Origin of the sequence: Microbulbifer taiwanensis (genome assembly GCF_014904815.1) — a bacterium.
In the GTDB taxonomy this organism is placed as follows: domain Bacteria; phylum Pseudomonadota; class Gammaproteobacteria; order Pseudomonadales; family Cellvibrionaceae; genus Microbulbifer; species Microbulbifer taiwanensis.
Genome location: NZ_JACZFR010000012.1, coordinates 115,343 through 171,440 on the forward strand (window position 1 = coordinate 115,343; position 56,098 = coordinate 171,440).

A 56,098-nucleotide genomic window follows, 5' to 3' on the forward strand; every position below is an offset into this window, starting at 1 on the left:
GTGGCCTTTTTCGTTGGCGGTTGGCGTCAGGCCTGTTCGACCGTCTGCTCTATACGCCCGAAGATGGACTGGCCATTGTCGTCCAGCATCTCGATCGCGATCTTGTCGCCGAACTGCATGAAGGGCGTGCTCGGCTTGCCGTCCTGGATGGTCTCGATCATGCGGATCTCGGCGATGCAGCTGTAGCCGACGCCGCCCTCGGCCACCGGCTTGCCGGGGCCGCCGTCCAGTTTGTTGGACACGGTGCCGGAGCCGATGATGGTGCCGGCGCCCAGCGGGCGGGTCTTGGCGGCGTGGGCGATCAGCTGGCCGAAGTGGAAGGTCATGTCCACGCCGGCGTTGGGCTCGCCGAATTTGTCGCCGTTCAGCTGCGAGACCAGCGGCAGGTGCAGCTTGCCGTCCTGCCACTTTTCACCCAGCTGCGCCGGGGTGACGCACACCGGCGAGAAGGCGCTGCTCGGTTTGGACTGGTAGAAGCCGAAGCCCTTGGCCAGTTCGTTGGGGATCAGGCCGCGCAGGGAGACGTCGTTGACCAGCATCACCAGTTTGATGTGCTTGAGCGCTTCCTCCGGGCTCACCCCCATGGGTACGTCGTCGGTGATGACGGCGATCTCGGCCTCGAAGTCGATACCGAAGCCCTCGGCCTGCGGCATTTTGACCGGCTGGCGCGGAGCAAGGAAGGTGTCGGAGCCGCCCTGGTACATCAGCGGGTCTGTCCAGAAACTCTCCGGCATCTCGGCGTTGCGCGCCTTGCGCACCAGCTCGACGTGATTGACGTAGGCGCTGCCGTCGGCCCAGTGGTAGGCGCGCGGCAGGGGCGAGTGGCACTGGCTCTGGTCGAAGGGCTGGCTCTCTATTTCATTGTGCTTGAGCTGGTGGCTCAGCTCTTCCAGCAAACTCTCCACCTGCGCCCAGTTGTCCAGCGCCGCCTGCAGGGTGGGCGCCACGGATTCGGCCGACGCCATGCGGGTCAGGTCGTCGCTGACGACGACCAGCTGGCCGTCGCGGCCGTTGTTGAGACTGGCTAACTTCACTGCGCCTCTCCTTGGGTGTTGGGTTCAAACTCTGCGTCGCCGTGCATCCAGGCGGCGTGCCTGGGTGCCTTCTTGGTGCGCGACCACTCCTCGAGCATATCCTCGGCCACGCGCTTCAGCTCGGTGTGCATACCGGGCTTGGCGGTGTTGGCGGCCAGCTCTATGCGGTGGCCGTTGGGGTCGAAGAAATAGATCGACTTGAAGATGGTGTGGTCGGTGGGACCCAGCACGTCGATGCCGGCGGCTTCCAGCTTGTCCTTGGCCGCCAGCAGTTCGTCCATGCTCTCCACTTCCAGGGCGATATGCTGCACCCACTGGGGGGTGTTCTCGTCGCGGCCCATATCCGGGGAGTTGGGCAGCTCGAAGAAGGCCAGCACATTGCCCTGGCCCGCATCGAGGAACACATGCATATAGGGGTCCGGCGCCCCGGTGGAGGGCACCTTGTCTTCGGCGATGGCCAGCTGGAAATCCATGCCGAGGAGATCGCGATAGAACTCGACCGTCTCCTTGGCATCGCGACAGCGGTAGGCCACGTGGTGTATGCGTTTGATAGCCATCGGTATCAGGCCTCTTTCTTCTCGCCCTTGTCGCCGATAACCCCGCGCTCCAGCTGGTCGCGCTCGATGGATTCGAACAGGGCCTTGAAGTTGCCCTCGCCGAAGCCTTCGTCTTCCTTGCGCTGGATGAACTCGAAGAATACCGGGCCGAGCATGTTGGCGGAGAAGATCTGCAGCAGCAGGCGCGGCTGGCCGCCCTCGGTGGTGCCATCCAGCAGCAGGCCGCGCTTCTTCAGCTCGCCGGTGGGCTCGCCGTGGCCGGGCAGGCGCTCTTCCAGCATGTCGTAGTAGGTGTTCGGCGGCGGGGTCATGAACTCCATGCCCTGCTCCTTCAGGCGGTCCCAGCAGGCGATCAGGTCGTCACAGGCAAAGGCGATATGCTGGATGCCCTCGCCGTTGTACTTCATCAGGAACTCTTCGATCTGGCCGCCGCCACCGGCCGCCTCTTCGTTCAGCGGGATGCGGATCTTGCCGTCCGGCGCGGTCATGGCCTTGGACAGCAGGCCGGTGTACTCGCCCTTGATGTCGAAGTAGCGGATCTCGCGGAAGTTGAACAGGTCTTCGTAGTACTTGGCCCAGTAGTCCATGCGACCGCGATAGACGTTGTGAGTCAGGTGGTCCAGGGTGTGGAAGCCGCAGCCCTTCGGGTGCTTGTCCACGCCTTCCAGCCAGTGGAAGTCGATATCGTAGATGGTCTGGCCTTCCTGGTAGCGATCGATCATATACAGGTTGGCGCCGCCGATACCCTTGATGGCCGGCAGGTGCAGTTCCATCGGGCCGGTCTTCACTTCCACCGGTTGGGCACCCTTCTCGATCGCGCGCTCGTAGGCCGCCTTGGCGTCCTTGACGCGAAAGGCCAGGCCGCAGGCGGAGGGGCCGTGCTCCTGGGCGTAGTAGTGGGCGTGGCTGCCCGGCTCGTAGTTGGTGATAAAGTTGATATCACCCTGGCGCCACAGCTCTACATCTTTGGAGCGGTGGCGGGCCACCTTGGTAAAGCCCATGGCCGTGAAGACCGTTTCCAGGATGCCCTTCTCCGGCGCAGTAAATTCGACGAACTCAAAGCCGTCCAGACCCATCGGGTTTTCAAATAAATCGGCCATCTTGCCCTCCGTTTTCTCTCTCGTTTCGCCGCTATGCTAGTGCGGCGGCGGGGTGAATAGTTTCAGGTGCAACGAACTTAGTTGCATGTGTAACTAATGTCAAGGGGCGGGAAGTTTTGGAGACCTGTAGACCTTATCTGGTCACCGGCTGCCGGCCCATGAGGGCAGGGGGAGGGGGCGGCTGCCGGGCTTTCACCGGCAGCGTCTGTGCGTGCGGGGAATTTACCTATGCATCCTCTTCCGCTTCATCGGCGATTGCTGCGTGCTCGGCGACATAGTTGACGGCGTCGCGGACCCTGATGATCTTTTCGGCATCCTCGTCGGGGATCTCGATCCTGAAATTTTCCTCAAACGCCATGATCAGTTCCACCACATCCAGCGAGTCAGCGCCGAGATCATCGGTAAAATAAGAGTCGAGCCCTACTTCCGATTGATCGATGGTCAACTGGTCGGCGATGATTTTTATCACCTGCATTTCAACTGTTGGCATGGTTCGTTTCCTTACACTGTTTTTTCACTCTTTGCGCAGTGGCAAAGGCGCGGGGCGCGCTCCGCTTTGAGAAGTTTCCGCTGGCAATCGCACAGTCACTCGGCGCCATCCTGGCGCTGCCGGCGTCGACAGTATACCCGTGCAGATTTGCCGCGATAGCCTTTTTGAAAAACCAAAAATATTCTGTTTTTTTAATTTTGCCGGTATTTAAATTTCGCCGGATTAACCGTCATGGAACCGACTTGTCCATGCCGGATAGTTTCACGTGGCACTTTGCAGGGCGCAACCGCGCACTGCATGGCCGATTCCAACCAGTAGCCCGCACCTGTGTCGGATACAATCGCTGTGTAAAACAATAAAGCGCGCGCGCAAGTCCCCTGATTCGGCGGTGATTCCATGAAAAAAACCCTGGCGATACTGGCGGCCACAGTCGCCACCCTGGCCCTGGCAGTCACCCTGCTGGCTCCAACCTTTCTCGGCTTTTCGGTCACCCAGCTCGGCACCGCGGTGCGCGTGGCCACCGGCATGGGCGCCAAGCTGGCCTGCTCCGGGCGCTTTGTGTCCGGCTTCGATGAGGCGCGTATTCTCGACGACCTGGCCTCCTACTCGCCGGCCAACCGGCTGCTGGAGCTGCACTACGGCGACGACCGCGTGACCGCGGAACTGCTGGGCATGGGCCGCACCAGCGCCACCTATCGCGACGGCCTCGGCTGCACCCTGGATATCGGCGATACCACGGCGCTGGATCGCCTACGCATGGCCCCGGTCGCCAGCAACGGTGAGGAATGGCCGCTGGGCACTGCGGTCACCTCCATCGACGGCGAATTGCAGGACCGCGTCGAGGCGTTGCTCGAAGCCGACAATGCCGCCGGCCTGCAGACCCGCGCACTCCTGGTGGTGCAGGACGGCAGGCTCGCGGCCGAGGCCTATGGCCCCGGTATCGATGCGCAGACGCCGCTGCTGGGCTGGTCCATGGGCAAGAGCCTGACCGCGATGCTCGCGGGGCGCATGGAGACACTGGGCCTGGCGGACAGCACCGCCAGGCCGGTGTTCGGCGGCTGGCAGGGGGACGCGCGCGCGCAGATAGCGCTGCGGGACCTGTTGCAGATGGCCTCCGGCCTCGACTTTGACGAGACCTACGCGCCGGGCAGCGATGCCACGAAAATGCTGTTCAACGCCCACAGCGCCTCCGATATCGCCCTGGCGAGCCGCACCGCCCACGCGCCCGGTGAACACTTCTCCTATTCCTCCGGTACCACCAACCTGATCGCGCGCTGGATACACGAGCGCCTCGGCGGCGATGTACAGACCAGCCTGGACTTTTTCCAGCGCGAAATCCTGCAGCCACTGGGTATGGCGCACACGGTTTTCGAGGTGGACCCGAGCGGCGTCTTTGTCGGCAGCTCCTATATTTATGCCTCCGGCCGCGACTGGGCGCGGCTGGGACAGCTGATGCTGAACCGCGGCCAGTGGCAGGGCGCACAGGTGCTGAGTGACGACTGGGTAGCGCGCGCCGCGGCGCCGAATACCAGTGCCAACGAACCCCGCTACGGCTACCAGTTCTGGCTGAACGGCGGCGGCGAGGAGCTGCGCTACCCGCAGCTGCCGGCGGACGCCTACTTTATGCTGGGCAACCGCGAGCAGGCGGTGATGATCTCGCCCTCCACCAAAACGGTGGTGGTGCGGCTGGGCTGGAGTGCGAGCGAGTATCCCACCGGGGAGAACTTTGCCGGACTCCTGCCGCGGGGCTGAGGCCGCCCATTCAGCGTTTACCGGGACTTTGCGATGAAAGATCTTTGTGTAGGGGCAGTGCAGATGGTCAGCGGCGCGTCGGTCGCCGACAACCTGGCGCAGGCCGAGCGGCTGCTGCGACAGGCGGCCGAACGCGGCGCCCAGCTGGTGCTGCTGCCGGAGAATTTCGCCCATCTCTCGGATCGCGGCAGCGCCGACGCCGCCGAGCCCTACGCCGGCGTCGCCGGGGCCAGCGCCGATCGGCAGCCGATCCAGTACGCGCTGCAGCGCTGGGCGGCGGAGCTGGGGCTGTGGCTGGTGGCGGGCGCCGTGCCGCTGTCGGAACGCGAAGACGGCTCTGTGGTGGCCGGCGGGCGCACCAGATCCGCCTGCCTGGTTTACGACGATCGCGGCGCACTGCGCGCCCGCTACGACAAGATGCACCTGTTCGATGTGGAGGTGGCCGACGCCGCCGGCCGCTACCGGGAATCCGCCAGTATCGAGCCGGGCGAGCGGCCCCGCGCAGCGGCTTCGCCCTGGGCGCAGCTGGGCCTGAGTATCTGTTTCGATCTGCGCTTTCCCGAGCTCTACCGGGAGCTGGCCACGGCGGGCGCCGAGATTCTGTTCGTGCCGGCGGCCTTCACCTATGTGACCGGCCAGGCCCACTGGATGACGCTGCTGCGCGCCCGCGCGGTGGAAAACGGCTGCTATGTGGTGGCCGCCAACCAGGGCGGCGAGCACTCCCCCAAGCGGCGCACCTGGGGGCACTCGGCGATTATCGATCCCTGGGGGGAGGTGATCGCCGAGGCCGGCGAGGGGGAATCGGTGATCATCGCGACACTTAGTGGGGACAAATTGAAATCCGTGCGGGAGCGCATGCCGCTGCTATCCATGCGGCGGCTGTAGCTCGTTATGCCGGCACAGAGCCTGTACCGGACTTGATCCGGTACAGGCATCCAGTTCAGTGGCACCTGGGTTCCGGCCTGCGCCGGAACGACGAATACCGGCTATTTACGCCGCGTGCGGCAGCTGCTGCTCTATCACATGGGCGGCCTGTTCGGAGATGCCGAGCTTCTCCGCCAGCCGATCCATATAGGCCTTCTCCTGCGGGTTGTCCTCGTTGATGGTCATCGCCGAGACCAGGTAGATATCGAAGGCGGTGGCCGGGTCCCTGACCCTGTCCACCAGCTGGTTCACATCCACCGGCGTGGTCAGGAACTGCCTGAACTCCTCCATGTCGGCGCTGTCCAGCTGGCCCTCGAGGGCCTTGAGGATATTGCGCTGTTCGGCCTCGTCGATGCGCCCGTCCGCCTGCGCCGCGGCCACCATGGCGTACAGCATCAGCTCGGCCTGCTCCTCGCCGCGGGCGCCGCTGTCGTTGGCGGCAAAGCCGAACAGGCCACCGCGGGTCTGCGCCTGCTGCCAGGCGCCGGCGTCGCCGGCCTGGCCCATGGGGCTCTGCTGGCCGAACTTGCCGCCGCTGCGACCGAAGATCTGGCCGAGGATATCGCCCAGGCCACCGCCGGCCGGTTTGCCCGGCGCACCGCCGCCCTGCTGCATCTGTTCGAACACACGGCGGGCGATATCCATCAGTACCGTCGCACCACCGGCCGCACCGGCGCCGCCGAGGATGTCGCCCAGGCCACCACCGCCTCCAGCCGCGCCGGGGGCAGCGCCCGAGCTCTGCCCACCAGGCTGAACCCGACGGCCGAAGATATCGTCCAGGCTGCTATCCTGCGGCGCGCCGGTGGTGGGCGGTGGTACCCGCGAAAAATCCGGTTTGGCGATATCCGGCGCCTGGGCCTGGGGCCGCTGGCGCATCTTCTTGTTCAGCATGGAAATACCGGCGCCGACCAGGGCGCCCAGCAACAGTTTCTTGTTCATGGAGAGGGCCCTTGCAGAGTGGGTGGAATACGCATCCACTGTAGTGAGCCGCGCCGCCAACCCCCACTGACCAGCCGGACTGCCGCGACGCTATTTTGCGATCGCCCTTTTTGTCTGCGGCGAAGCCGGTACAATCGGCCCCCGTTTGCCCCAACCAATGCGTTACAGGACGACTTATGATTCTCGCCGCCCTCGCCATCATCGCCGGATTCGCCCTGCTGGTCTGGAGCGCCGACCGCTTCGTCGAGGGCGCCGCCGCCACCGCCAGACACGCCGGCATGCCAACCCTGCTGATCGGCATGGTGATCGTCGGCTTCGGCACCTCGGCGCCGGAGATGGTGGTGTCGGCCATGGCGGCCCTGGACGGCAGCCCGGGCCTGGCGCTGGGCAACGCCTACGGTTCCAATATCGCCAACACCGGCCTGATTCTCGGCTTCACTGCGCTGTTTATCCCGCTGGCGGTGCACTCGAAGATAGTGCGCAAGGAATTGCCGCTGCTGCTGGCGATCACCCTGCTCGGTGGCTTCTTCCTGTGGGATGGCGCCCTGGCGCGCTGGGAGGCGCTGGTGCTGCTGGCGGGCTTCTTCGGCCTGATCGGCTGGTCCATCTACTCGGCGCTGACCGGCAAGGGCGACGTCATCGAGGGCAATATCGAGAGCGAGCTGGAGATCCATTCGATGACCCTGGGCCGCGCCATCTTCTGGCTGGTGGCCGGCCTGGCCCTGCTGATCGTCAGCTCGCGCATCCTGGTCTGGGGCGCGGTGACCATCGCCGAGTCGCTGGGGGTCAGCGACCTGATTATCGGCCTCACCATCGTCGCCCTGGGCACCTCACTGCCGGAACTGGCGGCCACCGTGATTGCCGCGCGCAAGGGCGAGTACGATATCGCCATCGGCAATGTGGTGGGTTCGAATATGTTCAACCTGCTGGCGGTGGTGGGTATCGCCGGCGCCATAGCGCCCATGTCCAGCGTGCCGCCGGAGGTGCTGTCGCGGGACTGGCCAATGGTGATCGGGCTGACGGTGGCGCTGTTCGTGTTCGCCTACGGCTTTCGCGGCCAGGGGCGCATCAACCGTTTTGAGGGTGGCGCGCTGTTGCTGGCCTATCTCGCCTATAACGCCTATCTGGTGATGACCATTACCAGGACGGCGATGGGCTGACGATATTTATCGCGATGGTTTCGAATTGGGGGTCGGGATCAGTGCCCGGTAGTAATCGGGAAGTCTGATCGCGGCCAACGGCCGCTCCTACAGCGTACTGTCGTCATACCGGCGCATGCCGGTATCCAGAGCCAGTGGCAGCTGGGTTCCGGCCTGCGCCGGAACGACGATGTGAAAGAATTGGATTAATCCCGCCCGCTCTCGAGGCGCGCCAGCCGCGCCTGCAGCCGCTCTATCTCTTCCAGCAACTCTATCGCCAGCGCCGCCCCGGCCACATTCACGCCCAGGTCGCGCTTGAGGGTGTAGACCTTGCGCACGCGCCGCACGCAGATGCCGCTGAAGCGCCAGCGGGTGCGGGCGCCGCGGGGTTCGATAATGCCCTCCTCCACCAGCGCGATGATCTGCTCCGCCGGCATGCCGCAGGCGCGGCAGAGTTCGCCCAGGGTCAGCTCGCTCTCTTCGTCGAGTATGGCGCCGGTGATTTCCTCGGGTTTTTTTGCCGCCATGATCATCCTCCCAGACCGCTGCGCGGATCGAATTCAAAGGCCTCGCTGAACTGGCGATAGGCCTCTTTCTGCGGCTCGCTGTCCGCCGGCGGTGCCACCACGTCCAGCACCACATAGAGATCGCCGGGCTCTTTGGCCGGAATACCGCGGCCCTTGAGGCGCAGCTTGCTGCCGTCCCTGCTGTTCGGGGGAATGGTCAGGTTGACCGGGCCGTCCGGTGTCGGCGCCTGCACCTTGGCGCCGAGGGCCGCCTCCCAGGGGGCCAGCGGCAGCTTCAGGTAGACCGTCTTGCCCTCGACCGAATAGAGCCGGTGCGGGTTGAAGGAGATTTCCAGGTAGAGGTCGCCGGGCTTGCCGTCGCCGAGTCCCGGCTCGCCCTGGCCGGCGAGGCGTATCTGCTGGCCCTCGGTGACGCCCCTGGGAATCTTGACGTTGAGCTTGCGCTCCTTGATCTCGGGTCGCCCGTCCGCCCCCAGTACCGAGTGCTTGAGCGTGATCTGGCGCTTGCCGCCGCGGTAGCTGTCTTCCAGGTCGATGGCGATCCTGGCGTAGGTATTTTCGCCCTCGGCGTGAAACCTGTGCCGGGCGCCGCCCGTATGGCCGTAATGCCTGAAGCCGCCGCCGCGCCCGAACAGGTTTTCGAAGAAGTCGCTGAAGGCCTCCGGATCCGCCTCGGTATAGCCTCCGCCGTGGAACTCGAAGCCCTGGTCCCAGTTGGGCGGCGGGCGGAATTCCTGCCCGGACTGGTAGCCGGCACCCAGCTGGTCGTAGGCGGCGCGCTTCTCCGGATCCTTGAGCACCTCGTAGGCCTCACCCACTTCCTTGAAGCGGTCCTCGGCCTCATGCTCCTTGCTCACATCCGGGTGGTATTTGCGCGCCAGCTTGCGGTAGGCGCGCTTGATCTCGGCCTGGTCGGCATCGCGCTCCAGGCCGAGAATCTGGTAGTAGTCCTTGTATTCCATGGCTTTAATAAAAGCCGAAGATCGGTGGCTCTGCCACGAATTGGGACTGGCAGCTCCCGCTGTGTTCTTTCGTCATACCGGCGCAGCCTCTGCGCCGGTATGACGAGCGGGACAATATTTAAAAGAAAAAAGCCGCCTCGATGGGCGGCTTGAACACTAATTGAAAGATCAGGCTTCGGTTTCCGGCACCTTGGTCAGGTCGCCGACGCCGGCCTCCTTCAGCAGCGAATCTACCAAGGGCGCCATGGCGCGGTGCTTGAGGGCGCTGCCTACCAGCGCCTCGGGCAGGCTCTGGCCCCTGGTCTCGCCATCGCTCTCGAGGATGCCGCCGCTCGCGCGGCCGTCGATGCCGTTCAGGCCCTCGACGGAGATGATCTTCATGCCCTCGATGCTCTCCAGCGGCTTGACGCTCTCACGGATAATATGCGGCAGGTTCTCGTGCAGGCTGAGGACTTTCTTCAGTGCAATCTGCGCGTCGTTGAGGCTGTTGAAGGCCTCGTTCATCAGGCGCTGGCCCTCGGCGTCCACGGCGTATTTCTCGCGGTCGGCCTCGACCTTGATGCGCACGGCCTCCGCCTCGGCGCTGGCCTGCAGGCGCAGTGCCTCGGCCTTGTCTTCCGCCGCGGCCTTTTCCGCTTCCGCGGCCACCTTGATGGAGGTGGCCTGGCGCTCGGCTTCCTTCTGCGCCTCGATGATCTCGATGCGCTTGTCGCGCTCGGCCACTTCCACGTCCTTGGCGGTGCGCACCTGCTCCTCGGCTTTCACCGCTTCCGCCAGGGCCACGTTGGCCTGCTGGTCGGCGACCGACTGCTCCTTGGATTTTTCCGCAACGGCGATGGCGCGCTCCTGCTCGGCGATCTCGACGGATTTCTGCTTGGAGATACGCTGCTCATCGAGAATGCGCTCGCGCTCGATTTCCTGCTCCTGCAGGCGTTTTTCCTTTTCGATTTCCAGCAGTTTGGTGGCCTGCTCGGCACCGATGCGCGACTGATCCACTTCGCGCTGGGCCTCGATCTCCGCCTGGCGTGCGGCCCGGTCCTGGGCAGCCAGCTCCTTGGCAATATCCGATTTCTGCGCCGCTTCGCGGTTTTCGATTTCGCGCTGCTGTTCCAGGTGCGCGTAGCGGGTTTCCTTTTCGATCTCCAGGCGCTTGCGCTCGGCCTCGAGGTTTTTCTGCTCGATCTGTACCCGCGTGTCCTGCTCGACGTCGTTCACTTCCTTGCGCCGCGCCTCGATGGAGCGGGTCATGCTGGCCAGGCCCTCGGCGTCGAAGACATTGTCCTGGTTGAAGAATTCCTTGTGGGTCTGGTCGAGTCCGGTCAGGGAGACGGATTCGAGTTCGAGACCGTTTTTCAGCAGGTCCTCGGACACCACCTGCTGCACCTTCTGCACGAACTGGCTGCGCTGTTCGTGCAGTTCCGCCATCTCCATTTCCGCGGCTACCGAGCGCAATGCGTCGACGAACTTGCCCTCGATCATGTCTTTCAGCGCTTCCGGATCCAGGGTGCGGATACCCAGGGTCTGGGCAGCGTTGGCGATGGCATCGACATCCGGTTTGACGCGCAGGTAGAACTCGGCCAGCACGTCCACACGCATGCGGTCCTTGGTGATCAGCGCCTGGTGCTCCTTGCGCGAAACGGCCAGGCGCAGGGTGTTCATATTCACCGGGATGATTTCGTGCAGCACCGGCAGCACCAGGGCGCCGCCGTTCATGATCACCTTCTGCCCGCCCATACCGGTGCGCACGAAGGAGCGCTCCTTGGAGGCGCGGGTGTAGAGGCGCGCGAAAATGGTACCGATCACTATCAGGCCGACCAGTACGGCACCGGCCATCAATAAAATTGTGGAAAAGTTTTCGATCATATTCATTGTGGTTTTTCCTTTTAGTTATTTACCAGGTGCTGGTTGGTCGGGCGTATCACGCGGAAGTTGCTCCCGCACTCCTCCACCAGCAGCACCTTTTCTCCCTGACTGAAAGTCTCGTTTTCATCCGGCTCCACCATCACATAGTGAGTGGTGCCGAACTGGTCGCTGAAGCGCGCCTCCGCCGGCGATCCCGCCGCGGCCTCGCCGATGGTGATCACGGCCACCTGACCGATAAAGGATTTGCGCCCCACCGCCTCGGTTTCATCGCCGACCGCGAATTTCCGCAACAGGTTGCCGACGAAGCGCACCTGCGGCAGTGCCAGCAACAGCACCGGAATCGCCAGCAGCCAGCCGGGCAACACAAAACCCAGCAGCGAATTGGCAAACATCTGGATCACCAGACCGGTGATACCGAAGCCGACCAGGAAGGCGACCAGCAGTATCAGCGCCGGCACCTCGCCGAAACGCAGCCAGCCGAGCAGCTTGGTCAGCACGCCGCCGGCCTCTGTGTCCGGCGCGTCCAGGTCTATGTCCGCGTCCGGCAGCAGGTTGTCGAGCAGGTCCGAGATGCCGACGCCGATCAGGAGCATGGCCCCTTCCAGCACCGCGATCATCAGCATCAGTACCAGGGCGCCGGTGAACAGCTGGTTGCCGTCTTGTAACAGGAAAGCCATTAAGCCTCCGACTTGATTTTCGCCAACCGCTCCTTGATGCGATTGCTGCGCGCCAGCTCTTCCAGTTCGGCCAGTTTGCTGGCGTCGGCACTGGATTCAGAAGTGGGCACGCCGGCGCGCTCCAGTACGCGGTTGAAGGCCCCCTCGGCCTGGTCGACCTTGTCCGCAGTACGGCGGCTGCCGCCCTGCGCTTCGCCATTGGTACCGTCGACGATATGCTCACTGGCCTTGGCAAATTCGCGCAGCTGCTCACGCATATCGCGCTTCTTACCCTGCAGTGCGCTGATATAGGAATTCAGTTCATTGATTTCCGCATCGGCTTCACTGATGGCTTTTTCCAGCACCGGCAGCTGCGCCTCGATATCCATCTGCTTGGCGATGGCGGCCTCGGCCAGGTCGTCGCGACCCTCTTTTACGGCAATTTCTATCTGGCCGGTGAGGGCAGCGTGGCGATTGTTTTCATCGTTGAGGGTCTTGCTGCTGAGATACTTGGCCGCCTCGGCTTTGCCCAGCTGGTCACGCACCTCGGCGATGGCATCGTCGATCTCGCGGATCGCCTGTTCCATCACCAGCTGTGGGGTAGCGCTCTCCACCGAGTCCACCAGGGCATTGGCGGAGGCGGATATGAGTCGGGATATACGCTTTACCAGTCCTTCTTTCATTGTTTTCTCCTTCCGTTTATTTAACTAGGTGTTCAACAGCAGATCCAGCTGCCTTTTCAGTCGCTTCGTGCAATTCGGGTCGGCCGCCCTCGGTTCCTCCTGCAGGGCCAGCAACAGTATTTTTTCCAGGAAGGCCTCGACTGCCGGCAGGGCGCGCTGCTCCAGTGCGGGAGTGATGGCCTCCTCATCCGCACAGGCCTGCACCGCGGCGGCGCCCTCGGCGAGAAACTCGAGCAGCGCCTCCACCAGCAGGCTCCTGTCGCTCTCGTCCGCACAGCGGGCCTTGATGGGCAGCACGGCTTCGGACGAGGCGATATAGGCGCGGGCGAAACTCTGCAGGCCGACGGATTCCCGCGCCATCGCAATCAACTCTCGCACCTTCTCGCTCTGGGTGATGGCGCCGTTGCGGTCGATGGACATCAGGTAGGCATAGTCGTCCGCTGACAGGCGCGCCGAAATGGATTGTGTTTTGTTGAGCATCGCTTCCCTCCGTGTGTATACAAAAGTACACATGCGTATACAGGGGGTCAACGCAAAGTTGATGAAAGTTATCGCTGTTGATCAATTTCGCGCCAGCGACACTGGCCGCGCGCTGTGCTTTGCTTGTTTTATGCACAGTTGCAAATCCCTTTTCCGCCCGCGACCAATGCCATGTCCGAGCACAACCTGATACTCAACGTCGACAGCTACAAGGCGAGCCACTACCTGCAGTATCCGCCGGGTGCCGGGTATGTGAGTAGTTACATCGAGTGCCGCGGCGGCGTATTTCCGGAAGCGGTTTTCTTCGGCCTGCAGGCATTTATCAAGCAGTACCTGTTGGCGCCCATTTCTGCGGCAGATATCGATGAGGCGGAGGCGCTGTTGCACGCCCACGGCCTGCCCTGCCACCGCGCCGGCTGGGAGCACATCCTCGAGGAGCACGGCGGCCTGCTGCCGCTGGAGATTTCCGCGGTGCCCGAGGGCACGGTAGTGCCGCTGCACAATGTGATGCTGCAGCTGGTAAATACCTGCCCCGCCTGTTTCTGGCTGACCAGCTATCTGGAGACGGCGCTGGTGCGCGCCACCTGGTATCCGATGACGGTGGCGACCCAGAGCCGCGAGATCAAGAAGATTATTGCCCGCTACCTGGAGGAGACGGCGGATTCCCTCGACGGACTGCCATTTAAACTGCACGACTTCGGCAGTCGCGGTGCCAGCAGCTTGGAGACGGCCATGCTCGGCGGCATGGCGCACCTGGTGAATTTCCAGGGTACGGATACGGTGTCCGGGCTGGTGGCGGCAAGAAAATACTATGGCGCCGAGATGGCCGGCTATTCGATCCCGGCCGCCGAGCACAGCACCATCACCGCCTGGGGGCGCGAGCGGGAGGCGGATGCCTACGCCAATATGCTCGAGCAGTTCGCCGGTACGGGAAAACTGGTGGCGGTGGTCAGCGACAGTTACGACATCTGGAATGCGATAGAGAATATCTGGGGCGGTGTGCTCAAAGACAGGGTGATCAAAAACGGCGGCACTGTAGTAATAAGGCCCGATTCCGGCGATCCGGTAAAGATCGTTATCGAAAGCCTGGAGCGGCTGATGCGTATTTTCGGTTGCACGGAAAACAGCAAGGGCTACCGGTTGCTGCCGGAATTTATCCGCATTATCCAGGGCGACGGTATTTCACGGCGCTCGATTCCGAAAATCCTGCAGGCGATGAAAGAGCGCAAGCAGAGCGCGGACAATGTGACTTTCGGTATGGGGGGGGAACTGCTGCAGAAACTGGACAGGGACCTGCTCAGCTTCGCAATGAAGGCCAGTGCGATTCGTATCGACGGCCACTGGCAGGATGTCTACAAGGATCCGGTGACAGGGCCGGAGAAGAAATCCAAGCGCGGGCGCCTGGCGCTGGTGCGCGATGCAAACAATAAATTCAGGACGATTGCGCTGGAAAAGCTGGGGGACAGGGAGAATTTACTGCGGCCGGTATATCGCGATGGGCAGTTGCTGTTGGAGACGACTTTCGACGAGGTGCGCGCGCGGGCGGAAATCTGAAAGGTTGCAAGCCACTGGGGGCAGCATCTCGGCACGCAAACATCCTGTAAATCCGTCGACACATCCGTGGCGTCAGCGGATCCGAAATACTGCTCCCAGTGGCTCGCTTTCAGATGTATCTGTAGGAGCGGCGGGGCGGCCATCCGCCCATGGCCGCGATCGGACTCCTGAGAACTCGGATAGATTGATCGCGGCCATGGGCCGCTCCTACAAGGGATAGAAAAGTTCGGGAAATATTATTTCTCTACGAAAGCCCGCTCGATCACATACTCGTGCGGCACGCCCGCGCGGGTCTCGCGGAAGCCCCAGTCGTCGAGAATGCCGGTCAGGTCCTTCAGCATCGCCGGGCTGCCGCAGAGCATAAAGCGGTCTTCCTCGACATTCGGCTGCGGCACGCCCAGGTCCTGGAAAATCTTGCCGGACAGCATCAGGTCGGTCAGGCGGCCGTTGTTGCGGTAGGGCTCGCGGGTCACGGTCGGGTAGTAGAGCAGCTGCTCGCTGACCATCTCGCCGAAGTACTCGTGGTTCGGCAGCTCCTCCTCGATATGTTCCCGATAGGCCAGCTCGGACTTGAAGCGCACGCCGTGGGTCAGGATGACCTGGTCGAAGCGTTCGTAAACATCCGGGTCCTTGATAATGCTGAGGAAGGGCGCCAGGCCGGTGCCGGTGGACAGCAGCCACAGGCGCTTGCCCGGCAGCAGGTGATCCGCCACTAGGGTGCCGGTGGGCTTGCGACTGACGAAGATCTCGTCGCCGGGCTTGATCTTCTGCAACTGCGAGGTCAGCGGGCCGTCCGGCACCTTGATGCTGAAGAACTCCAGCTCGTCCTCGTAGTTGGCGCTGGCAATGGAGTAGGCGCGCAGCAGCGGGCGGCCGCTGTCCTGCTGCAGACCGATCATCGTAAAATGGCCGTTCTCGAAGCGAAAACCCGGGTCGCGGCTGGTCTTGAAGCTGAACAGTGTGTCGTTCCAGTGGTGAACTTCCAGCACCTTTTCGATATTCAGATTACTCATAACTTTCTATCTACAGTCTATATTCAATTTGGATCTAAGTTTAGAACCACTTATTCCTGAATTCTCTTAATGGTTGAATTTTAGCCCTGGAATATCTATTGGCAAAATGGGATATTTCGATATTCGTTATCTATTCTATCAATTAAAGAATCTGCCGTGCGCTACTCCCTCCGCCAGCTGGAAGTCTTTCTCGCCTGCGCCCACCACGAGAATGTGAGCCGCGCGGCCGAGAGCCTGAATATGTCCCAGTCCGCCGCCTCCACGGCGCTGAAGGAGTTCGAGCAGCAGTTCGAGCTGCGCCTGTTCGAGCGCACCGGCAAGCGGCTGCGCCTGAACGAGCTGGGGCGGCAGCTGTGGCCGCGGGCCGAGGAGTTGCTGGAGCGGGCGCGGGAGCTGGAGCAGACTCTGGCCACACACCGGGACCTGGGGCGGCTGAAGATAGGCGCCACCCTGACCATCGGCAACTACCTGGCCGCCGGCATCATGGCGCGCTATATGGAGGAACAGCCGGGCACACGGGTGGAGCTGGAGGTGGACAACACCTCGGCCATCGCCGAGGGCGTTTTGAACTTCGAACTGGACCTGGGCCTGATCGAGGGCGAACTGAACCACCCGGACCTGGAGATGATTCCCTGGCGCGACGACGAACTGGTGGTCTTCTGCGCGCCGGGGCACCCGCTTGCCGGTCGCAAGCGCCTGACCGACAGGGATCTGGTCGCGGCCACCTGGATCACCCGCGAGTCCGGCTCCGGCACCCGCCAGAGTTTCGAGCGCGCCATGGCCGGGCTGCTGCCGCAGCTGCATATCCGCCTGGAGCTGCAGCACACGGAGGCGATCAAGCGCGCGGTGGAGGCGGGCCTCGGAATCAGCTGCCTGTCGAGGGTTTCCCTCGCCGATGCCCTGAAGCGCGGTTCACTGGTGGAGCTGCCAGTACCCCAGCGGGATCTTTCTCGCGAATTCTATTTTGCCCTGCACCGGCAGAAATATCGCAGTGCCGGTATCGAGCGCTGGCTGGAGTTGTGCCGGCAGGTGCCGTGAAAATTTCCGCGATATCGATCTGTAGATACTCTGTTTCAGTTCAAGCTTTTATTGGCTCGTCATACCGGCGCAGGCCGGTATCCAGTTTCGGAGGTGTCTGGATTCCGGTACCGGATCGAGCCCGGCACAGGCTCTGCGCCGGAATGACGGGAAAGCTGTTCGCCCCTACAGGGCAGATTTATTTAATGAATGATCATTCGTGCTGGTGCCCGGCGCGGCGCGCGTCCAGCCGCCGCGCAAATTCCTGCAGTATCAGCCGGTAGAGCTCGCGCCCCAGGTATTTGTCCTCGACGCCACTGTCGATGGACGGGTTGTCGTTCACTTCTATCACATAGCCCTTGCCGGCGGACTCCTTCACATCCACGCCGTAGAACCCATTGCCGATCGGCTTGGTCGCTTTCAGTGCGGCCTGCAGCACCGCCCTGGGCACCTCGAAGGTCGGCAGGGTGGTGAAAGCGCCGCTGCTGTTTTTCTTGTTGCCGTGGTTGTAGATCTGCCAGTGATTCTTGGCCATATAGTAGCGACAGGCGTAGAGCGGCTTGTTGTTCAGCACGCCGATGCGCCAGTCGAATTCGGTGTAGAGGAATTCCTGTGCGAGCAGCAGGCTGGATTCGGCAAACAGCTCGCCGATCTTGTCCCGCAGCTCCTCCTCGCTGTGCACCTTGACCACGCCGCGGGAGAAGGAGCCGTCGGGAATCTTTATCACCATCGGCAGACCCAGTTCCGCCAGCGCCTTCTGCAGGCCCGTCTCATCGCCGCGGCGCAGTATGCTGGTCCTGGGTGCCGGCACCCTGTGGGTGGCGAAGAGGTCGGCCAGGTAGATCTTGTTGGTGCAGCGCAGGATACTGGTCGGGTCGTCCAGCACCACCAGTCCCTCGGCCTCGGCTTTCTTGGCGAAGCGGTAGGTGTGGTGGTCTATGGCCGTGGTCTCGCGGATAAACAGCGCGTCGAACTCCGGCAGGCGCATATAGTCCCCCGGGCTGATCATCTCCACCGAGAAACCCAGTTCGCGCCCGGCACTGGCGAATTTCTTCAGCGCGCTCTGGTCGGACGGCGGCAGCGCCTCCTCCGGGTTTACCAGTATCGCCAGGTCGTAGCGGCTGTTGTCGCTCTTCTTGCGCTGTCGCCACACCTGGTTGCTGAAACTGTCCAGCGCCTCGGCAAACAGGGTTTCCTCCGCGTCGCTCAGCTCGCGGTGGGAGCAGATACGCAGGTCGGCAATCTCCCAGGCCTTCTCGCAGGCGAGGTGAATCTCCAGCACCGGGCAGGCAAAGCGGTCGAACAGCAGTCGCGCCAGCGGCTGCAGGGCCGGCTCGGCGCACTGGCCAAAGTAGGACTTGACCACCAGGTGGGTGCCGGGTTCTTCCGGTGGGCGCAGCTTGGAGAGCGCGGGCAGCACCCGCGCCAGCTGCAGCTTGTACAGCTGCGGCAGCGACAGGTCGTTGAGGGTGCGCACGCTGGGCAGCACATGGTGACTGCGCGCCTCCGCCAGTAGCGAACAATAGTAACCCTCGGCGCGGTAGTCGTAGTCCGCGCACAGGTTGATGACCCGCACGCGCTGCTGGCGGGCGGAGAGCTGCAGATAGTCGGCAAAGGTGATCACGCGCTCGCTGGGATAGTAGGGAGCCCAGTCGTCGAGCCGGTCGATCACGATTAGCACCTGGGACATGCAAGTAGGCGCCTCAAAAAGGGGGTGGTCAACAGCGCGAAAGATAGAAGAAATACTGCCCAACACCTAATTTTTTTTGCTGCTTTTTTATACCTTTTTGCTAATGTTGCCGGGCCGCAACTTCGCGGTGCTTTCAGCCGCCCCCGGGGCGGATTCCCTATGCCCTCTTCCCGCCTTCCGACCTTTGAGATTCGCCCCGCCGCGCCCGCGGATGTGCCCGCATTGCACGCGCTGGAACAGGCCTGTTTCGACGGCGACCGCCTCAGCCGGCGGCGTCTGCGCCACTGGGTGGCGGCGGAGAACCGCGTCTTCCTGGTGGCCGAGCGGGCCGGGCAACTGCTCGGCTATGTGCTGGTGCTGCTGCGCCGGGGCACCCGCCTGGCGCGGCTCTACTCCCTGGCGGTGGGCCCGGCCGGGCGCGGACAGGGTATAGGCCGGGCGCTGCTGTGCGCCGCCGAGGAGGCCAGCAGCCACAGCGGCCGCCTGTTCATGCGCCTGGAAGTGGCCGAGAACAATCACTCCGCCATCGCCCTCTACCGGCAACTCGGCTATCGCACCTTCGGCAGCTATGCCAATTACTACGAAGACGCGGGCGATGCCCTGCGCATGCAGAAGCGCATCCGCTACCGCCCGGAAAATCTGCACAGCCTGGAGGTGCCCTGGTATGGCCAGACCACCGATTTCACCTGTGGCCCAGCGGCGGCGATGATGGCCATGGCCGCGCTCAACCCCGACTACCGCCCCTCCGTCAGCGAGGAGCTGGCCCTGTGGCGCCAGGCCACCACCATCTTTATGACCGCAGGCACCGGCGGCTGCCACCCGATAGGCCTGGCCCTGGCGATGCGCGCGCGCGGCTTCGACTGCGCCGTCTACCTGAACCAGGCCTCGCCGCTGTTTGTCGACGGCGTGCGATCGGTCGCAAAGAAGGCGGTGATTCAGCAGGTGGATGCGGACTTCCGCAAGGCGGCCCGGGAGCAAAGAATCCCGGTTGTCGAGGAAGAATTCACCCAGGAACAACTGCAACAGTGGCTGGAGCAAGGCGCCCTGGCGTTGCTGCTGATCAGCACCTACCGCCTGGACGGCAAGAAGGTGCCCCACTGGGTGACACTGACAGGCATCGACGAGGAGTGCCTCTACGTGCACGATCCGGATGAAGACGACGAGCAGAATCCCCTCGACAGCCAGTACCTGCCGATAGCGCGGGAGGACTTCGCGAAGATGTCGCTGTTCGGGCGGGAGAGGCTGCGCACCGCGGTGGTGGTGCGCAGGGTGATGCGAAAAAGGGAATCGGCGGACTGAGTCGTCCGAAAACATTTCACGTCAGCCAGATGAATCGGCTTCGTAAGGTGCGCCGTGCGCACCTATACCACGGGAACCTTCTCCTGGATTGGCTGGTGCGCACGGCGCACCCTACACCGGCAGGAATACTTGCAATTACTTACTGCCGAACAGCTCGCCGAAGAAGTCACCGCTATACCAGCGCGGTTTGCGATCCGCATCCGCCACTTCCCGAGCAATTGCGTAGTTCACCTCGGTGAACTGCTTCGCCGCGGGATAGCTGATCTGCTCGTCGGCCACGTCGCCGGGGCGGTGGTAGCGCTCCTGCAGGAATTTGGTCTGCATGGCGGTGCCGTCGATATTCGGATCCAGCGCCTCGCGGCCGGTGATCAGGTAGATGGCCGGCACCCCCTGGCGCACGAAGTTGTAGTGGTCGCTGCGCACGAAAATCACCTGCTCCGGCATCGGGTCCGGGCTCAGCTTGAGGCCGGTGCGCCTGGCCGCGCGCTCGGCGGTCTTACCGAGGCTGGAGTGCTCGGCGCCGAAGGCGATAATGTCCTTGAACGGATACAGCAGCATCGGCATATCGAGGTTGATGTTGGCCACTATCGACTGCGGCGGCACCGGCGTGTGGCGGGCGAAGTAGTCGGAGCCCAGCAGGCCTTCCTCCTCCGCGGTCACGGCGACAAACAGCAGCGAGCGGCGCGGCGCGCGGCCGGACTCGATAAACAGGCGTGCCGTCTCCAGCATCACGGCAATGCCGGCGGCATTGTCCTGGGCGCCGTTGTTGACCTGTCCATCCTCCTCCACGCCGATATGATCCAGGTGTGCGGAGAAGACCACATACTCGTCTTTCAGTTTCGGATCGCTGCCGGGCAGTATCGCCACCACATTGGGGCTGAGGATTTTCTTGTGCGTGGCGCCGCTGGTCAGCTCTGCCCGGTAGGGCAGCGGGAAGCCGCGCGGCGCCAGGCCGTTATCCATCTCGGTGAAGATAGTCTGGAGGCTGCGCTCCGCACCCATAAACAGCTGGCGCGCGGCGGGCATATCGAGCATCACGCCCGGGTGCAGGCCGGGGATGGCATTGCCGGGGACATCGTCGGCATCGACCCAGTCGAAGCTGTCGTCGTGCAGGTGTTCCACCGAACGCTTGAAGGACCAGCGCTTCTCCCGCTGCGGTGTATTCAGTGTGATATAGCCGATGGCACCGTGGCGCGCGGCCGTCTCGCGCTTGGTGCGGCCGGAGGAGTAGTGGGCGCCCACTTCGTTGGGCATATTCTTCGGTCGCCCGGACAGTATCACAGCGATCTTGCCGCGCACATCCAGGCCCTTGTAGTCGTCCACGCCGTATTCCGGTGCCTCTATACCGAAGCCGACAAACACCAGGTTGGCGCTGGTGACCGTGTCCTCGCTGATGGTGGGCGGCGAGGCGATAAAGTCCTCGCCGAACTGGAAAGTGATGTCGCCGTCGCGGCCCTGCAGCACCAGGGTCGGTTCGCGCCCTCCCCAGCTGGCGCGCACGAAGGGCACCTGCTGCAGGTAGCGCTGGCTGCCGGCGGGCTGCAGGCCCATCTGCTCAAATTGCCCGGCCACATAATCCGCGGCCTCGCGGTAGCCGGCACTGCCGGTCTCGCGCCCGGCCAGCTCGTCCGCGGCCAGTATCTCCACGTGTCTGCGGATATTCTCGCTGTTGGCGCTGGGAATGGGCGCCGGTGAAGTAGTGGCGCAGGCCACCAGCACGCCCGCAAGCAGGGCGCCGAACAGGGTTTTTGTTCTCATCGGGAAAATCTTTTCTGTATAAGTTCTTCTGCGGTCGCGGTGCGCACGGCGCACCCTACGCCAGCAAGCTTACCATGATCCACAGCAGCGGAATCGCGAGCAGATTGAGCTTGAGCCCGGCGCGCAGCATCTGCCCCTGGCGCACCATGCCGGTGCCGTAGGCGAGGGCGTTTGGCGGCGTGGCCACGGGCAGCATAAAGGCACAGGTGGCGGCTATACCGACGCCGAATACCAGCGGATAGGCGATGGCCGGATTGAACTGCTGCGCCAGGGCGTAGATCACCGGTACCAGGATCGCAGCGCTGCCGGTATTGGAAGCCAGTTCGGTCAGGAAGATCATCAGCGCGATACAGGCCATGATCAGCAGCCAGCCGGGCGCCTCGGCGAGGCCACCGAGCAGCGACTGCGCCAGCCACACGGAAGCGCCGGTCTGCTGCAGTATCGCCGACAGGCACAGGCCGCCGCCGAACAGCAGCAATATGCCCCAGTTGATCTGCCGCTGCAGATCCGGCCAGGAAATAAGTCCGCACAGCGGCGCAAGTGCGGTGATGGCGAGCCCCACCACGGCGTCGAAGCTTTTGCCCAGCTCCAGCCAGCGGGCGATCAGCCCGGACAGGCTCCAGCAGGTCACCGCCCCCGCAAACAACAGCACCGCGCCCACGGCGCCCGGAGTCCAGCGCCCGGTCTGCACCTTCACCGCGCGGATTTCCGCGCTCTCCCGATCCGGCCGCAGCACCAGCCACAGCACCGCCAGTACCAGTGGGAACATCGCCAGGGTCACCGGCAGCCCCACTTCCAGCCAGGCGACGAAATCCAGCTCCAGGGTGCGCGCGGCTATGGCATTGGGCGGGCTGCCGACAATGGTGGCGAGGCCGCCGATATTGGCCGCATAGGCGGTGCCGAGTATCGCGAAAGCGCGCGTGCGCGGGTGCTCGTCGTCCACCAGCGACAGCGCAATGGGCAGCATCATCGCGGTGGTGGCAGTGTTGCTCATCCACATGGACAGGAAAGACACGGTGGCGAGGAAACCGATCAGTGTCGGCCACAGGCGCCCGCGCCCGAACTTCAACACTCGCGCGGCCAGGCGCCTGTCTATGCCGTGGTTGTGCAGCACCGCGGCCAGGGTGAAACCGCCCATAAACAGGAAAATGATGGTGCTGGAAAAAGGGGCCAGGGCCTCGGCGGCCGGCATCAGGCCGCTGAAATAGGCCGCCGCGGGCACCAGCAGTGCGGTCACCGGCAGGGGTATGATTTCACTCATCCACAGGCCGGCGGCGGCCAGCAGAATGAAGAGGCCGAGCCGTTCCGGTCCCTCCCCCACCAGCGCGCCGGCGAGCCATTGCGCCACCAGCATCCAGGCCGCGATGACGGCAAATCTTATTGGCAGGGACAGTTCTTGCACCGGGGCGCTCCGCTTTTTTTATCCTGCGCCAAAGATACCAGAGAAAGGCACAGCGCCATTTTCCCTGTTTGTGTCAGGCCGCGCGATCGAGCCCCGAGTAGACCCTGGCCACGGCACCGGCGACCTCTTCGTGGGCCTTGTCCGCGCAGAATTCGCCGTGGGCTCCCATAAAGTGCAGGAAGGGCAGCTGCAGCAGGCGCTGGAAGTCGTCCTCCATACAGTGCTGCGGGTCGCAGCCCTCGGGGGTCATGCGCGTGCGCCAGGTGGGCGCCACCTGCATACCGCGGCGGAAGCCACCGAAGCGCAGCAGGTTTCTGCCGAACCAGTTGCAGCCGCGCCACGACTGCCAGTACTGCAGCGCATCGCAGCACAGCAGCAGGCCGCCGTTGTGGGGCAGCCACAGGATCGCCTCGGGATAGCGACTCTGGCTGAATTCTACAAAGCGGCCGCCGGGTACCGGGCAGTCGCCGCCCTCGCGCAGCAGTCTGTCCGCCGTCGGCGGGTAGAAATCGGAACCGGCCTGGCGCCAGAAGGTGAGATTGAAATGGTCGCGATAGTAGAGGTCATCGCGGCCGTGGTAGTAACCCAGGCGCACCGCGTGGCGCACTTTACCCAGGTCCTGCAGTTTTTCTTCCTGCTGCGGCCGCAGGCGTAAGGGATTGACCAGGATCAGCTCGTCGCCCCAACGCACTATGCCCATATTGCAGTTGATCACGGTGGCCGGAGCGAGTTTCGTGGTGCCGGGCACACAGAAAAAGTCCGGCAGCAGACGGCGGATTTCTCCGTGGGGTTGGGGTGGGGGGTAATCGATCCGCATGGCGGCCGCGGACTCAGCTGTATTGCGCCCGGTTGCCGATCCCTCGCAGTAGCTGCAGCGCCTGCTGCGCTTTTTCCTCGGGTACAAAGACGTGATCGTGATGCAGGGCCGCCACCACATTGGCGCTGATACCGCAGTTGGCCAACTCGGTCGCCACGGCAGCGGTCAGGCCGACGGCGTCCAGGCTGGAAAACACCTGCAGGCTAATCTGGCGGAATGCGCCGCTCGCCTCCAGTTGCAGTTGCTCCGCCAGGGACTGCGACAGTATCGCGCTCAGGCCCTCGCGTTCGCGGAAAATACACAGGCACTGGTCGAGATAGTCTTTCAGTTGGGATTCCTGTATCTGGCAGAAAACGTATACCTCCTCCTGCAATTGCGGGTTCATGTTTTGCAGCAGTTTTTCCAGGCACACTTCTGCGTTCATTGAGTAGCGTCACTATGTCCGTTGGAATTGTTCAGTGGCGTTTTCTATCGCGCGCCGCGGCCGTCTTTCGACAGTTCGATAAACTCCTCGCCTTCAAATTCCGGCTCACCTGCCGCCGGCCTGGTGTCCACATCGATAGCGGGCTGCGCCTCGCCTTCCCAGCGGTCCAGGGCCATATCGATATCCTTCTCCAGGTTCAGACTGGGGAAGTCCGGACAGGGGGCGTCCTTGACCGGATCGTACCAGGCGGACAGGGGAGCCACGAATACGACCAGGGACTTGTGCAACAGGTTTCGGCCGATGCTCGCCTCTGTCCAGGTCGTCTGCCAGGCAAACTTTCCCTTCACCGCGTAGTCGCTCTCGTAGGATTTCAGCGTGAGGAAATACGGATAGAGTCTGCCGCCGCGACAGACGATGCGCCGCTCGGTTTTGATATTCGCCATCTGCGTGAAGGGATCGAAATACCAGTGAATATCGTAGCCGTAGGCAAAGCGCATATCACCGTCGCTTTCCAGGAATGCGTAGGAGCGCCCGGTGCCGTCCGCTTTCAGGCTCCACACATGGCGCGCTTCGCCGTCGCGGGAAATCAACCAGGCCCCAACCCACTGATCCGCCTCCAGGCGCGACTCGGCCTGCCAGCCGCCATCCACCTCCTCCTGCTCGGGTTCGGCGGCCAGGGCTGCGCTCGCGGCGCAGATAAATATCAGCGTGAGAATAAAGCGTCGCTGTATCACAGCTTTATTACTCCAGTATCCGCTCTACTCTTCCCTGAACTGTTTCCCTCTCAGTGAACAAATTGCGTAGCTCTCTACCGGGGCATACCCCGTCAACCCGCCAGATCCGGACAACTGCTGCCCGCCCTGGGCGTATCCCAGCTGCTCAGGCGGCGTTGAAAACTCAACAGGCCACCACCGTCCTGAAGCCAGTGACGGCCGTCCACTACCGAGAAGTCTAAGGTGACGGGACTCCAACCGGTAAAGGACACGGCCACCACCCCGCCGTTGCAGCGCACCGAAGCGCCGGTGCGCACCCGCACCCGGTCGCCCTCCAGTTTCCAGTTGATGGCAAACCCGTGGGACAGGCGGCCCCCGGAATGGAAACCGTAGGCGAAACCCGTGCCGTCGGCGCGCAGCTGCCACACCAGCTGCTCGTCGCCCTCGCTGACGACCAGCCAGTTTCCGGCCCACTGGCGCTGTGCGGATTCCGCCGCGGCGGCCAGCGGCAGCAGCAGGAACAGCATCAGGATCACGGCGTGGGTTTGTAAAAATGAACTCAGGAGCGGGAGAAACGAGGGATGACGCAAAAACTTCATGCGCGACTCTGCTGTGTTGGGTTACTGCGGCTGGCGGTGACAGTCACCGCCGATTTTCCTGTCCGCAAGGCGGCAAGCCGTCGCACTGCGGCATGAAAAATCGCCTAGGCGCTCTTTTTCACGTCCCTTGTTTTTAAAGGCTAGACGCAAAATCCAACCGTGGCAGGAGAAGCCTCAAAAATATTCATTCACACGCCAGTATGGCACCGGATATCGCAAACTTGGGGCCGCTCGACTCTTGCAATTCTTGGGGCAATTTTTGCGGGCTATTCGGTGCGGGCATCGGAGAGGGTCTTGTCCGCCCGCCAGACCCGGTATTTCAGCTGCAGATCGGCGGGCAGGTAGACCACCAGCGGCAAGCGGCTGTTGTAGGGCAGCATCAACCCCTCGCCACGCACGCGCACGAAGCGGCGACTCTCGGAACCCGACGGGCAGGCCTTGAGGGTGGTGGCAGCCGGCTCTGGATCGGCCAGTACAAAGTAGGGGTAGCCCCAGCCATCCAGGGTTTCGCGTTTGATTGGCGCGCGGTAGCTGCGCAGGTTGCAGTCCACCAGCTCCGTCTTGCCCGGCACCAGCTCCACCATAAAGCGGCTTTCGTCCACAGCCTTGGGCAGACGGATCACCTGGCGCTGTTTGCCGTCCACTGTGGTGGGGAAGGCGTCCAGCTCGGAGGCCGGGGCGGGAGACACCAGGCTATAGAGGGCGACGGACAGGGCACAGCGCAGCAACATCGGGACCTCCTGCGGCAGTTGGCGCAATATTCCTCTATCAGTCTAGACAGAATTCCTGCGTCGCAGGCCGAACCAGAGCAGTAGCCCCAGGGCCGCGGCGGTGGCAAACAACAGTGCGGCCCACAGGGTGTAGCGGCTCTGTCCGGCGGGAGGCTCCAGGCGCGCGCGCGCCTGGCCGAGGGCGGTGCGCAGGCGCTGGAAGGCGGCGATCACCTCGGCATTGGGGGCGTTGCCCAGAATTGCGGTGCGCAGCGCCTGCCAGTGTTCCGACAACTGTGCGGCCAGGGGCGCGTCGCGGATTTCCAGCTGTTCGCGCAGCGGCGCATAGCCCTGGCGGAAAGCCAGCATCAGCTGGTGGTAGGCGCTGGCGTTGTCGCCGCCGCGGTAGGCGGTCTCCGCCAGTTGCAGCAGGCCGTCGGCGCGGGCCAGTGGGTGTTCCAGCGCGCGCACCCGCTGCGGATGACCGCGCCACCACATCAGGGCCCCGGCGGCCTCGGAGGGCAGTTCCACAGGCCGCGTGGTGGCCATTCCCGGCAGCCCGATCAGCGCCGGATAGCGCTGCGCCAGCTGCGACGTCGGCGGCAGTTCGCCGGCGACGGCAAAATTGGCGGCGGTTACCGCCAGCGCCCAGCGCTGGCGACTGCTGAGATCACCGTCGATACGCGCGCCGTGCACCGAGTCCACGGTGGGGTCGAGGATGTTGTAGAGATCGTAGAGGCTGAAACTGGCCATGCGCTGCGGATCGCGCAGTCCCGGTGCCCTGTCGCCGCCCTGGCCCTGTGCACCGTGACAGCTGACGCAACGCTCTACATAGAGGGCGCGGGCAAAATCGGCCGAGGGCAGCATTTCAGCGGGCGAACGTTGCAGCTGGTAGAGGGCGGCGAGGCGATCGGCGGCGGCATTGGCGCGGCGGCGCACCTGCTCGCCGTCGCGCTTCTCGGCAATGGCGACATCCAGCTCCAGCACACTGTTTTCCAGCGCCGCGCGACCGGGCCTGTCCGGCAGCTGGCGCACCAGTTCCAGCGCCCGCGCCAGGTAGCGCCGCTGCTGTTCGTAGAGGGAATTGTCCTGAATCTCGCCGTTTTTCACCGAATCGCCGTAATCCACAGCGATATAGGACAGAAGATTGCTGGCTTCTGCCGCCAGCGGCTCCCGTTCAAGCGGCTCCTGTGCGTACAAGGTGGCGGGCAGCCACAGCAGCAGGCAGAGGGCGAGGAGAGGTAGTGGCGGCCAGTTGCGTCGCATCGGGAATTCTTTTTCTGCATTCGGCACAAGATTAGCAGCCGCGTCTTAGCGCGGCCGTAGGGCCGCAGGCGCCGCGAATACCTGGAGCGGCCGGAACGAACACAAAAAACCCCGCACGCGGCGGGGTTTCGGAAGGCTCAGTCGGGCTTAACCGCGCTCGGCGCGCCGCTCAGTACTCAGCCCTTATCGGCACGCTCCTTGGCAATCAGGTAGTCGGCCACCTGCAGCATCAGTTCCTGACCGTTGCTCTTGCCTTTCAGACCCGGCAGTGAGGTGCTGATACGGTACTTGCCGGCCACGACCACTTCCGGCGTGCCGGACAGCTGGTAAGCGCGCTGGTTGGCCTGGCCCTGCTTGACCTTGCTGTTGATGGCGAAGGAGTTCATCAGCTTGGCGGCCTTGGCGCCGTCGGTGCCGTGCTCATTGAACAGCGCTTCGATGGCTTTCAGGTCGGGGTTCCAGTTGCGGCCGTCGCGGCTGGCGAACATCTTGCGCTGGTTGTTGATGGCATTGAAGATGGGCGCGTGCATCTTGTCCAGCACACCCATGGCTTCGGCTACGTAGAACATGCGCGCATGCACTTCCATCACCGGCTGCCAGATGGCCGGAATCTTGTTCAGCGCCACATCCTGCGGCATTTCTTTCTTCCAGCGGTTCAGGGCCGGCTCGAAGTGGTAGCAGTGACCGCAGCCATACCAGAACAGCTCGGTCACCTCGATCTTGCTGTCGTCCTTCTGCGGTACCGCCTGGGGCAGCACCTGGTAGTGCTGACCGGCCTTGAACTGGCCGCTGTCCTGGGCACAGGCGGCCAGGCTGAACAGCATGGCCAAAACCATGGCGAATCCCTTGGACAGGGGGGCAACTGCGGCTCTCATAACTCTTCTCCAGCTTTATTCTTTCGACCCGGGGGTCGGGAGTAATCTATAGACAGCGCAGATTATTGAAGTTCCCGTGCCCTTAGGCAAGGAGATCGGGCAAAAAACGCGCAATTTGGCAGACATGTGCCGTTGCCGCTGTCTGCTTGGTGGTGACAGGCATAAAAAAGGCCGGTCAGGGACCGGCCTTTCGAGACGATTGCAACACGCCGTCAGTCGGTCAAGCCGGCGACATAGTTGGCCACCGCCTTGATCTCGGCGTCGGACAGCTGCTTGGCCACACTGCGCATCACCCGGGTGTCACCGTCATTGGCGCGGGTGCCCTCGCGGAAGGCCTTCAACTGGGTTTCCACGTACTGGGCGTACTGGCCGGAGAGGCGCGGATAGCCGGCGGGGGCATTGCCCTTGCCAGAGGGGGAGTGGCAGCCCATACAGGCGGGAACGCCAGTCTGCGCATTGCCGGCGCGGTAAAGATTGCGACCGAAGATCAGGCCGTCGACGCTCTCGCCGCTGTTCAGCATCACCGAGATGGCCTCGGAACCGGACAGCTGCATCGGCTGGGAGGCAAAGTAGGCGGCGATATCCTGCAGGTCCTGCTCGTTGAAGTTGTCCAGCTGGCCTATCATCTGCGGCACCGGGCGCGCACCGCTCTTGATATCCATCAGCTGCTTGGCCAGGTATTTCTCCCCCAGTCCGGCGATCTTCGGGAAAGTCGGCGCCGGGCTGTTGCCATCGGCGCCGTGGCAGGCGGCGCAGGCCGCGGCCTTGGCCTTGCCGGCGGCGGCGTCCCCGGCCGCCATCGCAAGCGGTGCCAGGCCGAGAGTCAGGCCGAGGGCCAGAGCGGTGTTCTTTATAATGCTGTTCATACGTCGTCCCATTGCGCGCTGAAAATGCAATTAGCGCCGCCCCCATCAATCCTGCGACGCAAAAACCGCGGCATTATATACTTGCGCGCCAATCGAGTGTACCGGATCAGCAGAAGAGATATGTCAGAGTCCCACCCCGAAAAGATCAATTACCGCAATGTGCAGTTTCTCACCAGCGCGCCGACCCTGGCCGAGTGCCCGGAAGACACTGGCGCCGAGGTGGCCTTTGCCGGGCGCTCCAACGCCGGCAAGTCCAGCGCCATCAACGCTCTCACCGGCAACAGCAAGCTGGCGCGCACCTCCAAGACACCGGGGCGCACCCAGCTGATCAACTTCTTCCACGCCGGCGACGACCAGCGCCTGGTGGATCTGCCCGGTTACGGCTACGCCAAGGTGGCGCGCTCGATGAAGGACGAGTGGCAGCGCCACCTGGCCTTCTACCTGGAGCAGCGCCAGTGCCTGCGCGGGCTGGTGCTGTTGATGGATATCCGCCAGCCGCTGAAGGAGTTCGACCTGCATATGCTGACCTGGGCGGTGCAGTCCGGCATGCCGGCGCATATCCTGCTGACCAAGGCCGACAAACTGAAAAACGGCCCCGCCAACAATATCCGCTTCGCGGTGGAGAAGGCGCTGAAGGAACAGGGCCTGGATACCGGCGTGACTGTGCAGATTTTTTCTTCGACCAAAAAGACCGGGCTCGACAAGCTGGAGCGCAGGCTGAACCAGTGGCTGGCGCTGGCGTAGGAGCGGTCGGCGGCCTCCCCGGCCGTTCCAGGCATTCACGGCGCCTTCGGCCCTACAGGGTTAGATTCAGTCCCGGATCGGACAGCAGCGACTGCAGCAGCACCCGTCGCAACTGCCGGCGCGCCCGCGGCGTCAGGCCGCGCAGGTCCTCCGCCCTCAGGCGCCGCTGCGCCAGCAGCGATATCAGGGTTTCCTCGCGGATCCTTATTTCCAGATACTGAGACGGCAATGACATTAGCGTCCCTGCGCTCGGTTGTAGATCAGTGCAAGCTGACAACGCCTGCGAGCCCCTGCTGCCACTGCTGCCGCGCCGGCGGGTTGGACTCACCCGCGTAGAGGGTACGGATGCAGTCGGCGGCAATCCGGTAGTTGTCCCGGTCCTTCAGTTCCCGCGCCAGCCTGGAGCTGGCTCCCACCAGAATGTAGTTGCACTGGTTGTCCTCGCCGCGCTGACGGTAGGCCGCCATCAGTTGGCTGGCACTGTCGGAAAAACGCATGGCCGCGACCCCGTATCCTGGCCAGTGGGCCTCGAGCAGGAAATTGGCCAGCTCAAAGGCACAGCCCAGGTAGGGAATAGCCTCGGCGTAATTGCCCTCTTCACACAGGCCGGCGCCCCGCTCAGACCAGTCCAGCCACGCCTGTTCGGCGCGCACTGTATCGGCAGTCAGCCACTGGCGGTGGTTGGCGCAGAGATAACGTAGGTTCACAGCAGACTCCTTGATTTCAACTGCAACCATGCTAATGCGAAGCATTATCATTTGCAACAACTGCAGAATGAATAGCGCGTCTCTGTGCCGATCGCTCGCCTCGCTGGCCGGTATCGGGATATAAAAAAAGCCGGCAGATGGGGACTGCCGGCCAGGGGTCAGTGCCCTTGGGGAGGGACACTGGGCAGACGCGCCCAGGGGGACGGGCACGCCTGTGGGTTCACACCCATTAACTTCTCGTTTCCAACCAACTGAACAATAGGGTCGCCACCGCTACTTCCCCAGTCAATCAGTGACCATCAGGCTGATGTGGGGACAGATGTTATTCCCTTCTGCGCCAATTTTCCGGAAATAGATTCCAATTGTGCCGATAGCTGCCGCCAATCAGAAAACATGGGCAAAAAAAAGCCCCGACGTTTGGGGAGGTATCGGGGCGGGGTCAAGCGGGTTTTGTTGGGGTTTGAGGAGCAACAATGATTTGTCTTTTTAGAGGGGCCCTGTCCGCTCTGGTTCCGCGGCATTGGGTAAAGAAGCGTTAACCGGATGTAACGGGATCAGATCTGTCGGCCTATTCCCCCTCCCGCTCTATATCACAGCAGTGACTGGCCGGCGGCTCGGCACCGCTGGCCAGCACCGATTCGGTGATAGGGTTGGGGCGGAAAGTGGTGCAGCCCTTGAGCCCCAGCTCGAAGGCCTCGCGGTAGAGGGATTCGAATTTGTCGAAGGGATAGTCCTCGGGGACATTCACCGTCTTCGAAATGGCATTGTCGACATAGGGCTGCAGTGCCGCTTCCATCAACAGATGGGCCCGCGGCGACAGGCCGTGCGCGGCCACGAAGGTGTCCGGCAGTGCCCCACTGTTGCCGCCGCCATCGCACCAGAGGCGATAGATGGGGTCGATTATTTCGAACTCGCGGTATTCGCCGCCGGCGGTCAGTACCCGGCGCCGGTGGCGGAAATCGAACACCGGTTCCACGCCGCTGGAGACGCAATTGGCCAGCAGGCTGATGGTGCCGGTGGGGGCTATGGCGACCAGGTGGCTGTTGCGAATTCCCCGCTCGCCGATGGCGCGACGCAGCTCTTGCGGCAGGGCGCGGATATCGGCGCCGGCCAGGTATTGCCCCCGCTCGAAGAACGGGAAGCTGCCCTTTTCCTGCGCCAGCGCGGTCGACGTTCTGTAGGCACTGTGGCGCAGTGTCCACATTACTCGCACGGCCAGCTCCCGCGCGGCGTCACTGTCGTAGTGCAACCCCAGCGCGATCAGCGCATCGGCAAGGCCGGTGATGCCGATACCGATACGGCGACTGCCCCTGGCCTGCTGTTCCTGGGCCGGCAGTGGATAGCGCGACAGGTCGATCACATTGTCGAGCATGCGCACCCCCAGGGCCGCGCAGTCGGCAACGCCGTCCCAGTTCAGGCGCGCGCGATTGCTGAAAGGCTCCTCCACGAAGCGGGTCAGGTTGACCGAGCCCAGGTTACAGGCGCCGTAGGGCGGCAGGGGTATCTCGCCGCAGGGGTTGGTGGCGCTGATCCGCTCGCGGTAGTGGAGGTTGTTGTGGCGGTTGATCCGGTCGACGAAGAGCACACCCGGTTCCGCATAATCGTAGGTGGCGCGCATGATTTTCCGCCACAGGTCCCGCGCCGGAATCCGCTTCAGCACCCGGCAGGGCAGTGCCCTGCTCCCAGCGCTCCCGTCAGCGCTCCAGAAGCGCTCGACCAACTCGCCGCCCTGCCCCTCAAGCTGCTGCTCCGGGAAGACCAGCGGCCAGTCGTCGCCGCTTTGCACCGCGGCCATAAAGTCGTCACTGACCAGTACTGACAGATTGAAGTGGCGCAGCTCGCGCGGATCCCGCTTGGCCTCGATGAAGCGCTCTATATCCGGGTGGTCACAGCGCAAGGTGGCCATCATGGCGCCGCGGCGACTGCCGGTGGACAGCAGGGTCGCGCACATGGCATCCCAGATGCGCATAAAAGACACGGGGCCCGACGCGATGGTACCTGTGTGCCGTGCGCGGCTGCCGGCCGGGCGCAGGGTGGAGAAGTCGACACCTATGCCGCCGCCCTGCTGCATGGTCAGGGCGCCCTCCTTGAGGCGCTCGAAGATGGCATCCATCGAGTCCTCGATGGCGCCCATCACGAAGCAGTTGAACAGTGTCACCCGCTGGGCGGTGCCGGCACCGGCGAGGATGCGCCCGCCGGGCAGGAAACGGAAGTCGGCCAGGTTTTGGTAGAAGCGCTGCGCCCACAGCTCGTGCTGCAGCGGTTCCACCGCGGCCAGCGCATTGGCCAGGCGGCGCCAGCTGTCCTCGACGGTGGCATCGCAGATGCGATTGCCATCGCTCCGGTGGCGGTACTTGGTGTCCCAGATAAACTCGGAGATCGCAGCCTCGAAGCGCGACATATCAGACGACGCTCAACTGGGTCGCCGGGCCGTCGTCGTGCAGTCGGCGTATCGCCTCGGCAATCAGCGGCGCGCAGTCGACGACCCTGAGGCTCTTGCCCTCGCGCACCTGCGGCAGTGAGTTGGTAATCGCTATCGCCTCCAGCGGCAGCCTGTCCAGATCCGCCAGCGCATCGCCGCAGAACTGGCCGTGGCTGGCCAGCGCCAGGATGCGCGCCGCGCCGCCGCCGGCAATGGCCGCCGCGGCGCGGCAGACGGTGCCGCCGCCGGCGATCAGGTCGTCGACAATCAGCACGCTGGCGCCTTTCACCTCGCCGATCAGGGTGCCGCCGCTGAGCTTTTCACCACTGCGATATTTCTCCACGAAGGCACGGCCTATATCCCGCTCCAGCCGCCGTCCCAGGGCCCGGCGGAAGGCCTCAGCGCGCTTGACGCCGCCCACGTCCGGCGAGGCCACCACTATGGGGTTCCCGTCACCGGCCAGCTGCTCGGCGGCGAATTCCACGAACAGCGGCTGCGCCGGCAGGTGCAGGGTGCGGCAGCGGAAGGCATTTTCGAAGGCGGACTGGTTGTGGGCGTCCAGGGTCAGCACCGCGTCCGTGCCCAGGCATTCGAACAGGCTGGCCAGGTAGCGGCTGGACAATGGGTCGTGCAGTTTGGTGCGGCGATCCTTGCGCCCGTAGCAGAGGTAGGGCGCGACCGCGGTGACGCGGGCGGCGCCGGCGTCCTTCAGGGCGCCGACGAAAAACAGCAATCGCACCAGCTTGTCGTCGACACTGCTGTGCTCGTCGCCGTACAGGGACTGCACCAGGTAGACATCGGCCCCCTCCACGTCGTCCAGCGGGCGCAGCTTGTGCTCGCCGTCGACGAAATCGCGCTCCTCGTGGGCCGCCAGCGGCTCGCCCAGGGCGGCGGCGACGCGGCCGGCAAAGTCGGCGCCGGCGTCGAGGCTGAACAGCTTCAGGCGACTCATGACAGGTGCAGCCGGAACCAGTCGATGGCCAGGCGCACCACCTGGTCCAGGGTGCCCGGCTCCTCGAACAGGTGGGTGGCGCCCGGGACTATCTCCAGCTGTGGACCCTGCCCGTCGAGCCGCAGGCGCTCCATATGCGCCGCCGCCTCCTCGTTCAGCTCTATCACCTGGGTGTCGTCACCGCCGACGATCAGCAGCGTCGGCGCCTGCACCAGTGGCAGGTCGGCACCGGCCAGGTCGGGGCGACCGCCGCGGGACACCACCGCCTTCACCAGCAGCGGCCGCTCGGCGGCGGCGATCAGTGCCGCGGCAGCGCCGGTGCTGGAGCCGAAGAGACCGAAATTCAGATTGGCGGTCTGCGCCTCGCCGCCGGCCCAGTCCAGCGCCGCCGCCAGGCGCCGCGCCAGCAGGTCGATATCGAAACGGTACTCGCGGGTGATCTCGTCGACCCGGTTCTCATCAAAGGTGAGCAGGTCGAACAGCAGTGTGCCCATACCCGCGCCGTTCAGCTGTTCGGCAACCATAGTATTGCGCGGGCTGAAACGGCTGCTGCCGCTGCCGTGGGCGAAGATCACCAGCGAGCCGGTGTCCGCAGGCAGTGTCAGGAATCCCTCCAGCCGCTCGCCGGCGGCCTCCACCAATACATCCTGCCTGTTCATTTTTTTGCTCCCGGCGCTTTATCTGCTTCCCCCGCCAGATCCCCCGCCTCGCCCATCATCGCGATCACCTGCTCGTCGGTCAGTTGGGAAAAGTCCCGGTACCAGGCGCCGATGGCCCAGAAGGATTCCGGTGTCATCAGGCACTCTATCCGGTCCACCAGGGTCGTGAAGCGGGCCAGGGAAGACGGCGGCGCCACCGGTACCGCCAGTACCAGGGAGGCGGGTTGCTGCTGCCGCACCGCCCGCGCCGCCACCTCCATGGTGGCGCCGGTGGCAATACCGTCGTCCACCAGTATCACGGTGCGACCCTTCAGGTCCGGCCAGGGTCTGTCGCCACGGTAGCGTTTGGCGCGACGCTCCAGCTCCGCCTGCTCCGCGCGCGCGACTGCCGCCAGGGACTCATCGTCGATGCCGCAGCCGGAGACCACGTCGTCATTCAGCACCCGTACGCCGCTGGCGATGGCGCCCATGGCCAGTTCCTCGTGGCCCGGCACCCCCAGTTTGCGCACCAGCATCAGGTCCAGCGGGGCTTTCAATACCCGCGCCACCTCCAGCCCCAGGGGCACGCCGCCGCGAGGCAGTGCCAGCACTATCGTGTTTTTGCGCCCGGCGATGTCGGGAAGGGAGCTGCGCAGGGCCTCCGCCAGCAGGCGGCCGGCCTCCACGCGATCTTCGAAGGGCGTCATCACAACCTGGCCCTCGCAGAAATCAACGGATGGGTGATAAAACTAGACTAGCAAACAGGTACCAAGACAAAGCGCGCCATGACCGACCCCGCCGTCAAACTTCCGGGCCTGGAGGACAAAACCCGATTTCTGCTCTCGCCGGCCAGCTACCCCGAGGGAGCGGACTCGGTGCGCCTGGTGGAGACCCATATGGCGCGGATCTTCCTCACCGATCACTTCGCCTACAAGATGAAAAAGCCGGTGCGCTCCAGCTACCTGGATTTCAGCAGCCTGGACAAGCGCTACGGGGACTGCCGCGAAGAGCTGCACCTGAACCGGCGCCTGACCGACAACGTCTATCTGGACCTGGTGCCCCTGCGCCTGGACGCCCGCGGCCGGCTGGCCCTGGATGGCGCCGGCGTGCCGGTGGAGTGGCTGGTGAAGATGCGCCGCCTGCGCGAGACCGCCAGCCTGCCGGCACTGATCGGTAGTGCGAGTGGGGAAACACTGGCGCCGCTGCTGCAGCGCCTGTGCGACTTCTACCGAGACGCCGAAGTGATAGCGCTGACACCGGCACAGTACCTGGCGCGGCTGCGGCGCCAGTGCGAGGACTGGCGCGAGCGGCTGCTGGCCCCAGATCTGGAGCAGAAGTTGGCACTGGATGCCGGGGAAATCAAAGGCATTGCCGGCGCGCTGCTGGACTTCCTCGACCGCGAGGGAGAGCTGCTGGGCGAGCGCGCGGGGGCGGGGCGAATCGTCGAGGGCCATGGCGACCTGCGCCCGGAGCACTGCTTCCTGACCCAACCGCCGCAGGTGATCGACTGCCTGGAATTCAATCGCACACTGCGCTGCGTGGATCCGGTGGACGAGCTCAGCTACCTGGCGCTGGAATGTGAACTGCTGGGGCGCGCGGATCTGGGCGAGACCGCCCTGGAAGGCTACTACCGCTGCTGCGACGACCGGCCGCCGGAAGCACTATCCCGCTTCTACCGCGCCAATCGCGCCCTGCTGCGCGCCCACCTGGCGGCGGCGCACTTACAGGACGGCGCTGTGGCGGAACCGGACAAGTGGAAAAGCAAGACCCGGCTATACCTGCAGGCGGCGCGGCGCTACTGCGCAGATGGGAGTCTCTGAAAACGTAGCGAGCGGGTGGCTGGTGGTGGCCGCCGGAGCGGAGTGCGCGGAGCGTACTCTAGTACGTGAGCACATGAGCACGCCGCCAGGCGCACGCGCAGTAGTTTTGCAGGGATTCCCCAAAAAAAATGCCCCGGACTTGGGGGAGCTCCGGGGCAAACATCTGACTTCCTTGGGGGATGATGACGCATTCCAACGATCTTGCCTGTTTAGAGGGGCTGTCGCCGGATGGGTTCCTCAGGTTCGGTTAAAAAGTGTTAAAAAATTGATCAATGCACGCTCTTTGGCGCCTTTTTCCACTCATAACCTTCCCGCATTGCAATTTGTTTTACCCCGCCGCTCCTACAAAGAGGACCAGTCGTCAGTGCGCCTCATCCCAGTTGGCACCCTTGCCCAGCTCTACGATCAGCGGCACATCCAGTTTGGCGGCGCCCTGCATCAGCTCGGTGATGCCGGCGCTGACCTGGTCGACTTCTGCCCCCGGCACCTCCAGTACCAGTTCGTCGTGCACCTGCATAATCAGCCGGCTGGCGAGCCCACTCTCCGCCAGCCAGGCGTCCACGGCGATCATGGCACGCTTGATGATATCGGCGGCGGTGCCCTGCATGGGCGCGTTGATGGCGGTGCGTTCTGCGGCCTGGCGCTGCATGCCGTTGCGGGAGTTGATCTCCGGCAGGTAGAGGCGGCGGCCGAACAGGGTTTCCACATAGCCCTTTTCCGACGCCTGTTTGCGGGTGTTGTCCATATAGGCGCGCACGCCCGGGTAGCGCTCGAAGTAGAGATCCACGTACTGCTGCGCGTCGGCGCGGGGTATACCCAGCTGCCTGGCGAGGCCGAAGGCGGACATGCCGTAGATAAGGCCGAAGTTGATCGCCTTGGCGCGGCGGCGCTGCTCGTCGCTCACGGCGTCCGGCGCCACCTCGAACACCTCGGCGGCGGTGGCGCGGTGGATATCCAGGCCCTGGGCGAAGGCATCGACCAACCCCTTGTCACCGGACAGGTGCGCCATGATGCGCAGCTCAATCTGCGAGTAGTCGGCGGCGATGATGGCGCTGCCGCCGTCGATGCGCGGGTCGGCGACGAAGGCCTGGCGGATGCGGCGGCCCTCTTCGGTGCGAATGGGGATGTTCTGCAGGTTGGGATCACTGGACGACAGTCGCCCGGTGGCCGCCACCGCCTGGTGATAGGAGGTGTGCACGCGGCCGGTGGCCGGATCTATCATCAGCGGCAGCTTGTCGGTGTAGGTGTTTTTCAGCTTGGCCAGGCCGCGGTACTCCATGATCAGCGCCGGCAGCTCGTGGCTGTGGGCCAGCTCCTGCAACACCGGCTCGGCGGTGGAAGGGGCGCCCTTGGGGGTCTTCTTGATCACCGGGATCTGCAGCTTTTCGAACAGTATTGCGCCCAGCTGCTTGGTGGAGCCTAGGTTGAACTCCTCGCCGGCCACCTCGAAGGCCTTCTGCTCCACCCGGCGCATCTTCTGTTCCAGCTCGGCGCTCTGTGCGGCGAGCATCCCGGCGTCTATATAGGCACCGTTGCGCTCGATACGCGCGAGCACCGGCAGCAGCGGCATCTCGATTTCGTCCAGCACCTTTTCCAGCGACGGCTCGCGCGCCAGGCGCGCGGACAATTCGTTGTGCAGGCGCAGGGTGATATCCGCATCCTCGGCGGCGTAGGGACCGGCCTTGTCCAGTTCTATCTGGTTGAAGGTCAGCTGCTTGGCGCCCTTGCCGGCGATATCCTCGAAGTGCACCGTGTGCTCGCCCAGGTACTTGAGCGCCAGGCTGTCCATATCGTGGCGGCTGGCGGTGCTGTCGAGCACGTAGGATTCCAGCATGGTATCGCGGGCTATGCCACGCAGCTCTATGCCGTAGTTGGCCAGGATATGGCTGTCGTACTTGAGGTTCTGGCCGACCTTCTTCTGCTGTTCGTCCTCGAGCAGCGGTTTCAGCTTCTGCAGCACCTCGTCGAAGGGCAGCTGTGGCGGCGCACCCATATAGTCGTGGGCCAGGGGCACATAGGCGGCCTCGTAGGGTTCGACGGCGAAGGACAGGCCCACCAGTTTGGCCTGCATATAGTTGAGACTGGTGGTCTCGGTATCGAAGGCGAAAGTCTCCGCGCCCTTCAGCTTCTCGAGCCAGGCGTCGAACTCGGCCATTTCGGTGACAATCGCGTAATCGCGCTCGACCGCCTCCTCCAGCGCCTCCTCTGCCTCATCCCCGGACAGCTCCTCCAGCCAGCCGCGGAATTCCAGTTCGCCGAACAGTGCTATCAGCCTGTCCGTTTGCGGTTCGGCATTGTGCAAATCCTGTGGATGAACCGGCATCGCCACGTCGGTCTTGATGGTGGCCAGCTTGTAGGACAGCTCCGCCGCCTCGCGGTGTTCGGCCATCTTCTTGCCCAGGGTCTTGGCGCCGCGGAAACCCAGCGGCGCAATCGCGTCCAGGTCCGCGTAGATGGCTTCCAGGCCGCCCAGGTTCTGCAGCAGCGCCAGCGCCGTCTTCTCGCCGACGCCGGGCACGCCGGGGATGTTGTCGGACTTATCGCCCATCAGGGCGAGGAAATCGATGATCAGCTCGGGGCCGACGCCGAACTTCTCCCTGACCCCCTCGCTGTCCATCTCAGTGTTGGACATGGTGTTGACCAGGTTGACGCCCGGGCGCACCAGCTGCGCCATATCCTTGTCGCCGGTGGAGATGATCACTTCCTGCCCACTCCTCTGCGCCTCCAGAGCCAGGGTCCCGATCACATCGTCCGCCTCGACGCCGTCTACCACCAGCCGCGGCAGGCCCATGGCGTCGATGACGTCGTGTATCGGCTGTATCTGCTCACGCAGGTCATCCGGCATCGGCGGGCGGTGGGACTTGTAGTCGGCGAACAGTTCGTCGCGGAAGGTTTTGCCCTTGGCGTCGAACACCACCGCCACCGTGCTGTCCGGGTGCTCCTTCAGGTGGCGGCGCAGCATGGCAATGACGCCGCGCACCGCGCCGGTGGGATTGCCCTTGCTGGTCGTCAGCGGCGGCAGGGCGTGGAAGGCGCGGTACAGGTAGGAGGAGCCGTCCACCAGGATCAGCGGGGCTTGGGTGTTCTGTTTACTCATAAAATTTCGGAATCAACTGTTGGGAAACTATTGCGGTAGGCAAATCGGCGGATAGCATAACGCCCTTCGCCCGCTTTTTCCCCTTTCGCCGCCGGCGCTTTCCCCCTTCGCCACCCCCGCACCGAACGCTTCAACTCGACGTGCGAACCGCGGCGGTCACCGCAGCACCCACCCGAAGTCGATGGGGCTATCTAGGCTTCACGGTACCGACATCTGTTGTTCACGAAATCATCTGCAAGTCGTTATTTCGCGGCAACGCTCGCGTCGTTAACTGGGCGCCCGGCCACAGAAGGCCGGGGCACAGCAACCAATTCATTCAGGGAAGGATTAGCGCATGAAGGGTGTGATATTCACCGGTGTGTTCTCCGCAGCGGCCATTTTCGCCAGCCCGGCAATGGCCGCGGCGATCGGTCCACAGATGGTCATCGCAGACCTGCAGCTGGATACGGCAAAAACGGTGGAGCCGAAGGAAGAACACAAACACGAATCACTGTTGCACGATGTCGAGCGCAGCCAGAGGGAGTCGCTCATGCAGCGACAGATGCTGCAACTGGAGCAGTTGCGCCGACAGGCCGAGCGCGATGCAGCGCGCGCAGAAAAATTGAAGCGCCTCAAACGCAATTCCTGACACGAGCGAGCGTCAATCGACGTCGACTTGTTTCCTGCCCGCCCGCGGTTGCCGCGGGCGGGCTTCTATTGCCAGGCGATTGGACGCTTTCCCTCTCCCCCTGCACCGCTGTGCCTCAGCGCCTGATTTTCACCGACTTATGCATGCACTCGCCCCGGCGTCGGTCAGCTGCCAGTCACCGCAGTTGGCCAGGCAGTTTCCCGTGCGACTTCTAGGCTATTAGGGAGCGACGCCTGTCGCTCGCCAGGGGCGCCGCAGACTGGGAGTACTAGAGGGCTGTGACCATGAATACCAGGAATCTTTGCCGAACTCTTTCTATATCCGCCGCCATCGCCGCGCCGGCACTGGCGGACTCAATAGCGCGCGACGAATCGACCGGGATTGAGACGCGCGAGATGGAGCATGTCGAAGTCATCGGCAAAAACTTTGAGGCCGATTCGGCCGGGGCAGACGGACAGCAGGCCGGCGATACGAAACAGCGGCTGCAGCTGCAGCACAGACTGGAACAGGTGCAATTGCTGAAGATACTGCAGCGTCAGCAGCTGGAAAGATTTCGCGCGCAGAAGGAAGAGGCGCTGGTGGCGGACCAGGAACAACAGCGACACGAAGAGTCACAGGAAGCCGCCAGCGCGGAAGAGTTGCGCCTGGAGCGCGAGCGCGCCGAAGAACTGCGCCGCCAGGAAGAGGAGCGGGCGCGCACTGAGGCGGAAGCGCAGACGCAGCGCGAACCCTCCTGACTCTTTGCTGAGTTCCAATTGGCTCCGCCGCCACTAATCGTCTGCGGCGCTATCCGGAATCTCCGCCAGGCAGCTGCGCGCTTGCGCCAGCAGCTGCTCTACCAGGTCGCGATAGCTGGCCCCCTGCGGCAACCGATCCGCGAGTGGATCCAGCGCCACATAGCGCAGGCCGAGATTCTCCGCCATCTGCCGGTCGCGATCATTCTCCGGCATCTCGCCGAACAGACAGCCGTCGCCGCTGCCCTGCAGCTGCAGCAGCGCCCTGGCGCCGTGGCCGCCCTTGCCGGTATCGCTCAGTGCCCTGGTCGCCACACCGGCGGAGCCGAAGAAATGCCCGTAGGCATCGTGGGTCACCACAATCGGCACATCCCGGTAGGCCCACAGGGCCCGGTCCAGCACCTTCTGCAGATTGGCCATGGAGCGGGAGAAATCCCGCGCGCGCTCCCGGTATAGCTCGGCTTTATGCGGCTGCAGTTCAGCCAGGCGCGCGGCCAACTGCGCGGCTACGACGGCGGCATTGCGCGGGCGCAGCCACAGGTGTGGATCCGAACCGGTCGCGCCCTGGAACTCGTAGCCATCTGCACCCAGCAGTTGCAGCTGGCGCTCGGCAGGAATCAGCGCCAGCTGTTTTGCCAGCACGCTCTCCAGCTGTGGCCCCATCCACACCACCAGTTGGGCGCGCTCCAGCGCCGCGCGATCGGATACGCTGGGCGCATAGTGGTGCGGATCGCCACTCTGGATAAGCACTCTCAGGGGCATAGCGTCGCCGACAATTTCCTCTGCGATCAGCGCCAGCGGGCGCACACTCACCACCAGTTCCGCCTTTTGCGACGGTTCGGGTTTGCCACAGGCAGCGAGCAGAATGAGAGTCAGGAACAGGGAGAGGCGGCGCAGAGGAGGCATAGAAAACATAAGGCGACAGAAAACTGCGATATAATCACACCCGGCCTTCGCCCGCCAGTCATGCGCGTCCACAAGTATCCATTCCCGCCACTCCCGGAGATTTCACCCTGAGCCATCCCGAGCCGCTTATCACCGCCGACAACCTGGGGCTGGAAGTCGCCGGCCGGCAGCTGCTGCAGAACATCACCCTGGCGCTGCAGCCGGGAGAAATCGTCACCGTCATAGGCCCCAACGGCGCCGGCAAGACGACGCTGCTGCGCCTGCTGCTCGGCTTGACCCGGGCCAGCAGCGGCGAGGTGCGGCGCAGGCCGGGTCTGCGCATCGGCTATATGCCGCAACGACTACAGATAGATGCCTCAATGCCGATGTCGGTGCGGCGCTTCCTGCAGCTGGGGCAGGCGCAGCTGGACAGGGAGCAGGCCCGGATGGCACTGCAGCGCGTAGGCGCCGCTGAGCTGGCGGACGCCAGCCTGGCGGACCTGTCCGGCGGTGAAATGCAGCGTGTTCTGCTGGCCCGGGCCGCATCGCGCAAGCCGCAATTGCTGGTGCTGGACGAGCCCACCCAGGGTGTGGATGTGGGCGGCCAGGGCGAGGTCTATCGCCTGATCGCCGGGCTGCGCGACCAGCTCGGCTGCGGTGTACTGCTGGTCTCCCACGACCTGCACCTGGTGATGGCGGCCACGGACAAGGTGTTGTGTATCAACCAGCATATCTGCTGCGAGGGCCACCCGGAGCAGGTCAGTCGCGACCCCGCCTACCTGGAGCTGTTCGGCGACAAGGTGGCGCCCTATACCCACCAGCACAATCACCAGCACAAGCTAAGCGGCGATGTGGTCGGCGATCATTCCTGCGATCACGAGCAACCGCACCACCCCCCCGAACACAGAGAGCGCAAATAAGTGGTGCAATTCGGCGAACTGCTACAGAGCCAGTTTCTCTGGTACGCCCTGGCGGCCGGTATTCTGGTCGCGCTGGTCAGCGGCCCGTTGGGATGCTTCGCGGTCTGGCGGCGCATGGCCTATTTCGGCGATACCCTGGCGCACTCGGCGCTGCTCGGCGTCACCCTCGGCTTCGTACTCCACATCATGCCGACCCTGGCGGTCGGCGCCACCTGCTGTGTGCTGGCATTGCTGCTGGTCTACCTGCAGCGCCGGCAGAAACTGTCGGTGGACACGCTGCTCGGGATTCTGTCCCACTCGATGCTCGCGCTGGGAATCGTCACCGTCAGCCTGTTCAAGATCAAGGTGGACCTGCTGTCATTGCTGCTCGGCGACCTGCTCGCGGTGGGCAGCCGCGACCTGCTACTGATGTCCGCCGCCGCCGCACTGATCGCCGCACTGCTCTATTTCCTGTGGGAAAAGCTGCTCGCCTTCACCCTGCACGAGGAGCTGGCCGCGGTAGAGGGCGTGCCGGTGGAGCGGGTGCGCCTGGCGCTGATGCTGATGCTGGCGCTGTTGATCGCCATAGCGATGAAGGTGGTGGGCGTGCTGCTGATCACCGCCCTGCTGATTATTCCCGCCGCCAGTGCGCGCCGCCTCTCCCGCACACCGGAGCAAATGGCTGCATTCGCCTCCGCGATTGGCTGTGTAGCGGTGGTGCTGGGGCTACTGGCTTCAATTCTTTGGGATACGCCGGCGGGGCCTTCGATCGTATTGGCGGCAGGGCTGCTATTCCTGACTATCCACGCACGCCCTAGCCACGAAACCTGAAATCCGTCAGACAAGAACTTTCTCTCAAATTGCACAATGAAAATTGTGCCGTTCGCTATATCCCTCTATTCTTTCCCGGGCCCTCCCGGCATTGCGCACGCTCAATTCGACCCGTGCCGCCACACTATAAAAATGACTTTCCGGTCCGCCATGCCGGTATCAACAACTCACAATAACAATTCATGCTTAGTCAGGGGATTTGGGTATGCATTCAGCCTTTAATAAAAAGCTTACGGTACTATTGCCGGCACTTTTCATTTCGGCCTGCGGAGGAGGCGGTGGTGGTGGAGGCGGCTCGAGCGACGACAGTCCGAACAGCCCATCCAATCGCGCACCGGAGTTCGTCTCTGCCAGTGAAGTCATTTCAGAGGAAAACAATAGCGGCAGCCTGCTAACACTCAGCGCCAGCGATGCCGACGGAGACACCATCAGTTTCAGCGCAATCGGCGGCGACGACCAATCCCGCTTCCTGATCGACAATGGCGACCAGTTGCGCTTCGGATTTGCGCCAGACTTTGAGAACCCAGCCGATTCGGATGGTGACAATGTCTATCAAGTGACCATTGAGGCCAGCGATGGCAAAGGTGGCAAAACGAGCCGGAACTTTGTAATAACCATCACCGATATCAACGAGGGTGCTCCCGAATTCACCTCCGCCAGCGAAATCACCGTCGAGGAAGGTGAGAGCGACAGCTTCTACACCGCTGCGGCCGAGGACCCGGACAGGGGCGATGTCACCTATTCGCTGAGCGGCGGCGTCGACTCCGGATTGTTTTCTATCGATTCCGCCAGTGGCGATCTCCGCTTTATTGATGCTCCGGATTTTGAGTTCCCGGAAGATAGCGATGGGGACAACATCTATCAACTGATGATAGGCGCCGCCGACAGCCAGGGGGCAGCGAGCCAGCTTGCACTGGAAGTTGCTGTTACCAATCTGGCGGCACCGTCAGTCCGGTTCGATTTTCCGACGGGCGGTGCCAATTTGGGCGGTAAACTATCCAACATCGCCCTCACCGCCAGGGCCGTCGATCTTGAAAGTGGCGAAAGTGCAACGGAACAGTTGGCCAGCATCTCTGTCGACGGCCGGTCACCGACGCAGGATGTAAATAATCCATCGCTCTGGTATCTCGAAACACCGCCCAGCGAAGGCAGGGAGACCTACCCCCTGTCGGCGCAGTTTGTGACTGGAGAAACGGCGGAGGACAGCCGCCTTGTCATCAATGAACAGCTGATCGAGTGGCCAATCGGAGTTTCCTACGACGATCTCTATCGGACCTACTATTTCGCCGACACCGCTCTTGATGCGATTTTCGAGGTGGGCAGCTCGCGTCGGGTTATATCCGGCCCCACAGTCGGTTCCGGTCCCGCACTCAACCCGATCGATATGGAGCAGAATTTCCCGGTAGTGCGCAGCGATCCCAAAAATGACAAGTTCGTTGTACTCAACGGTGATGGTTCCATCGTATCTGTACAGAAAACTTCAGGTGATCGCACACCGCTTATAAATCCACACTGTGAACCCTGCGCTAATCTACCCAAGCGCCGCGCTATTGTGTTGAACGCTGTAGGTACTGTGGCCTACGCAACACTGGCTAATTCCAACATATCCTATGGCGAAGTATATCGTTACAACCTGTCCACTGGAGAGGCCGTAAAGATTTCCAGCTCAGATCCATCTGCTGAACTGGGTGAGGGCCCTGAGCTTGAGTTTCCGGTTGGCATAATCCTGGATGAAGACAAGAATTATCTGTATGTCGGCGACACAAGTTCGGATTCCATTATAAGGATCGATATCGCCACCGGTAACAGGACCACTGTCAGCGGCAGTGGGGTTGGCAACGGAGATCTACTTGTACAACCTATGGATCTGGCAATGAACGAGGAAGGCAGCCATATTTTTGTTGCCAACGGTCAGGGTCAGAATGTAATTGAGGTTGAAGTTGCCACCGGCAATCAAAGAACAATCAGCAGTTCAGACCTTGGGGAGGGGATAGCCCCCAGCGCTCTCTGGTCCATCGGATTGTCCGCCGACAGCAGTAATCTGCTGGTATCCAACACATTATTGGATGTTGCCGTTCTATCAGTGAACATAGACTCCGGCGACCGTTCAGACATAGCGTCGAACCATGTGGGCACTGGTCCCAGTTCAACCTGGTCTCAACTCGATTACGACCCAGTTACAAATACCCTCTACGCCGTGTCCAGTTCGGACTCCTCCGTAGCCGCTGTAAACCTGGAAGACGGTAGTAGAAGCGTGATATCCGATCCGGAAAACGGCGCCGGTGCATCCATTCATTCGCCCGCAGATATATTGGTCCACTCAGTCTCTCAACGCGCGTATATTTTTGATAGCCACGCTAAATGGCTGGCGGAAGTCGATCTCGCGAACGGCAATCGTGAAGTGATTGCGGCCCCCTGGAAAGGAACCGGCCCCACCATGGACGGCGTTGGCGCCATGGCCCTGGATGTAGATAACAATCGTATTTTACTGCTGGAGTCATCTTCAAAGAGCCTGCTGGCCGTCGATCTTGACACCGGCGACAGAGAGGTAATTTCCGGTAATGGCACCGGTACCGGAGCGCACTTCGACTCAGCGAATGGGCTGGCCCTGGATATATCAAACAACCGCGCCTTCGTCAGCAACTACGGCACAGGGGCAATACTGGAAGTGGACCTGGCAAGCGGAGACAGGGCCTCGCTCGCTTCGTCGGTACACGGCGGTACAGATGATCAAACACCCAGCGACCTGGCACTGGACATATTGGGCAACCGCCTTCTGGTGGGCACTGAAAGTGGACAATTGATAGCTATCGATCTGGATAGTGCCACTCAGTCGATACTAACGAATGGGCGAGACACCAATGGCGTTCCGGTCTCCGCTTTCAGTTCAATGGCCATCGACAGCGAAGGTAAACGGCTCTTTGCCTACGACGGCGGTCTAGATGGCCTGGCGGGCATAGTGATTGTCGAACTTCGATCCGGCCAACGCGCACTGGCTTCCAAGTAATTTCTACCCGGGTCCCGGCTTGCCGGGGCCCCATCTCAGGGTGAATTTCGAGAAACCACCAACTGTGTCCGACGAGCCTCAGGCCTCTCGCTTACCGTTTCCCCATCGTACATAATTCAACCACACCCCCGCTAGCCGGATTTTTTCGACTAATTACGGTTAGATTGCGACTTCGCTTGCTACGCAATTGCGACCCACGTCACCAATCCCCTCAATAAGTGCTCGCCCCATCGCCCGCCAATTGTCTGGAAATTCAACCGTTGTTAGTGTTGCCTGACGACCTGTTTGTTTCGGTCAGTCACCAATAACGACAATAAATGGATAGGCAATGATCATGGAAAAAATAATCTTCCGTCGTAACCTGTTGGCAACTGCCATTCTCACCGCGGCCACGGCGGCCGCACCCCAATCGCTATTCGCCGCCGATGAGGAATCTATCGAAGAAGTCGTCGTCGTCGGCTCGCGCATCCAGCGCAACGCCGAGTTCGAAACGGCCACACCGATCCAGGTAATGGACCGCGAGGTGATCGAGAAGTCCGGCTACACCAACCTGCAACAGATGTTCGAGAAGAACCCCGCCGCCGGCAATGGCACCTTTTCCACCCGCGGCAACAACCAGGACTCGACCGCCAACGGCGCCGCGGCGGTGAGCCTGCGCGGTATGGGCTCCGATGCGACCCTGGTGCTGGTCAACGGGCGGCGCGTCGCCATCAGTGCCTTCGCCGAGGGCATCACCACCAACTTTGTCGATATCAATACGATTCCGCTGGCTGCGGTGGAGCGGGTAGAGATATTGAAAGACGGCGCCTCGGCGATCTACGGCTCCGACGCGGTGGCCGGCGTGGTCAACCTGGTACTGCGCGACGACTTCGAGGGGGCGGAAATCTCCGTCGACTACGGCGGCGCCGACGGCTATGACGAGCAGTCGACCTCGGCCATCTGGGGGATCAACGGCGAGGATTCCAACCTGACCCTGATCTTCGACCACCACAAGAACAGCACCCTGGCGAGCGTGGAACGCAAAGGCCTGGATACCGCCAATCAGTCCGGTCGCGGCGGCATGGATTTCCGCTCGTCGCGCGGTTACCCGGGCTATTTCGTCGTGGACGGCGTTTCCACCATAGACCCCGGCTGCCCCGCGGACAGTGCCATCGGCCAGATCTGCGCCTACGACTACGGTCCCTGGACACTGCTGACGCCGGAAGCTGAGCGCACCGGCGTATTGCTGCTGGGTAAAAACCAGCTGACCGACAGCGTGGAATTCTTTACCGAAGTGGCCTTCCAGCACAACACGTCGATAGCCCAGGGCGCGCCCACGCCTCTGGACGAGAGCGCCGCGCTGACGGTACCGGTGGATCACCCGGACAATCCCTTTACCGGAGCATCCGACATTGATATCGGCCGCTACCGCACTGTGGATGCGGGCGCGCGCCAGTGGGATATAGAGACAGACAACCTGCGCGGCGTCTTCGGCCTGCGCGGCAATATTGCCGACTGGGACTGGGAGGCCTCTGTACAGCGCTCGCGCAGTGAATCCACCCAGACCGGCAACCGCTCCCAGGGCTGGGTGCGCACCGACCTGCTGCAGCAGGAGATAGACGCGGGCCGCTACAACCCCTTTGGCGGCGTGCAGAACCCGCAGTCGGTGATCAATGCCATCACCACCAGCCTGGTGCGCCAGGGTAAATCGCAGCTGACCAGCGCGGACTTCAGTATCAATGGTGAACTGTTCGATACCGCCAACGGCGCTGTCGCCATGGCCGCGGGTCTCGAGCACCGCGAAGAGGAGGCCTCGGATATTCCCGACGACCAGTTCCAGCGCGGCCTCATCTTTGGTACCGAGTCGGTCTCCGCCGCCGCCAGCCGCGATATCACCTCGGCCTTCGTAGAGTTTGCGATTCCCCTGCCCGCCAACCTGGATCTGACCCTGGCCGGCCGCTACGACGACTACAGTGATTTCGGCACCACCACCAACCCCATGGCCAACCTGCTGTGGACCGCAAGCGATATGCTGTCCCTGCGCGCTTCCTGGGGTACTGGTTTCCGCGCACCGTCACTGGCGCAGATAGGTCTAGGGCCGTCGCAGGAATCCATTTTCTTTGTCGACAGCTACGGCTGTGCGGAGAATAGCGCCTATTGTGCCAGTACCGATTACAACATCGTTTTCGCCGGTAACCCGGACCTGGAAGCGGAGGAGTCCGAGTCCTTCAATATCGGCGGTGTGCTGAAGCCCATCGATGGCATGCAGCTGTCGCTGGATTACTGGAGTGTCACCCAGGAGGGCAAGATCGACGAGGTACCGTTCGGCTACCTGTACAACCAGTTCTGTAACGACCAGAACAGCAGCGTTTGTATTCGCTCCGCGCCCCTGCCCGGTGAATCCCTCGGCGCCCTGCAGTCGATCAATAGCGGCTTTATCAATATCGGCGAGCAGACAGTCTCCGGTGTCGACCTGAGCCTAGTCTACTCTGGTATACAGTTGGCCGGCGGCGATTTGGGCCTGCGCCTGGATTACTCCTACCTGGCGGAATTCGAGCGGGTGGAGCTGGACTCATCCGGTGAGAATTTCCTGACCCGCGACCTGGCCGGCGAATACGAATACCCACAACACCGCTGGGCAACATCCGGGGACTGGAGCTTTGACAACTTCGCGTTTACCGTCGGCCTCAACTATATCGGCGAGTTCGAGGACACGCCGGATATCGACTTCGACGGCACCCTCGATTACGAGGCAAACGAATCGCGCACAGTGGATTCCTTCCTGACCCTGAACCTGCAGGCGCGCTACTCCGGCTTCGAGAATATGGTATTGAGCCTCGGTGCCGACAATGCGCTCGACGAGGAGCCGCCCTTCGCCATCGGCGACGGTGACTCAGACCTCTACGGCTATGTGCAGAGCCAGCATGATCCGCGCGGCCGCTTTATCTACGGCAAGATGGTTTACAGCTTCTAGGCTGCGATCCCGGTAAAAAAAGGGGGGGGCTACGGCCCTCCCCTTTTTCGTTTCATCCACCCAGTAGTGCCACGAGTCTCTCCATCTCCGCCATTCCCCTTGTCAGCAGCGCACTGCCTCCGTCGGTGAATGTCCAGCCTACCACCCCGCCATTGATCAGCACGGTAATCCAGAAGACGATCCTGAAGGGGCGCTTGGTCGTTTTGTGGTTGAAGAGTTTCTGCGCGATCAACGCACCGGGCCAGCCACCGGCGAGAGCGATAAGGTGTAGCCTGTTTTCACTGATGCGACGGCGATTCTCAAGGGCAGCCACCTTGTCCATCGCATAGACGATCAGCGCCAGCAGGCTCGCGGCAAGAATCAGATAGAAGATCGCGCTGGAATAGGCCTGCAGATAAACCGCGGCGCCGACCAGGGCAACGAACAGCGCCGCCAGCGACAACTGTACCAACGCCACCAGTCCCAGGTTCCCCATCAGCGGAACTTGACCGCTGTGCCACTGACACTGACCATCATCATTCCGCCCTGCTGACCGACCACCTCGTAGTCGATATCAATACCGACGATACCATCGGCGCCCAGCCGCCTGGCCTCCTCCTCCATCTCCTCGAAGGCCACCTTGCGCGCCTTGGCCATTTCGCGCTCGTAGGCACCGGCGCGGCCGCCGACGATATCCCGCACAGCACCGAAAATATCCTTGAAGATATTCGCACCCAGGATGGCCTCACCCACCACCACATCCAGGTAATCCCTGATCTCGCGGCCATCCACTACAGAGGTTGTCGTTTTCAACATGGCTTTGTTCCCTTTGACTCCAATGTATTCGTTTAAGGCTGTGCTTTGACCGATTGCTTTATTGCATAGTCCTCGTTGGCGCGCCAGACGCGCAACAGGTTTCCACCGAGGATCTTCCCGATATCCGCCTCACTGTAACCACGCTGCAGCAGGCCCCGGATCAGGTTCGGGTACTGGGACACGTCTTTCAGGCCAGTGGGCAGGCTATCCCCGACTCCGTCGAAGTCGGAGCCTATACCGATATGGTCCACGCCGACCAGATCGCGAATATGGTCGAAGTGATCGAGCACATCATTCAGATCCGCATAGACAAACTGTTCCGCCCTGAGATTTTCGGTAAAGCGTTGAAGCTTCTCGCTGTCTTCACTGAGGCCCTGTTCGCGCATAAACTGCTCGCTGGCTTCCCCAATGGCCCGATGGGATTGTCGCGACGCCTCGCTGATAAAGGTGGAACCAAAATTGATCATGATCACACCACCGTTTTCCGCCAGCGCGCGAATCATTCTATCGCTCATATTGCGCTCGAAGCCGGGAGTGAAATGGCGCGCGGAGGAGTGGGACGCAATTGCCGGTACCTTTGACACTTCCATCACCTGCCAGAAGGCGTCGTCGGAAATGTGGGAGACGTCCACCATTACACCGACCCGGTTCATCTCCACGAGCAGCTGCTTGCCAAAGTCACTCAGGCCCCGCCACTGGCGATTTTCATCGTAGGAGGAATCGGAGATGTGGTTGCTCTTCGAGTGAGTCAGGGTGATATAGCGCACGCCGCGCCCGGCAAAGTGGCGCAAGTTGTCCAGATCCCCGGCAATGGCGGCGCCGTTCTCCATGCCCAGAGGCAGGGAAATACGGCCGTCGGCCACCTGCTGCTCCATCTCGTCGACCGATTTTGGAATCGCGAACTTGTCCGGGTGCCGTGTAGCCAGCGCCTCTACCCCATCGATCAGCTGATCCGCATAGTCCCTGGCTGTGCCCTCGGCTTCCATTTCCGCCGGAATGTAGATCGACATAAAGGGGGCGTTCAGTCCACCCCGCACCGCGCGGGGAAAGTCGAAGTCGCCGCTTTCAGTTGCCGCACTCACATCGGCGGGGTCTTCCGACAGCCGGTATGGCACATCGATATGGGTGTCTATCAGCAGGTACTTGTCGGCCAGCTGCTGTGCCAGGGCTTCGCTTGAAAGCTGGCGGCCCGGCTGTGCTTCCTGGCCGCAGGCGCCGAGTGCCAGCGCGGCGACAATTGCTATTTTTTTCATCTGAATTGGCCCGTTAGTAATCCAGGCCACAGCCTAACGCAGGTGCGTGCTACTTTCCTATATCCTCGCTCCAGAGTTCCGGCTTTTCGCGAATAAACCCGCGCATCAGCGATTTGCACTCGTCGCTGTCCAGCAGCTCCAGTTCCACGCCTCTGGAACTCAGATAGCTCTCCGGCCCTTTAAAAGTCTCGTTCTCGCCGACAACGACTCTGGGGATACCGTAAAGCAGCACTGTGCCACTGCACATATCGCAGGGGGACAGTGTGGAGTAGAGAGTGCTTTTCCGGTACTCGGCTGCGCTCAGGCGGCCGGCGTTTTCCAGGCAGTCCATCTCGGCGTGCAATACGGCACTTTTTTTCTGCACCCGCTGGTTGTGGCCGCGCCCGATAATCCTGCCATCGCAGACCAGCACCGAACCTATCGGTATACCGCCCTCGGCGAGCCCTTTCCTGGCTTCCTCGATGGCCGCGCGCATAAATTCATCCATATCCCTGCTCGTCATCCGTTTCTGTTGAACTCAAGTAGTACACCAGAGCGTCGAGACCATCACAAAAGCTTCAGTTCGACTGGACTCCGGCGGCCTGTACGTTTTCCCTGCCCGGCAAATCAGTATCGCCCTCTTCCGCAATCTCCACGAAGGATTCATCGCCTCTGGAATAGTTTTCGAACTCGAGGCCCTTGTACAGGGTAATGGCAACAATGGCCGCACCGAAAATCGCGAAGAAGGTACCCGGAGCTGCCTCCCTGATCACCAGCTTGCTGTCACCAAGACCCGTTTCCAGCCTGCCGGCGTGCCCCCATACGCCCGACATAAAGAGTCGGTAGCCCATATAGGCGAAGCCACTGCCTACTATCAGGGAGGCAATCTTGTAGGAAATCAGGGAGAAGATAATGTGAGAGTCCAGTTCCATTTTCTGTCCAGTGTTTTATTACAGGTTTTTCTTGGCACTATTCCGGACTACTGGACTTCTAGATCAGACCAGACGGCGAATTCATTGCCACAGGGCTCGGTAAAATGAAAGCGCCTGCCGCCGGGGAAGGAAAATATCGGCTTGGCTATCTCGCCGCCGGCCCTGGTTACCTTCTCCTGGGTGCCCTCCAGGTCATTGCTGTAGAACACCAGCAGCGCCGCGCCATTTTCCGTGGAGGAGCTCATGTCGGCCTTGAAAAATCCCCCATCGAGCCCCTGGTTGGAGAATGCCGTGTACTCGGGGCCATAGTCAGTAAAAGACCAGCCGAATGCCTGTTCAAAAAAGGCCTTTGTTTCTGTGAGTTTCTTCGAGGGAAACTCTACATAGTTCAACTTTTCATGTTCACTCATTCCTCACCTCCTGATAGTTTGTGGATATCCAATGTATTCGCAGTCGCATCCCGCACTGCAGGTACAAAAATCATCCAGGCAGCGGGTAGGGCAATAGAAACAGGTGCAGGACATTGACGCCCCAGTGCGCCAGTACGCAGGCCCAGAAGTTGCGGCGCAGGTACCAGAGCAACGAATAGCAGGCGCCCGCTGCAGTAACCAGAACCAACGCCAGCGGTGAGGCCGCCCAGCCGGTATGCAGCAGAGTGAATATCGCCGTTACCAGCAGCACCGCCAACCAGCGCTGAGAACCCAGCAACTCCTCCGATCCCCGCTGTAATATCCAACGGAAAAACCCCTCCTCACTGATACACACCACCAGCAGATTGACCGTGGCGGCAACCACTATGGCAGCACCGAATTTGGGCGACAGTCCAGTCGCCATCAGCCCCAACAGAAATGGCAGCGCGATTGCGGCGCTGATATAGAGAAGATCACCGTGATGCAGCCAACCGCGCTGCCGCAACATAAACGCGACTACCGCTATGGCGATCACCGCCTTGCCGGCATTGAAGCTGGCGTAGATGGTGTTGCCCGAGGCGTCACTGTAGGGCGGGAGCAATTCGACACGCTCGCTGCCGGGCAGTATCCCCAAGGCGGTTACCAGCATCAGCAGACCGCTGACCAAGAAAGCGGCGGCGCGCTTCCAGCCGCCCTGTGTTTCGATTGTGCAGAGCGCGAGCCAGATGGCCGGCGCGGCAGCGCCGGTGAGACCAAAGGGGATGATGCAAAGGGAAAGCAGCAGCGCCGGCAGCAGATAGCGCTGGCCGAGATATTGAAGACCGGGGGCCACTAGCCTGTGTTCAGCCCCTCGATTGCCGGGCATTGCGTCCTGCCTGTCGGTTGTGAATTCAGCCGTTAAAGGTAGCGCGCATGGACCTGTATGTCAGCTTCATTTTGGCAGGATCCAGTGGTGCCTTGAAAAATGCGTGGTAGTGCCCGCGGGGATTTATCAGAACCACCTGGGAGCCGTGATCAATGGTGTAATTGCCGTCATCCAGCGGCACCTTGTTGAAGGGCACATTGAGCTGGTTGGCGAAGCGTTTCAGGCTGAGAAATTCACCGGTGACACCGCGGAAATCGGCGTTGAAGTAGCGCACATAGTCGCGCAACTGCTCGGGCCTGTCCCGCTTGGGATCCACCGACACCAACAGGATATCCGTATCGGCACGGGTCTGCTCATCCAGAGCCTGGTAGAAGTTGTTCAATGTTGCCAGGGTGGTAGGGCAAACATCGGGGCAGTGAGTAAAGCCGAAAAACACCAGGGTCCAGCGCCCATTCAGGCTTTCCGTACGAAAGGCGCTACCGCTGTCGGCCAGCAGTTCGAAATTGTCCAGTATGCGCGGCCGCTCCAGTTTCACTGCGCCGTTCAGGCGCAGCTCGGTATCGGTGATTACCCGCGGCTGGCCCATCTTGTGCAGGAAGCCAGCCACTACCGCGCCCATAAACAGCACCAGTATGGCAACGGTGAGCCAGATGCCGCGCTTCTGTGCGGGGCTTTTCCGGGCGTTGTCTTCCGTATTGGTTGCGCTCGCCATGACTTATACCGCGATCAGATAGTGGTCCAGTAACATGATGCAGAAGAGTGCCATCAGGTAGATGATGGAGTACTTGAAGGTCTCCATGCCCGCTTGGGGTTTTTTGTCCCGCAGCATTTCCACCGCCCAGTAGATGAAGCCGAATCCCAGGACCACAGCGCCGAGCAGATAGAGCCAGCCGAGCATGGCGGTGGCGAAGGGCAGCAGGCTGACTGCAAGCAATACAAAGGTGTAGAGCAGAATATGCAGCTTGGTGTAGGCGACGCCGTGGGTCACCGGCAGCATCGGGATATCCGCTTTCGCGTAATCCTCGCGCCTGTGCACTGCCAGGGCCCAGAAGTGAGGCGGTGTCCAGGCGAAGATGATCAGTACCAGCAACAGTCCGTGACCGTGTAGCTCGCCAGTCACCGCTGTCCAGCCCAGCAGTGGCGGCGCGGCGCCGGCGATACCGCCGATTACAATATTCTGCGGCGTGGCTCGCTTGAGGAACATCGTATAGACGACCGCATAACCGAGCAGGGATACCAGGGTTAGCCAGGCGGTCAATGCATTGACGAAGGCGAGCAGGATAAACATGCCGATGCTGCCCAGCAGCAGTGCGAACAGCAGCGCTTTCTGCGGCTCGACACGCCCCCGCGCCACCGGACGCTGGCTGGTGCGGGCCATTTTGATATCGATATGCCGATCCACCAGGTGGTTGACCGCTGCGGCGCTGCCCGCACAGAGAGCGATACCCAAATTGCCGAGAACAAGTATTTCCAGCGGCGGCATATCGGGCACTGCCAGCAGCATGCCGATGACCGAAGTGAGGATCATCAGCATCACCACCCGCGGTTTGGTGAGCTCGTAGTAATCGCGCCAGCTGGCGCGGCTCAGGGCGATGGTATCTGTGCTCATGATTTCACCTCGTTATTATCTTTATTCTACTCGATGCGATTTGCCCGGCAGCTGTCTGATATTACAGTTCCCCGGCCAAAACCGTGTCATCGGTATCCGGAGTATTCAGAGAACTCTCTCGTCCAGTCGTCGGCTGCGCCGTCTGTATCCGGTAGCAGAAGGTCAGCAGGCCCAACAACAGCAGTCCCGCGCCGGCGTTGTGGGCCACGGCGATCGGCAGCGGCAGAGACATCACCACATTGGCAATACCCAGGCACACCTGCAGGCCGAGGACACCGGCTAGGCCGATCGCCCAGCGCCGGGAGCCGGCGCGCCAGGCGAGTATCGACAGCGCGAGCACCAGCAGGCTGACCACCAGGGCGCCGATCCTGTGCGTCAGGTGTATGGCGGTACGCGCATCGCTCTCCAGCGTCCCTCCCAGGTAGTTGGGACCAATCTGCTGGGCGATGTTGAAGCCCTGTGCAAAATCTGCATCCGGCCACCACTGGCCGTGGCAAGTGGGAAAGTCGGCACAGGCGAGCGCCGCGTAGTTGGAACTGGTCCAGCCTCCCAGGGCTATCTGCACCACCACCGCCGCCACTGTGGCGAATGCCAGGGGGCGGAGCTTCTGCAACATGCGAAATTCGTGCGTGGGAATAAAACGGCCCTTGTTTGGGGGGGAATTGCGCAATCGCTCGACAATCAGCCACAGCATCGACAGGGTCGCCAGACCGCCGAGCAGATGCGCAGTTACCACCTGTGGCCAGAGTTTCAGCGTCACCGTCCACATGCCGAAAGCGGCCTGCAGAATGATCAGTGCGAGCAGGAAGTGGGTCTGTTTGAAGGCGCG

At 62.5% G+C, this 56,098-nt stretch carries 55 protein-coding genes (1 of these 55 only partly in view); 14 read left to right on the forward strand and 41 right to left on the reverse strand.

The genetic code is table 11. The features are described from left to right. Positions 1-26 precede the first annotated feature (26 nt). The 4 genes from IG627_RS04360 to acpP all read right to left on the reverse strand — a co-directional run bounded on the left by IG627_RS04360 (position 27) and on the right by acpP (position 3,181). On the reverse strand, positions 27-1,034 hold the full coding sequence (locus IG627_RS04360) for a fumarylacetoacetate hydrolase family protein (RefSeq protein WP_193190313.1): 1,008 nt from the start codon (positions 1,032-1,034) through the stop codon (positions 27-29). Continuing rightward, positions 1,031-1,591, reverse strand: coding sequence for a VOC family protein (locus IG627_RS04365; protein ID WP_193190314.1), 561 nt, complete (start codon positions 1,589-1,591; stop codon positions 1,031-1,033). The genes IG627_RS04360 and IG627_RS04365 overlap by 4 nt, the downstream gene beginning before the upstream one ends. Positions 1,592-1,596: 5 nt before the next feature. After that, positions 1,597-2,691 carry a 4-hydroxyphenylpyruvate dioxygenase gene (gene hppD / locus IG627_RS04370; RefSeq protein WP_193190315.1) on the reverse strand — a complete coding sequence of 365 codons (1,095 nt, stop codon included), beginning with the start codon at positions 2,689-2,691 and terminating at the stop codon, positions 1,597-1,599. Between the two features lie 226 nt (positions 2,692-2,917). Beyond that, a complete protein-coding gene (gene acpP, locus IG627_RS04375; protein ID WP_193190316.1) occupies positions 2,918-3,181 on the reverse strand; it encodes an acyl carrier protein in 264 nt (87 codons plus the stop codon). Between the two features lie 396 nt (positions 3,182-3,577). On the opposite strand from acpP, the gene IG627_RS04380 reads away from it, so the two are divergent. Then, positions 3,578-4,933: a serine hydrolase domain-containing protein gene (locus IG627_RS04380; protein WP_193190317.1), complete on the forward strand. Its 1,356-nt coding sequence runs from the start codon at positions 3,578-3,580 to the stop codon at positions 4,931-4,933. Between the two features lie 33 nt (positions 4,934-4,966). Further along, entirely contained in the window at positions 4,967-5,818 is an 852-nt protein-coding gene (locus IG627_RS04385) for a carbon-nitrogen hydrolase family protein (protein ID WP_193190318.1), read from the forward strand. Positions 5,819-5,923: 105 nt separating this feature from the next. Here IG627_RS04385 and IG627_RS04390 read toward each other — a convergent pair whose 3' ends face one another. Beyond that, positions 5,924-6,796 (reverse strand): DUF533 domain-containing protein, encoded by an 873-nt coding sequence (locus tag IG627_RS04390; protein WP_193190319.1) that lies wholly within the window; start codon positions 6,794-6,796, stop codon positions 5,924-5,926. Positions 6,797-6,972: 176 nt separating this feature from the next. On the opposite strand from IG627_RS04390, the gene IG627_RS04395 reads away from it, so the two are divergent. Next, a complete protein-coding gene (locus tag IG627_RS04395; protein ID WP_193190321.1) occupies positions 6,973-7,956 on the forward strand; it encodes a calcium/sodium antiporter in 984 nt (327 codons plus the stop codon). Positions 7,957-8,141: 185 nt separating this feature from the next. Here the strand turns inward: IG627_RS04395 and IG627_RS04400 are convergent, their stop codons facing one another. From IG627_RS04400 to IG627_RS04425, 6 genes are all read right to left on the reverse strand, one after another. Continuing rightward, positions 8,142-8,462, reverse strand: a complete 321-nt coding sequence (locus tag IG627_RS04400) for a chaperone modulator CbpM (RefSeq protein WP_193190322.1) — start codon at positions 8,460-8,462, stop codon at positions 8,142-8,144. Positions 8,463-8,464: 2 nt separating this feature from the next. After that, positions 8,465-9,424, reverse strand: a complete 960-nt coding sequence (locus IG627_RS04405; protein WP_193190323.1) for a DnaJ C-terminal domain-containing protein — start codon at positions 9,422-9,424, stop codon at positions 8,465-8,467. Positions 9,425-9,592: 168 nt separating this feature from the next. Further along, complete coding sequence (locus IG627_RS04410; protein WP_226864702.1) at positions 9,593-11,293, reverse strand: flotillin family protein; 1,701 nt, start codon at positions 11,291-11,293, stop codon at positions 9,593-9,595. 14 nt (positions 11,294-11,307) lie between these two features. Further along, positions 11,308-11,964, reverse strand: a complete 657-nt coding sequence (locus tag IG627_RS04415; RefSeq protein WP_193190324.1) for a YqiJ family protein — start codon at positions 11,962-11,964, stop codon at positions 11,308-11,310. Next, positions 11,964-12,626 (reverse strand): PspA/IM30 family protein, encoded by a 663-nt coding sequence (locus IG627_RS04420; protein WP_193190325.1) that lies wholly within the window; start codon positions 12,624-12,626, stop codon positions 11,964-11,966. Before IG627_RS04420 ends, IG627_RS04415 begins: the two co-directional genes overlap by 1 nt. A 24-nt stretch (positions 12,627-12,650) precedes the next feature. After that, positions 12,651-13,106, reverse strand: coding sequence for a hypothetical protein (locus tag IG627_RS04425; RefSeq protein ID WP_193190326.1), 456 nt, complete (start codon positions 13,104-13,106; stop codon positions 12,651-12,653). Positions 13,107-13,277: 171 nt separating this feature from the next. Here IG627_RS04425 and IG627_RS04430 point away from each other — a divergent pair, with 171 nt between their 5' ends. After that, complete coding sequence (locus IG627_RS04430; RefSeq protein ID WP_193190327.1) at positions 13,278-14,660, forward strand: nicotinate phosphoribosyltransferase; 1,383 nt, start codon at positions 13,278-13,280, stop codon at positions 14,658-14,660. A gap of 236 nt (positions 14,661-14,896) precedes the next feature. On the opposite strand, the gene IG627_RS04435 is transcribed toward IG627_RS04430, so the two are convergent. Continuing rightward, on the reverse strand, positions 14,897-15,673 hold the full coding sequence (locus IG627_RS04435; RefSeq protein WP_193190329.1) for a ferredoxin--NADP reductase: 777 nt from the start codon (positions 15,671-15,673) through the stop codon (positions 14,897-14,899). Positions 15,674-15,829: 156 nt separating this feature from the next. On the opposite strand from IG627_RS04435, the gene IG627_RS04440 reads away from it, so the two are divergent. After that, positions 15,830-16,711, forward strand: coding sequence for a LysR family transcriptional regulator (locus IG627_RS04440; protein WP_193190331.1), 882 nt, complete (start codon positions 15,830-15,832; stop codon positions 16,709-16,711). Between the two features lie 193 nt (positions 16,712-16,904). Here the strand turns inward: IG627_RS04440 and IG627_RS04445 are convergent, their stop codons facing one another. After that, positions 16,905-18,380: a RimK family protein gene (locus IG627_RS04445; protein ID WP_193190333.1), complete on the reverse strand. Its 1,476-nt coding sequence runs from the start codon at positions 18,378-18,380 to the stop codon at positions 16,905-16,907. A gap of 159 nt (positions 18,381-18,539) precedes the next feature. On the opposite strand from IG627_RS04445, the gene IG627_RS04450 reads away from it, so the two are divergent. Beyond that, positions 18,540-19,679 carry a GNAT family N-acetyltransferase/peptidase C39 family protein gene (locus tag IG627_RS04450; RefSeq protein ID WP_193190335.1) on the forward strand — a complete coding sequence of 380 codons (1,140 nt, stop codon included), beginning with the start codon at positions 18,540-18,542 and terminating at the stop codon, positions 19,677-19,679. Between the two features lie 135 nt (positions 19,680-19,814). Here IG627_RS04450 and IG627_RS04455 read toward each other — a convergent pair whose 3' ends face one another. From IG627_RS04455 to IG627_RS04500, 10 genes are all read right to left on the reverse strand, one after another. Next, positions 19,815-21,437, reverse strand: coding sequence for a M20/M25/M40 family metallo-hydrolase (locus tag IG627_RS04455; RefSeq protein WP_193190337.1), 1,623 nt, complete (start codon positions 21,435-21,437; stop codon positions 19,815-19,817). A gap of 55 nt (positions 21,438-21,492) precedes the next feature. Beyond that, positions 21,493-22,839 carry an SLC13 family permease gene (locus IG627_RS04460; RefSeq protein WP_193190339.1) on the reverse strand — a complete coding sequence of 449 codons (1,347 nt, stop codon included), beginning with the start codon at positions 22,837-22,839 and terminating at the stop codon, positions 21,493-21,495. Positions 22,840-22,912: 73 nt separating this feature from the next. Further along, positions 22,913-23,656, reverse strand: coding sequence for a hypothetical protein (locus IG627_RS04465; protein ID WP_193190341.1), 744 nt, complete (start codon positions 23,654-23,656; stop codon positions 22,913-22,915). A 13-nt stretch (positions 23,657-23,669) separates the two neighbouring features. Next, positions 23,670-24,080: an ACT domain-containing protein gene (locus IG627_RS04470; protein WP_193190343.1), complete on the reverse strand. Its 411-nt coding sequence runs from the start codon at positions 24,078-24,080 to the stop codon at positions 23,670-23,672. A 44-nt stretch (positions 24,081-24,124) separates the two neighbouring features. Further along, positions 24,125-24,814, reverse strand: coding sequence for a hypothetical protein (locus IG627_RS04475; RefSeq protein WP_193190345.1), 690 nt, complete (start codon positions 24,812-24,814; stop codon positions 24,125-24,127). 92 nt (positions 24,815-24,906) lie between these two features. Beyond that, positions 24,907-25,392: a hypothetical protein gene (locus IG627_RS04480; RefSeq protein WP_193190348.1), complete on the reverse strand. Its 486-nt coding sequence runs from the start codon at positions 25,390-25,392 to the stop codon at positions 24,907-24,909. Between the two features lie 266 nt (positions 25,393-25,658). Further along, entirely contained in the window at positions 25,659-26,123 is a 465-nt protein-coding gene (locus IG627_RS04485; RefSeq protein ID WP_193190350.1) for an ecotin family protein, read from the reverse strand. A gap of 42 nt (positions 26,124-26,165) precedes the next feature. Then, a complete protein-coding gene (locus IG627_RS04490) occupies positions 26,166-27,368 on the reverse strand; it encodes a hypothetical protein (RefSeq protein ID WP_193190352.1) in 1,203 nt (400 codons plus the stop codon). Positions 27,369-27,544: 176 nt separating this feature from the next. Continuing rightward, positions 27,545-28,243 (reverse strand): thiol:disulfide interchange protein DsbA/DsbL, encoded by a 699-nt coding sequence (locus IG627_RS04495; protein ID WP_193190354.1) that lies wholly within the window; start codon positions 28,241-28,243, stop codon positions 27,545-27,547. 212 nt (positions 28,244-28,455) lie between these two features. Then, positions 28,456-29,109 (reverse strand): c-type cytochrome, encoded by a 654-nt coding sequence (locus IG627_RS04500; RefSeq protein ID WP_193190356.1) that lies wholly within the window; start codon positions 29,107-29,109, stop codon positions 28,456-28,458. Between the two features lie 120 nt (positions 29,110-29,229). Between IG627_RS04500 and yihA the strand changes: the two genes are divergently transcribed. Continuing rightward, a complete protein-coding gene (yihA, locus tag IG627_RS04505) occupies positions 29,230-29,853 on the forward strand; it encodes a ribosome biogenesis GTP-binding protein YihA/YsxC (protein ID WP_193190358.1) in 624 nt (207 codons plus the stop codon). A gap of 52 nt (positions 29,854-29,905) precedes the next feature. Here yihA and IG627_RS04510 read toward each other — a convergent pair whose 3' ends face one another. The 6 genes from IG627_RS04510 to IG627_RS04535 all read right to left on the reverse strand — a co-directional run bounded on the left by IG627_RS04510 (position 29,906) and on the right by IG627_RS04535 (position 35,279). Continuing rightward, a complete protein-coding gene (locus IG627_RS04510; RefSeq protein ID WP_193190360.1) occupies positions 29,906-30,088 on the reverse strand; it encodes a hypothetical protein in 183 nt (60 codons plus the stop codon). Positions 30,089-30,113: 25 nt separating this feature from the next. Continuing rightward, positions 30,114-30,560: a hypothetical protein gene (locus IG627_RS04515; RefSeq protein WP_193190362.1), complete on the reverse strand. Its 447-nt coding sequence runs from the start codon at positions 30,558-30,560 to the stop codon at positions 30,114-30,116. A gap of 568 nt (positions 30,561-31,128) precedes the next feature. Continuing rightward, on the reverse strand, positions 31,129-32,961 hold the full coding sequence (locus IG627_RS04520) for an adenosylcobalamin-dependent ribonucleoside-diphosphate reductase (RefSeq protein WP_193190364.1): 1,833 nt from the start codon (positions 32,959-32,961) through the stop codon (positions 31,129-31,131). Position 32,962: 1 nt separating this feature from the next. Continuing rightward, positions 32,963-33,934, reverse strand: a complete 972-nt coding sequence (locus tag IG627_RS04525) for a ribose-phosphate diphosphokinase (protein WP_193190366.1) — start codon at positions 33,932-33,934, stop codon at positions 32,963-32,965. After that, positions 33,931-34,593 carry a dienelactone hydrolase family protein gene (locus tag IG627_RS04530; RefSeq protein ID WP_193190368.1) on the reverse strand — a complete coding sequence of 221 codons (663 nt, stop codon included), beginning with the start codon at positions 34,591-34,593 and terminating at the stop codon, positions 33,931-33,933. The genes IG627_RS04525 and IG627_RS04530 overlap by 4 nt, the downstream gene beginning before the upstream one ends. Continuing rightward, positions 34,590-35,279, reverse strand: coding sequence for a phosphoribosyltransferase (locus IG627_RS04535; protein ID WP_226864703.1), 690 nt, complete (start codon positions 35,277-35,279; stop codon positions 34,590-34,592). Before IG627_RS04535 ends, IG627_RS04530 begins: the two co-directional genes overlap by 4 nt. Before the next feature lie 78 nt (positions 35,280-35,357). Between IG627_RS04535 and IG627_RS04540 the strand changes: the two genes are divergently transcribed. Beyond that, positions 35,358-36,392 carry a hypothetical protein gene (locus IG627_RS04540; RefSeq protein WP_193190372.1) on the forward strand — a complete coding sequence of 345 codons (1,035 nt, stop codon included), beginning with the start codon at positions 35,358-35,360 and terminating at the stop codon, positions 36,390-36,392. A 361-nt stretch (positions 36,393-36,753) separates the two neighbouring features. Here the strand turns inward: IG627_RS04540 and polA are convergent, their stop codons facing one another. Next, positions 36,754-39,489 carry a DNA polymerase I gene (gene polA, locus IG627_RS04545; RefSeq protein ID WP_193190374.1) on the reverse strand — a complete coding sequence of 912 codons (2,736 nt, stop codon included), beginning with the start codon at positions 39,487-39,489 and terminating at the stop codon, positions 36,754-36,756. Positions 39,490-39,823: 334 nt separating this feature from the next. Between polA and IG627_RS04550 the strand changes: the two genes are divergently transcribed. Further along, entirely contained in the window at positions 39,824-40,117 is a 294-nt protein-coding gene (locus IG627_RS04550; RefSeq protein ID WP_193190376.1) for a hypothetical protein, read from the forward strand. A 284-nt stretch (positions 40,118-40,401) separates the two neighbouring features. Then, the gene (locus IG627_RS04555; RefSeq protein WP_193190377.1) at positions 40,402-40,854 is read left to right on the forward strand and encodes a hypothetical protein; all 453 of its coding nucleotides are present in this window, start codon (positions 40,402-40,404) and stop codon (positions 40,852-40,854) included. 33 nt (positions 40,855-40,887) lie between these two features. On the opposite strand, the gene IG627_RS04560 is transcribed toward IG627_RS04555, so the two are convergent. Continuing rightward, the gene (locus tag IG627_RS04560; RefSeq protein ID WP_226864704.1) at positions 40,888-41,757 is read right to left on the reverse strand and encodes a metal ABC transporter solute-binding protein, Zn/Mn family; all 870 of its coding nucleotides are present in this window, start codon (positions 41,755-41,757) and stop codon (positions 40,888-40,890) included. Positions 41,758-41,864: 107 nt separating this feature from the next. On the opposite strand from IG627_RS04560, the gene IG627_RS04565 reads away from it, so the two are divergent. The 4 genes from IG627_RS04565 (at position 41,865) to IG627_RS04580 (ending at position 49,426) form a co-directional block, all read left to right on the forward strand. Then, a complete protein-coding gene (locus IG627_RS04565) occupies positions 41,865-42,656 on the forward strand; it encodes an ATP-binding cassette domain-containing protein (RefSeq protein ID WP_193190448.1) in 792 nt (263 codons plus the stop codon). Next, complete coding sequence (locus IG627_RS04570) at positions 42,657-43,466, forward strand: iron chelate uptake ABC transporter family permease subunit (protein WP_193190379.1); 810 nt, start codon at positions 42,657-42,659, stop codon at positions 43,464-43,466. A gap of 205 nt (positions 43,467-43,671) precedes the next feature. Continuing rightward, the gene (locus IG627_RS04575; RefSeq protein WP_193190381.1) at positions 43,672-46,473 is read left to right on the forward strand and encodes a hypothetical protein; all 2,802 of its coding nucleotides are present in this window, start codon (positions 43,672-43,674) and stop codon (positions 46,471-46,473) included. A gap of 334 nt (positions 46,474-46,807) precedes the next feature. Continuing rightward, positions 46,808-49,426 carry a TonB-dependent receptor gene (locus tag IG627_RS04580; protein ID WP_193190383.1) on the forward strand — a complete coding sequence of 873 codons (2,619 nt, stop codon included), beginning with the start codon at positions 46,808-46,810 and terminating at the stop codon, positions 49,424-49,426. A gap of 52 nt (positions 49,427-49,478) precedes the next feature. Here IG627_RS04580 and IG627_RS04585 read toward each other — a convergent pair whose 3' ends face one another. The 10 genes from IG627_RS04585 to IG627_RS04630 all read right to left on the reverse strand — a co-directional run. Beyond that, positions 49,479-49,901 (reverse strand): DUF1294 domain-containing protein, encoded by a 423-nt coding sequence (locus tag IG627_RS04585; RefSeq protein WP_193190385.1) that lies wholly within the window; start codon positions 49,899-49,901, stop codon positions 49,479-49,481. Then, on the reverse strand, positions 49,901-50,221 hold the full coding sequence (locus tag IG627_RS04590; RefSeq protein WP_193190387.1) for a heavy metal-binding domain-containing protein: 321 nt from the start codon (positions 50,219-50,221) through the stop codon (positions 49,901-49,903). The genes IG627_RS04585 and IG627_RS04590 overlap by 1 nt, the downstream gene beginning before the upstream one ends. Before the next feature lie 32 nt (positions 50,222-50,253). Further along, on the reverse strand, positions 50,254-51,474 hold the full coding sequence (locus IG627_RS04595; RefSeq protein ID WP_193190389.1) for a dipeptidase: 1,221 nt from the start codon (positions 51,472-51,474) through the stop codon (positions 50,254-50,256). Positions 51,475-51,523: 49 nt separating this feature from the next. Next, positions 51,524-51,961 (reverse strand): nucleoside deaminase, encoded by a 438-nt coding sequence (locus IG627_RS04600; protein WP_193190391.1) that lies wholly within the window; start codon positions 51,959-51,961, stop codon positions 51,524-51,526. A gap of 70 nt (positions 51,962-52,031) precedes the next feature. Beyond that, positions 52,032-52,385: a hypothetical protein gene (locus IG627_RS04605; RefSeq protein ID WP_193190393.1), complete on the reverse strand. Its 354-nt coding sequence runs from the start codon at positions 52,383-52,385 to the stop codon at positions 52,032-52,034. A 47-nt stretch (positions 52,386-52,432) separates the two neighbouring features. Then, complete coding sequence (locus IG627_RS04610) at positions 52,433-52,795, reverse strand: VOC family protein (RefSeq protein WP_193190394.1); 363 nt, start codon at positions 52,793-52,795, stop codon at positions 52,433-52,435. Between the two features lie 70 nt (positions 52,796-52,865). Then, the gene (locus tag IG627_RS04615; protein WP_193190396.1) at positions 52,866-53,660 is read right to left on the reverse strand and encodes a CPBP family intramembrane glutamic endopeptidase; all 795 of its coding nucleotides are present in this window, start codon (positions 53,658-53,660) and stop codon (positions 52,866-52,868) included. 25 nt (positions 53,661-53,685) lie between these two features. Next, positions 53,686-54,372, reverse strand: coding sequence for an SCO family protein (locus IG627_RS04620; RefSeq protein ID WP_193190398.1), 687 nt, complete (start codon positions 54,370-54,372; stop codon positions 53,686-53,688). Positions 54,373-54,375: 3 nt separating this feature from the next. Beyond that, complete coding sequence (gene cyoE / locus IG627_RS04625) at positions 54,376-55,269, reverse strand: heme o synthase (RefSeq protein WP_193190400.1); 894 nt, start codon at positions 55,267-55,269, stop codon at positions 54,376-54,378. Between the two features lie 61 nt (positions 55,270-55,330). After that, positions 55,331-56,098: the 3' portion of a COX15/CtaA family protein gene (locus IG627_RS04630; protein WP_193190402.1), read on the reverse strand. 342 nt of this gene lie beyond the right edge of the window; the window shows 768 of its 1,110 coding nt (coding positions 343-1,110); its start codon lies beyond the right edge, outside the window; it ends in the stop codon at positions 55,331-55,333.

What these genes read in the sequence shown, in the direction of transcription:
- IG627_RS04365 (WP_193190314.1), bottom strand. Translation starts at nt 1,591, where the DNA reads ATGGCTATCAAACGCATACACCACGTGGCCTACCGCTGTCGCGATGCC.
- hppD (WP_193190315.1), bottom strand. Translation starts at nt 2,691, where the DNA reads ATGGCCGATTTATTTGAAAACCCGATGGGTCTGGACGGCTTTGAGTTC.
- acpP (WP_193190316.1), bottom strand. Translation starts at nt 3,181, where the DNA reads ATGCCAACAGTTGAAATGCAGGTGATAAAAATCATCGCCGACCAGTTG.
- IG627_RS04380 (WP_193190317.1), top strand. Translation starts at nt 3,578, where the DNA reads ATGAAAAAAACCCTGGCGATACTGGCGGCCACAGTCGCCACCCTGGCC.
- IG627_RS04385 (WP_193190318.1), top strand. Translation starts at nt 4,967, where the DNA reads ATGAAAGATCTTTGTGTAGGGGCAGTGCAGATGGTCAGCGGCGCGTCG.
- IG627_RS04390 (WP_193190319.1), bottom strand. Translation starts at nt 6,796, where the DNA reads ATGAACAAGAAACTGTTGCTGGGCGCCCTGGTCGGCGCCGGTATTTCC.
- IG627_RS04395 (WP_193190321.1), top strand. Translation starts at nt 6,973, where the DNA reads ATGATTCTCGCCGCCCTCGCCATCATCGCCGGATTCGCCCTGCTGGTC.
- IG627_RS04400 (WP_193190322.1), bottom strand. Translation starts at nt 8,462, where the DNA reads ATGGCGGCAAAAAAACCCGAGGAAATCACCGGCGCCATACTCGACGAA.
- IG627_RS04405 (WP_193190323.1), bottom strand. Translation starts at nt 9,424, where the DNA reads ATGGAATACAAGGACTACTACCAGATTCTCGGCCTGGAGCGCGATGCC.
- IG627_RS04410 (WP_226864702.1), bottom strand. Translation starts at nt 11,293, where the DNA reads ATGAATATGATCGAAAACTTTTCCACAATTTTATTGATGGCCGGTGCC.
- IG627_RS04415 (WP_193190324.1), bottom strand. Translation starts at nt 11,964, where the DNA reads ATGGCTTTCCTGTTACAAGACGGCAACCAGCTGTTCACCGGCGCCCTG.
- IG627_RS04420 (WP_193190325.1), bottom strand. Translation starts at nt 12,626, where the DNA reads ATGAAAGAAGGACTGGTAAAGCGTATATCCCGACTCATATCCGCCTCC.
- IG627_RS04425 (WP_193190326.1), bottom strand. Translation starts at nt 13,106, where the DNA reads ATGCTCAACAAAACACAATCCATTTCGGCGCGCCTGTCAGCGGACGAC.
- IG627_RS04430 (WP_193190327.1), top strand. Translation starts at nt 13,278, where the DNA reads ATGTCCGAGCACAACCTGATACTCAACGTCGACAGCTACAAGGCGAGC.
- IG627_RS04435 (WP_193190329.1), bottom strand. Translation starts at nt 15,673, where the DNA reads ATGAGTAATCTGAATATCGAAAAGGTGCTGGAAGTTCACCACTGGAAC.
- IG627_RS04445 (WP_193190333.1), bottom strand. Translation starts at nt 18,380, where the DNA reads ATGTCCCAGGTGCTAATCGTGATCGACCGGCTCGACGACTGGGCTCCC.
- IG627_RS04450 (WP_193190335.1), top strand. Translation starts at nt 18,540, where the DNA reads ATGCCCTCTTCCCGCCTTCCGACCTTTGAGATTCGCCCCGCCGCGCCC.
- IG627_RS04455 (WP_193190337.1), bottom strand. Translation starts at nt 21,437, where the DNA reads ATGAGAACAAAAACCCTGTTCGGCGCCCTGCTTGCGGGCGTGCTGGTG.
- IG627_RS04465 (WP_193190341.1), bottom strand. Translation starts at nt 23,656, where the DNA reads ATGCGGATCGATTACCCCCCACCCCAACCCCACGGAGAAATCCGCCGT.
- IG627_RS04470 (WP_193190343.1), bottom strand. Translation starts at nt 24,080, where the DNA reads ATGAACGCAGAAGTGTGCCTGGAAAAACTGCTGCAAAACATGAACCCG.
- IG627_RS04480 (WP_193190348.1), bottom strand. Translation starts at nt 25,392, where the DNA reads ATGAAGTTTTTGCGTCATCCCTCGTTTCTCCCGCTCCTGAGTTCATTT.
- IG627_RS04485 (WP_193190350.1), bottom strand. Translation starts at nt 26,123, where the DNA reads ATGTTGCTGCGCTGTGCCCTGTCCGTCGCCCTCTATAGCCTGGTGTCT.
- IG627_RS04490 (WP_193190352.1), bottom strand. Translation starts at nt 27,368, where the DNA reads ATGCGACGCAACTGGCCGCCACTACCTCTCCTCGCCCTCTGCCTGCTG.
- IG627_RS04495 (WP_193190354.1), bottom strand. Translation starts at nt 28,243, where the DNA reads ATGAGAGCCGCAGTTGCCCCCCTGTCCAAGGGATTCGCCATGGTTTTG.
- IG627_RS04500 (WP_193190356.1), bottom strand. Translation starts at nt 29,109, where the DNA reads ATGAACAGCATTATAAAGAACACCGCTCTGGCCCTCGGCCTGACTCTC.
- yihA (WP_193190358.1), top strand. Translation starts at nt 29,230, where the DNA reads ATGTCAGAGTCCCACCCCGAAAAGATCAATTACCGCAATGTGCAGTTT.
- IG627_RS04510 (WP_193190360.1), bottom strand. Translation starts at nt 30,088, where the DNA reads ATGTCATTGCCGTCTCAGTATCTGGAAATAAGGATCCGCGAGGAAACC.
- IG627_RS04520 (WP_193190364.1), bottom strand. Translation starts at nt 32,961, where the DNA reads ATGTCGCGCTTCGAGGCTGCGATCTCCGAGTTTATCTGGGACACCAAG.
- IG627_RS04525 (WP_193190366.1), bottom strand. Translation starts at nt 33,934, where the DNA reads ATGAGTCGCCTGAAGCTGTTCAGCCTCGACGCCGGCGCCGACTTTGCC.
- IG627_RS04530 (WP_193190368.1), bottom strand. Translation starts at nt 34,593, where the DNA reads ATGAACAGGCAGGATGTATTGGTGGAGGCCGCCGGCGAGCGGCTGGAG.
- IG627_RS04535 (WP_226864703.1), bottom strand. Translation starts at nt 35,279, where the DNA reads ATGACGCCCTTCGAAGATCGCGTGGAGGCCGGCCGCCTGCTGGCGGAG.
- IG627_RS04540 (WP_193190372.1), top strand. Translation starts at nt 35,358, where the DNA reads ATGACCGACCCCGCCGTCAAACTTCCGGGCCTGGAGGACAAAACCCGA.
- polA (WP_193190374.1), bottom strand. Translation starts at nt 39,489, where the DNA reads ATGAGTAAACAGAACACCCAAGCCCCGCTGATCCTGGTGGACGGCTCC.
- IG627_RS04550 (WP_193190376.1), top strand. Translation starts at nt 39,824, where the DNA reads ATGAAGGGTGTGATATTCACCGGTGTGTTCTCCGCAGCGGCCATTTTC.
- IG627_RS04555 (WP_193190377.1), top strand. Translation starts at nt 40,402, where the DNA reads ATGAATACCAGGAATCTTTGCCGAACTCTTTCTATATCCGCCGCCATC.
- IG627_RS04560 (WP_226864704.1), bottom strand. Translation starts at nt 41,757, where the DNA reads ATGCCTCCTCTGCGCCGCCTCTCCCTGTTCCTGACTCTCATTCTGCTC.
- IG627_RS04575 (WP_193190381.1), top strand. Translation starts at nt 43,672, where the DNA reads ATGCATTCAGCCTTTAATAAAAAGCTTACGGTACTATTGCCGGCACTT.
- IG627_RS04580 (WP_193190383.1), top strand. Translation starts at nt 46,808, where the DNA reads ATGGAAAAAATAATCTTCCGTCGTAACCTGTTGGCAACTGCCATTCTC.
- IG627_RS04585 (WP_193190385.1), bottom strand. Translation starts at nt 49,901, where the DNA reads ATGGGGAACCTGGGACTGGTGGCGTTGGTACAGTTGTCGCTGGCGGCG.
- IG627_RS04590 (WP_193190387.1), bottom strand. Translation starts at nt 50,221, where the DNA reads ATGTTGAAAACGACAACCTCTGTAGTGGATGGCCGCGAGATCAGGGAT.
- IG627_RS04595 (WP_193190389.1), bottom strand. Translation starts at nt 51,474, where the DNA reads ATGAAAAAAATAGCAATTGTCGCCGCGCTGGCACTCGGCGCCTGCGGC.
- IG627_RS04600 (WP_193190391.1), bottom strand. Translation starts at nt 51,961, where the DNA reads ATGGATGAATTTATGCGCGCGGCCATCGAGGAAGCCAGGAAAGGGCTC.
- IG627_RS04605 (WP_193190393.1), bottom strand. Translation starts at nt 52,385, where the DNA reads ATGGAACTGGACTCTCACATTATCTTCTCCCTGATTTCCTACAAGATT.
- IG627_RS04610 (WP_193190394.1), bottom strand. Translation starts at nt 52,795, where the DNA reads ATGAGTGAACATGAAAAGTTGAACTATGTAGAGTTTCCCTCGAAGAAA.
- IG627_RS04615 (WP_193190396.1), bottom strand. Translation starts at nt 53,660, where the DNA reads ATGCCCGGCAATCGAGGGGCTGAACACAGGCTAGTGGCCCCCGGTCTT.
- IG627_RS04620 (WP_193190398.1), bottom strand. Translation starts at nt 54,372, where the DNA reads ATGGCGAGCGCAACCAATACGGAAGACAACGCCCGGAAAAGCCCCGCA.
- cyoE (WP_193190400.1), bottom strand. Translation starts at nt 55,269, where the DNA reads ATGAGCACAGATACCATCGCCCTGAGCCGCGCCAGCTGGCGCGATTAC.